The organism is Streptomyces sp. NPDC027663, from assembly GCF_055566415.1.
Window position 1 is genome coordinate 782,109 of the sequence record NZ_JBVHSK010000003.1, and the last position, 56,408, is coordinate 838,516.

Annotated in this window: 51 protein-coding genes and 1 pseudogene (2 of these 52 cut by a window edge); 23 read left to right on the plus strand and 29 right to left on the minus strand. The window is 72.1% G+C overall.

Translation table 11 applies throughout. From position 1 onward, the window contains the following. The 4 genes from ACZ4SF_RS12935 to ACZ4SF_RS12950 form a co-directional block, all read right to left on the minus strand. On the minus strand, positions 1-161 hold the 5' end (the start) of the coding sequence (locus ACZ4SF_RS12935; RefSeq protein WP_468382260.1) for an ATP-binding cassette domain-containing protein. 610 nt of this gene lie to the left of the window's left edge; only the first 161 of its 771 coding nucleotides appear in the window; the start codon lies at positions 159-161; its stop codon lies off the left edge, out of view. Next, a complete protein-coding gene (locus ACZ4SF_RS12940; protein WP_468382262.1) occupies positions 158-1,222 on the minus strand; it encodes an ABC transporter permease in 1,065 nt (354 codons plus the stop codon). The genes ACZ4SF_RS12935 and ACZ4SF_RS12940 overlap by 4 nt, the downstream gene beginning before the upstream one ends. Next, the gene (locus ACZ4SF_RS12945) at positions 1,219-2,223 is read right to left on the minus strand and encodes a sugar ABC transporter substrate-binding protein (protein WP_468382265.1); all 1,005 of its coding nucleotides are present in this window, start codon (positions 2,221-2,223) and stop codon (positions 1,219-1,221) included. Before ACZ4SF_RS12945 ends, ACZ4SF_RS12940 begins: the two co-directional genes overlap by 4 nt. 195 nt (positions 2,224-2,418) lie before the next feature. Further along, entirely contained in the window at positions 2,419-3,156 is a 738-nt protein-coding gene (locus ACZ4SF_RS12950) for a GntR family transcriptional regulator (RefSeq protein WP_468382529.1), read from the minus strand. A gap of 130 nt (positions 3,157-3,286) precedes the next feature. Between ACZ4SF_RS12950 and ACZ4SF_RS12955 the strand changes: the two genes are divergently transcribed. Beyond that, positions 3,287-4,309 (plus strand): Gfo/Idh/MocA family protein, encoded by a 1,023-nt coding sequence (locus tag ACZ4SF_RS12955; RefSeq protein WP_468382267.1) that lies wholly within the window; start codon positions 3,287-3,289, stop codon positions 4,307-4,309. 40 nt (positions 4,310-4,349) lie between these two features. Here the strand turns inward: ACZ4SF_RS12955 and ACZ4SF_RS12960 are convergent, their stop codons facing one another. The 3 genes from ACZ4SF_RS12960 to ACZ4SF_RS12970 all read right to left on the minus strand — a co-directional run bounded on the left by ACZ4SF_RS12960 (position 4,350) and on the right by ACZ4SF_RS12970 (position 7,707). After that, on the minus strand, positions 4,350-5,534 hold the full coding sequence (locus ACZ4SF_RS12960; protein ID WP_468382271.1) for a cytochrome P450 family protein: 1,185 nt from the start codon (positions 5,532-5,534) through the stop codon (positions 4,350-4,352). Positions 5,535-5,604: 70 nt separating this feature from the next. Next, positions 5,605-6,291, minus strand: a complete 687-nt coding sequence (locus ACZ4SF_RS12965; protein WP_468382274.1) for a response regulator — start codon at positions 6,289-6,291, stop codon at positions 5,605-5,607. A 159-nt stretch (positions 6,292-6,450) separates the two neighbouring features. Next, positions 6,451-7,707 carry a sensor histidine kinase gene (locus tag ACZ4SF_RS12970; RefSeq protein ID WP_468382277.1) on the minus strand — a complete coding sequence of 419 codons (1,257 nt, stop codon included), beginning with the start codon at positions 7,705-7,707 and terminating at the stop codon, positions 6,451-6,453. A 179-nt stretch (positions 7,708-7,886) separates the two neighbouring features. On the opposite strand from ACZ4SF_RS12970, the gene ACZ4SF_RS12975 reads away from it, so the two are divergent. After that, entirely contained in the window at positions 7,887-8,087 is a 201-nt protein-coding gene (locus ACZ4SF_RS12975) for a hypothetical protein (protein ID WP_468382281.1), read from the plus strand. A gap of 52 nt (positions 8,088-8,139) precedes the next feature. Here ACZ4SF_RS12975 and ACZ4SF_RS12980 read toward each other — a convergent pair whose 3' ends face one another. From ACZ4SF_RS12980 to allB, 5 genes are all read right to left on the minus strand, one after another. Continuing rightward, positions 8,140-8,535, minus strand: coding sequence for a guanyl-specific ribonuclease (locus ACZ4SF_RS12980; RefSeq protein ID WP_468382284.1), 396 nt, complete (start codon positions 8,533-8,535; stop codon positions 8,140-8,142). An 85-nt stretch (positions 8,536-8,620) separates the two neighbouring features. After that, the gene (locus ACZ4SF_RS12985) at positions 8,621-9,244 is read right to left on the minus strand and encodes a dihydrofolate reductase family protein (RefSeq protein WP_468382287.1); all 624 of its coding nucleotides are present in this window, start codon (positions 9,242-9,244) and stop codon (positions 8,621-8,623) included. Between the two features lie 74 nt (positions 9,245-9,318). Beyond that, positions 9,319-10,134, minus strand: coding sequence for an AIM24 family protein (locus ACZ4SF_RS12990; protein ID WP_468382290.1), 816 nt, complete (start codon positions 10,132-10,134; stop codon positions 9,319-9,321). A 127-nt stretch (positions 10,135-10,261) separates the two neighbouring features. Further along, a complete protein-coding gene (gene alc, locus ACZ4SF_RS12995) occupies positions 10,262-11,377 on the minus strand; it encodes an allantoicase (RefSeq protein ID WP_468382532.1) in 1,116 nt (371 codons plus the stop codon). A 50-nt stretch (positions 11,378-11,427) separates the two neighbouring features. Next, positions 11,428-12,765, minus strand: coding sequence for an allantoinase AllB (gene allB, locus ACZ4SF_RS13000; protein ID WP_468382293.1), 1,338 nt, complete (start codon positions 12,763-12,765; stop codon positions 11,428-11,430). A gap of 273 nt (positions 12,766-13,038) precedes the next feature. On the opposite strand from allB, the gene ACZ4SF_RS13005 reads away from it, so the two are divergent. Then, positions 13,039-13,836 carry an IclR family transcriptional regulator gene (locus ACZ4SF_RS13005; protein ID WP_468382296.1) on the plus strand — a complete coding sequence of 266 codons (798 nt, stop codon included), beginning with the start codon at positions 13,039-13,041 and terminating at the stop codon, positions 13,834-13,836. 262 nt (positions 13,837-14,098) lie between these two features. On the opposite strand, the gene ACZ4SF_RS13010 is transcribed toward ACZ4SF_RS13005, so the two are convergent. Then, positions 14,099-14,413: a DUF5955 family protein gene (locus ACZ4SF_RS13010; protein ID WP_468382299.1), complete on the minus strand. Its 315-nt coding sequence runs from the start codon at positions 14,411-14,413 to the stop codon at positions 14,099-14,101. 143 nt (positions 14,414-14,556) lie between these two features. Between ACZ4SF_RS13010 and ACZ4SF_RS13015 the strand changes: the two genes are divergently transcribed. Together ACZ4SF_RS13015 and aceB are read left to right on the plus strand one after the other, a co-directional pair. Beyond that, entirely contained in the window at positions 14,557-15,165 is a 609-nt protein-coding gene (locus ACZ4SF_RS13015; protein ID WP_468382302.1) for a nucleotidyltransferase family protein, read from the plus strand. A gap of 184 nt (positions 15,166-15,349) precedes the next feature. Further along, the gene (gene aceB, locus ACZ4SF_RS13020; protein ID WP_468382305.1) at positions 15,350-16,975 is read left to right on the plus strand and encodes a malate synthase A; all 1,626 of its coding nucleotides are present in this window, start codon (positions 15,350-15,352) and stop codon (positions 16,973-16,975) included. A gap of 7 nt (positions 16,976-16,982) precedes the next feature. Here aceB and ACZ4SF_RS13025 read toward each other — a convergent pair whose 3' ends face one another. Continuing rightward, entirely contained in the window at positions 16,983-17,258 is a 276-nt protein-coding gene (locus ACZ4SF_RS13025; RefSeq protein WP_468382308.1) for an Rdx family protein, read from the minus strand. Then, positions 17,255-18,169 carry a HipA family kinase gene (locus ACZ4SF_RS13030; RefSeq protein WP_468382311.1) on the minus strand — a complete coding sequence of 305 codons (915 nt, stop codon included), beginning with the start codon at positions 18,167-18,169 and terminating at the stop codon, positions 17,255-17,257. The genes ACZ4SF_RS13025 and ACZ4SF_RS13030 overlap by 4 nt, the downstream gene beginning before the upstream one ends. Before the next feature lie 423 nt (positions 18,170-18,592). Between ACZ4SF_RS13030 and ACZ4SF_RS13035 the strand changes: the two genes are divergently transcribed. Then, positions 18,593-19,363, plus strand: a complete 771-nt coding sequence (locus tag ACZ4SF_RS13035) for a CAP domain-containing protein (protein WP_468382314.1) — start codon at positions 18,593-18,595, stop codon at positions 19,361-19,363. A gap of 10 nt (positions 19,364-19,373) precedes the next feature. Here ACZ4SF_RS13035 and ACZ4SF_RS13040 read toward each other — a convergent pair whose 3' ends face one another. Next, complete coding sequence (locus tag ACZ4SF_RS13040) at positions 19,374-20,873, minus strand: IucA/IucC family protein (RefSeq protein ID WP_468382317.1); 1,500 nt, start codon at positions 20,871-20,873, stop codon at positions 19,374-19,376. 138 nt (positions 20,874-21,011) lie between these two features. Here ACZ4SF_RS13040 and ACZ4SF_RS13045 point away from each other — a divergent pair, with 138 nt between their 5' ends. The 5 genes from ACZ4SF_RS13045 (at position 21,012) to ACZ4SF_RS13065 (ending at position 27,100) form a co-directional block, all read left to right on the plus strand. Continuing rightward, entirely contained in the window at positions 21,012-22,523 is a 1,512-nt protein-coding gene (locus tag ACZ4SF_RS13045) for an IucA/IucC family protein (RefSeq protein ID WP_468382320.1), read from the plus strand. A gap of 107 nt (positions 22,524-22,630) precedes the next feature. Continuing rightward, positions 22,631-24,172 carry a hypothetical protein gene (locus tag ACZ4SF_RS13050; protein ID WP_468382323.1) on the plus strand — a complete coding sequence of 514 codons (1,542 nt, stop codon included), beginning with the start codon at positions 22,631-22,633 and terminating at the stop codon, positions 24,170-24,172. A 40-nt stretch (positions 24,173-24,212) separates the two neighbouring features. Continuing rightward, positions 24,213-24,980, plus strand: coding sequence for an NUDIX hydrolase (locus ACZ4SF_RS13055; RefSeq protein ID WP_468382326.1), 768 nt, complete (start codon positions 24,213-24,215; stop codon positions 24,978-24,980). Between the two features lie 75 nt (positions 24,981-25,055). Further along, complete coding sequence (locus ACZ4SF_RS13060; protein ID WP_468382330.1) at positions 25,056-26,318, plus strand: VWA domain-containing protein; 1,263 nt, start codon at positions 25,056-25,058, stop codon at positions 26,316-26,318. Continuing rightward, positions 26,318-27,100: a hypothetical protein gene (locus tag ACZ4SF_RS13065; protein WP_468382333.1), complete on the plus strand. Its 783-nt coding sequence runs from the start codon at positions 26,318-26,320 to the stop codon at positions 27,098-27,100. Before ACZ4SF_RS13060 ends, ACZ4SF_RS13065 begins: the two co-directional genes overlap by 1 nt. A 79-nt stretch (positions 27,101-27,179) precedes the next feature. On the opposite strand, the gene ACZ4SF_RS13070 is transcribed toward ACZ4SF_RS13065, so the two are convergent. Then, positions 27,180-27,806 (minus strand): winged helix-turn-helix transcriptional regulator, encoded by a 627-nt coding sequence (locus ACZ4SF_RS13070; RefSeq protein ID WP_468382336.1) that lies wholly within the window; start codon positions 27,804-27,806, stop codon positions 27,180-27,182. An 81-nt stretch (positions 27,807-27,887) separates the two neighbouring features. Here ACZ4SF_RS13070 and ACZ4SF_RS13075 point away from each other — a divergent pair, with 81 nt between their 5' ends. Next, positions 27,888-29,096 carry a pyridoxal phosphate-dependent aminotransferase gene (locus ACZ4SF_RS13075; RefSeq protein WP_468382339.1) on the plus strand — a complete coding sequence of 403 codons (1,209 nt, stop codon included), beginning with the start codon at positions 27,888-27,890 and terminating at the stop codon, positions 29,094-29,096. 182 nt (positions 29,097-29,278) lie between these two features. Further along, on the plus strand, positions 29,279-31,096 hold the full coding sequence (locus ACZ4SF_RS13080) for a trypsin-like serine peptidase (RefSeq protein ID WP_468382342.1): 1,818 nt from the start codon (positions 29,279-29,281) through the stop codon (positions 31,094-31,096). A gap of 21 nt (positions 31,097-31,117) precedes the next feature. Here ACZ4SF_RS13080 and ACZ4SF_RS13085 read toward each other — a convergent pair whose 3' ends face one another. Both ACZ4SF_RS13085 and ACZ4SF_RS13090 read right to left on the minus strand, forming a co-directional pair. Then, positions 31,118-31,819, minus strand: coding sequence for a 4'-phosphopantetheinyl transferase family protein (locus tag ACZ4SF_RS13085; protein WP_468382345.1), 702 nt, complete (start codon positions 31,817-31,819; stop codon positions 31,118-31,120). Between the two features lie 15 nt (positions 31,820-31,834). Beyond that, positions 31,835-36,769 (minus strand): aminotransferase class I/II-fold pyridoxal phosphate-dependent enzyme, encoded by a 4,935-nt coding sequence (locus tag ACZ4SF_RS13090; protein WP_468382348.1) that lies wholly within the window; start codon positions 36,767-36,769, stop codon positions 31,835-31,837. Between the two features lie 615 nt (positions 36,770-37,384). On the opposite strand from ACZ4SF_RS13090, the gene ACZ4SF_RS13095 reads away from it, so the two are divergent. The 4 genes from ACZ4SF_RS13095 to ACZ4SF_RS13110 all read left to right on the plus strand — a co-directional run bounded on the left by ACZ4SF_RS13095 (position 37,385) and on the right by ACZ4SF_RS13110 (position 40,258). After that, positions 37,385-37,993 carry a histidine phosphatase family protein gene (locus tag ACZ4SF_RS13095; protein WP_468382351.1) on the plus strand — a complete coding sequence of 203 codons (609 nt, stop codon included), beginning with the start codon at positions 37,385-37,387 and terminating at the stop codon, positions 37,991-37,993. A 330-nt stretch (positions 37,994-38,323) separates the two neighbouring features. Beyond that, positions 38,324-38,953 carry a hypothetical protein gene (locus ACZ4SF_RS13100; RefSeq protein ID WP_468382354.1) on the plus strand — a complete coding sequence of 210 codons (630 nt, stop codon included), beginning with the start codon at positions 38,324-38,326 and terminating at the stop codon, positions 38,951-38,953. A gap of 52 nt (positions 38,954-39,005) precedes the next feature. Further along, positions 39,006-39,428, plus strand: a complete 423-nt coding sequence (locus tag ACZ4SF_RS13105; protein ID WP_468382357.1) for an acyl-CoA thioesterase — start codon at positions 39,006-39,008, stop codon at positions 39,426-39,428. A 557-nt stretch (positions 39,429-39,985) separates the two neighbouring features. After that, positions 39,986-40,258, plus strand: coding sequence for a peptidase inhibitor family I36 protein (locus ACZ4SF_RS13110; RefSeq protein ID WP_468382360.1), 273 nt, complete (start codon positions 39,986-39,988; stop codon positions 40,256-40,258). Positions 40,259-40,361: 103 nt separating this feature from the next. Here ACZ4SF_RS13110 and ACZ4SF_RS13115 read toward each other — a convergent pair whose 3' ends face one another. The 8 genes and pseudogenes from ACZ4SF_RS13115 to ACZ4SF_RS13150 all read right to left on the minus strand — a co-directional run bounded on the left by ACZ4SF_RS13115 (position 40,362) and on the right by ACZ4SF_RS13150 (position 46,767). Further along, on the minus strand, positions 40,362-41,729 hold the full coding sequence (locus ACZ4SF_RS13115; RefSeq protein ID WP_468382363.1) for a nucleobase:cation symporter-2 family protein: 1,368 nt from the start codon (positions 41,727-41,729) through the stop codon (positions 40,362-40,364). Between the two features lie 440 nt (positions 41,730-42,169). Further along, positions 42,170-43,555 carry an 8-oxoguanine deaminase gene (locus ACZ4SF_RS13120; protein WP_468382366.1) on the minus strand — a complete coding sequence of 462 codons (1,386 nt, stop codon included), beginning with the start codon at positions 43,553-43,555 and terminating at the stop codon, positions 42,170-42,172. A gap of 84 nt (positions 43,556-43,639) precedes the next feature. Continuing rightward, positions 43,640-43,861 (minus strand): annotated as a pseudogene (locus tag ACZ4SF_RS13125) (purine permease); the annotation flags it as partial. 64 nt (positions 43,862-43,925) lie between these two features. Beyond that, positions 43,926-44,849 carry a factor-independent urate hydroxylase gene (gene pucL, locus ACZ4SF_RS13130; protein ID WP_468382369.1) on the minus strand — a complete coding sequence of 308 codons (924 nt, stop codon included), beginning with the start codon at positions 44,847-44,849 and terminating at the stop codon, positions 43,926-43,928. Between the two features lie 3 nt (positions 44,850-44,852). Further along, positions 44,853-45,248, minus strand: a complete 396-nt coding sequence (gene uraH / locus ACZ4SF_RS13135) for a hydroxyisourate hydrolase (RefSeq protein ID WP_468382372.1) — start codon at positions 45,246-45,248, stop codon at positions 44,853-44,855. Positions 45,249-45,252: 4 nt separating this feature from the next. Then, a complete protein-coding gene (uraD, locus tag ACZ4SF_RS13140) occupies positions 45,253-45,765 on the minus strand; it encodes a 2-oxo-4-hydroxy-4-carboxy-5-ureidoimidazoline decarboxylase (protein ID WP_468382375.1) in 513 nt (170 codons plus the stop codon). A gap of 379 nt (positions 45,766-46,144) precedes the next feature. Beyond that, entirely contained in the window at positions 46,145-46,507 is a 363-nt protein-coding gene (locus ACZ4SF_RS13145; RefSeq protein ID WP_201837055.1) for a helix-turn-helix domain-containing protein, read from the minus strand. Further along, the gene (locus ACZ4SF_RS13150; protein ID WP_468382378.1) at positions 46,504-46,767 is read right to left on the minus strand and encodes a YkoF family thiamine-binding protein; all 264 of its coding nucleotides are present in this window, start codon (positions 46,765-46,767) and stop codon (positions 46,504-46,506) included. The genes ACZ4SF_RS13145 and ACZ4SF_RS13150 overlap by 4 nt, the downstream gene beginning before the upstream one ends. Positions 46,768-46,926: 159 nt before the next feature. Here ACZ4SF_RS13150 and ACZ4SF_RS13155 point away from each other — a divergent pair, with 159 nt between their 5' ends. The 5 genes from ACZ4SF_RS13155 to ACZ4SF_RS13175 all read left to right on the plus strand — a co-directional run bounded on the left by ACZ4SF_RS13155 (position 46,927) and on the right by ACZ4SF_RS13175 (position 51,880). Continuing rightward, on the plus strand, positions 46,927-47,766 hold the full coding sequence (locus ACZ4SF_RS13155) for a TIM barrel protein (protein ID WP_468382381.1): 840 nt from the start codon (positions 46,927-46,929) through the stop codon (positions 47,764-47,766). A gap of 42 nt (positions 47,767-47,808) precedes the next feature. Further along, complete coding sequence (locus ACZ4SF_RS13160) at positions 47,809-48,699, plus strand: 2-hydroxy-3-oxopropionate reductase (RefSeq protein WP_468382384.1); 891 nt, start codon at positions 47,809-47,811, stop codon at positions 48,697-48,699. A gap of 194 nt (positions 48,700-48,893) precedes the next feature. Continuing rightward, positions 48,894-50,357 (plus strand): catalase, encoded by a 1,464-nt coding sequence (locus ACZ4SF_RS13165; RefSeq protein WP_468382387.1) that lies wholly within the window; start codon positions 48,894-48,896, stop codon positions 50,355-50,357. Between the two features lie 408 nt (positions 50,358-50,765). Then, positions 50,766-50,999 carry a hypothetical protein gene (locus ACZ4SF_RS13170; protein WP_201837062.1) on the plus strand — a complete coding sequence of 78 codons (234 nt, stop codon included), beginning with the start codon at positions 50,766-50,768 and terminating at the stop codon, positions 50,997-50,999. A gap of 161 nt (positions 51,000-51,160) precedes the next feature. After that, positions 51,161-51,880 (plus strand): DUF2207 domain-containing protein, encoded by a 720-nt coding sequence (locus ACZ4SF_RS13175; RefSeq protein ID WP_468382390.1) that lies wholly within the window; start codon positions 51,161-51,163, stop codon positions 51,878-51,880. Positions 51,881-52,066: 186 nt separating this feature from the next. On the opposite strand, the gene gcl is transcribed toward ACZ4SF_RS13175, so the two are convergent. Beyond that, positions 52,067-53,854, minus strand: coding sequence for a glyoxylate carboligase (gcl, locus tag ACZ4SF_RS13180; RefSeq protein ID WP_468382393.1), 1,788 nt, complete (start codon positions 53,852-53,854; stop codon positions 52,067-52,069). Between the two features lie 363 nt (positions 53,855-54,217). Between gcl and ACZ4SF_RS13185 the strand changes: the two genes are divergently transcribed. Further along, on the plus strand, positions 54,218-55,063 hold the full coding sequence (locus ACZ4SF_RS13185; protein ID WP_468382535.1) for a hypothetical protein: 846 nt from the start codon (positions 54,218-54,220) through the stop codon (positions 55,061-55,063). A 215-nt stretch (positions 55,064-55,278) separates the two neighbouring features. Here ACZ4SF_RS13185 and ACZ4SF_RS13190 read toward each other — a convergent pair whose 3' ends face one another. Next, positions 55,279-56,408 carry the 3' portion of an AMP-binding protein gene (locus ACZ4SF_RS13190; RefSeq protein WP_468382396.1) on the minus strand. Its footprint extends 481 nt past the window's final position, so only the last 1,130 of its 1,611 coding nucleotides appear in the window; its start codon lies beyond the right edge, outside the window — the gene reads right to left on this strand; the stop codon is at positions 55,279-55,281.

Genomic DNA, 56,408 nt, shown 5'->3' on the forward strand with positions numbered 1-56,408 from the left:
TGGTGCAGGCCCGCGATCATCTTGATCAGGGTCGACTTGCCCGCGCCGTTGTCGCCGAGGACGCAGGTGATGTCGCCCGCGCCGACCTCCAGGGAGACGCCTTCCAGGGCGCGGACGTTGCCGTAGTGCTTGCTGACGTCGGTCAGCTCGACGAGAGTCACTTGGTGGCCTCCGCGCGCTTGCGGACCCAGGCGTTGAGCAGGGTCGCGAGGAGCAGCATCGCTCCGAGGAAGAACTTGAACCAGTCGGGGTTCCACTCGGCGAAGACGATGCCCTTGCTGGTCATGCCGAACAGGAGCGCACCGACGGCCGAGCCCACGGCGCTGCCGTGGCCACCGGTGATCAGGCAGCCTCCGATGACGGCCGCGATGATGTAGATCAGCTCGTTGCCGACGCCCTCACCGGACTGGACGGCGTCGAAGGAGAAGAGCAGGTGCTGGCCGGCGATCCAGGCGCCGAACGCGACGCCCGTGTAGAGACCGATCTTGGTCTTCGCGACCGGGACGCCGACCGCGCGGGCGGCCTCCTCGTTGCCGCCGACGGCGAAGATCCAGTTGCCGGTGCGGGTGCGCAGCAGGATCCAGGAGGCGAGGGCGACCAGGCCGAGCCACCACAGGATGGTGACCTTGACGGCGACGCCGCCGACGGTGAACGTCGAGGCGAAGACGGCGTGGGCGCTGGAGAAGCCCTCCATGTCGCCGATGGTCTTGGTGGAGACCGTGCCGTCGATCAGCTTGGTGAGGCCGAGGTTCATGCCGGTCAGCATCAGGAAGGTGCCCAGCGTGATGATGAAGCTGGGCAGCTTCGTGCGGGTGAGCAGGAAGCCGTTGAAGGCACCGATCGCGAGCGTGACCAGCAGGGACACGCCCACGCCGACCCAGGTGTTCGCCGTCATCTGGTAGCTGAACATCGAGGAGACCAGCGCGGACGACGTCACCAGGACGCCCGCGGACAGGTCGAACTCTCCGCCGATCATCAGCAGGGCCACGGGTACGGCCATGATGCCGATGGTCGAGGAGGCGTACAGGACCGTGCTGAGGCTGGAGGCGCGCAGGAAGCCGTCGGCGGCGACGGCGAAGAAGACAAAAACGGCAAGAGCGCCGACGACGGAGCCCAGCTCGGGGCGCGCGAGCAGCCTCCGCAGCGGCGAGGTCCGCAGGAGCCTTTCATCCACCGCTGCGGCCGCCGTCTCGTCGCCGGTGTGTCCCACGGTGGCGGTCATCGCGTGCCCCGCTCGGTGTACGCCGCCAGCGCGGACGCCTGGTCCTTGGTGATGATCTGCGGACCGGTCAGAACCGGCTCGCCGCCGCCGAGGACGTCGGCGTTGTACTTGTACAGCCACAGCAGGTCGACGGCCTGGTAGCCCTGGAGGTACGGCTGCTGGTCCACGGCGAAGCCGAGGGTGCCGCTCTTCAGCGAGGCCGCGACCTCGGCGTTGAGGTCGAAGGTGTCGATCTCCGCCTTGCTGCCCGCGTCCGTCTTCGCCTTCACGGCGGTGTCGGCGTAGGGCGCGCCGAGGGTGACGACGGAGTCGATGGACTTGTCGGCCTGGAGCTTGGCCTCGATCGCGGACTGCACGTCGGGCATGCTGGTGCCGTTGACGTAGAGCTTGCGCACACTGCCGTGGAAGGTCTCGGCGACGCCGTCACAGCGCTGCTCGTGGCCGACGTTGCCCTGCTCGTGCAGGACGCACAGGGCCTTCTTCCGGCCGCGCTTGTCCAGTTCGTCGCCGACGGCCCGGCCGGCGATGGTCTCGTCCTGGCCGATGTGGGCGAGGGCGCCGAAGGCCTTGGACTCCTCGGAGCCGGAGTTCACCGTGATCACGGGGATGCCGGCCTTCTCGGCGCGGGCCACGGCGGCCTTCATGGCGTCCGGCTTGGCGAGGGTGACGATGATGCCGTCGACCTTCTTGTCGACGGCCGCGTCCACCAGCTGGGCCTGCTGCTGGGCCTCGTCGTCGTGCGAGTACAGGAACTTGATGTTGTCCTTGCGGGCGGCCTGTTCGGCGCCGCTCTGCACGATGTCCCAGAAGGTGTCGCCGTCCCCCGAGTGGGTGATCATCGCGACGGTCCAGCGCGGGGTGTCCACTGCCGCCCTGCCCTGGGCCGCGGCTGCCTTGCGGGCGTCCTCCGCCCGCTTGCCGCCGGTGCTGCTGCAGGCCGCCAGGGACACGGAGAGTGCCCCCGCCAGCGCTATGCCTACCCAGGTCCGAAACCGTGCCACGAGGCCGTGCCCTTCTTGCTGTTCCTGTGTTCCGACGTGCGTGAGGGGCGGGCGACCTCACCGTCGGTGCGTCCCGGCGGCGACCTCACCAGCCCCAAACGCTTCAGTATCGAACACAGGGAACAACCATGACACGGCCGGGCACCGCAGACCGGTCGCATTGTCCGGACATTGCGACGAAGCCCGGGGAGCGCGTCAGGGACGGACGAGCAGCTGGAACTCGAAGGAGTAGCGGCTCGGGCGATAGGTGTGGTCGCCGAACTCGACCGCCCGGCCGGTGTCGTCGAAGGTGGTGCGCTGCATGGTGAGCAGCGGGGCACCCTCGGCCTCGGCGAGCCGCTCGGCCTCGCCGGCGGTGGCACCGCGGGCGCCGATGGACTGACGGGCGCTGTGCAGGGTGATACCGGCGGACCGCATGAGCCGGTACAGGCCGGTGGCCTCCAACTGCTCGGTGTCCAGGTCGAGCAGGCCCGGCGGCAGATGGTTGATCAGGTATGCCATCGGCTCCCCGTGGGCGAGCCGGAGCCGCTCGATGCGGTGGACGTCGCCGCCCTCCGTGACGCCGAGCGCGGCGGCGACCGCGGCAGAGGCCGGCACGACCGTGTTGACCAGCACCTTGGTCGCTGGACGCTGACCGGCCGCCTCCAGGTCGTCGTAGAGGCTGCTCAGCTCCAGCGGGCGCTTGACCTGGCTGTGCACGACCTGCGTTCCCACGCCCCGCCGCCGGACGAGGAGACCTTTGTCGACGAGGGACTGGATGGCCTGGCGGACGGTCGGACGGGACAGGCCGAGCCGCGCGGCCAGCTCGATCTCGTTGCCCAGCAGGCTGCCCGGGGTGAGGCTGCCGTGCTCGATGGCGGCCTCCAGCTGCTGGGAGAGCTGGAAGTACAGCGGCACCGGGGAGCTACGGTCCACACGGAGGTCGAGCGACACGGTCGGGTCCACATCTGGTTTCGGCACGGGCCCGAGCGTAGCCCCGTGCCCGGTTGACGGGAAGTTGTGTAGTCCGGTTGTCCGGACATACACATTGACAGCGTACGGGGTCCGCCGTCACTTTGTTTCCATGCGCATCGGGGTCATCGGTACGGGCCGCATCGGCACCCTCCACGCGAGAACGCTCAGCCGCCATCGCGAGGTCGGATCCCTGATCCTGACGGACGCGGATCCGGTGCGTGCGCAGGAGCTGGCCCACCGGCTGGGCGAGACGGCGGCGCCGGGCGTGGACGAGATCTTCAAGTGGGGCGTGGACGCGGTGGTGATCACCACGGCGACGGCGGCCCACGCCGAACTGATCGGTCGGGCGGCCCGCTCGGGCCTGCCGGTCTTCTGCGAGAAGCCGATCGCCCTCGATCTGCCGGGCACGCTGCATGCGCTCGCCGAGGTGGAGACCGCCGGGACGGTGCTGCAGATGGGTTTCCAGCGGCGGTTCGACGCCGGGTACGCCGGCGCCCGGGAGGCCGTGCGCACGGGCCGGCTCGGCCGGCTGCACACCGTACGCGCCATGACCTGCGACCAGTCCCCGCCGCCTGCGGAATGGCTGCCGCTGTCCGGCGGCCTGTTCCGGGACACGCTGATCCACGACTTCGACGTACTGCGCTGGGTGACCGGCCGTGAGGTGACCGACGTGTACGCCACCGGCTCCGACGCCGGTCCCGCGATGTTCCGCGAGGCCGGCGACGTCGACACGGGCGCGGCGCTGCTCACGCTGGCCGACGGCACCCTGGCCACGGCCACGGCGACCCGGCTGAACGGTGCCGGTTACGACGTGCGCATGGAGCTGGCCGGGGAGAAGGACACCGTGGTGGTGGGCCTGGACGACCGTACGCCCCTTGCGTCCACCGAGCCGACCGGGCCGCCGCCGGCCGACAAGCCCTGGCCGGGGTTCCTGGAGCGGTTCGGGCCCGCCTACACGGCCGAACTCAACGCCTTCGTCGAGGTGGTGCGCGGCGAGCGCGCCAACCCCTGCGACGGCCGGGAGGCGTTGCAGGCACTGCGCATCGCCGAGGCCTGCGAGATCTCCCGCCGGGAACGGCGCCCGGTGGCCCTGGCCGAGGTCCGGGACCGGGAGCCGCCCTCGCACGGCTGAGCGGCGGCCGCAGCCGACGTGGCGCGGCCGCCGCCCGCGGTCACCAGCGCACCGGCAGGCTTCTCACCCCTCGCATGAGCAGGCCGGGCAGCCATTCCCCGGGCGGGCCGTCCAGGGCCAGGCCGGGGGCTCGCTGCAGCAGGGTGCCGATGGCGATGCTGCCCTCCAGGCGGGCCAGGGGCGCGCCGAGGCAGTAGTGGATGCCGTGGCCGAAGGCGAGGTGGCCCTGGGTGTCGCGGCGGATGTCGAAGCGGTCGGGGTCGTCGAAGCGCGTGCCGTCGCGCTGGGCGGCGGTGAGGCCGATCAGCACGTCCTCGCCCTGCCCGATCCTGACGCCCGCGATCTCCAGTGGTTCGGCGGCGAACCGGAAGGTGGCGTTCTCGACCGGGCCCTGCCAGCGCAGCATCTCCTCCACCGCGCCGTCGAGAAGCGTCATGTCGGCGCGCAGGGCGGCCAGTTGGCCGGGGTGGGTGAGCAGGGCGAGCACACCGTTGCCGATGAGGTTGACCGTGGTCTCGTGGCCGGCGACGAGCAGGAGGAAGGCCATGCCGCGCAGTTCCTGGGCGGAGAGCCGGTCGCCGTCGTCGGCGGTGGTGCGGATCAGGTCGCTGAGCAGATCCTCCGTGGTGCCGAGGCGGCGCTTGTCCTCGATCAGCTCGGTGAGGTACTCGGACATGCGGACGACCGCGGCATGCTCGGCGTCCGGGTCGGTGGGTGCCACCACCTCGGTGGAGATCTTCCGGAACTCCGTGCGGTCCATCTCGGGGACGCCGAGCAGTTCGCAGATGACCGTGATGGGCAGCGGGTAGGCCAGGGACTCGACGAGGTCGGCGCGGCCGTGCGGCAGCATCTCGTCGAGCAGTTCGTCGGTGATCTGCTGGATCCTCGGGCGCAGCCGCTCGACCCGGCGCATGGTGAACGCGCGCGTGACGAGGCTGCGCAGGCGGCCGTGCTGAGACCCGTCGACGGCGAGCAGGTGCTTGCCGACCAGTTGCTCCTCCAGCGGCACGACACCGATCTCGGTGCCGTCCTTGGCCAGTCGGGGGTCGGCCAGGGCGGCCCGGGCCTCCTCGTACCCCACGACGATCCAGGTCTCCCAGTCGCCGCCCGGAGTGGCCAGCCGGACCCGGTGGACGGGGCCCTGTTCCCGCAGTCGCGCGTACACCGGATGCGGGTCACGGCGGAGTGCGTCGCCCAGCTCCGTCAGATCGATCACTCGTTCCATGTCCTCCCCTAACGGACCCCCGAGGCCGCCGGACCGAGCCCGGTACTCCGACAACGCTCCCAGCGGCTCGTCAGTGCCCGTCGTCCCCGGCGTCTTTCAGCCATCCCGCGTCGTACGCGAGGAGGGCGATCTGTACGCGGTTGTCGAGGCCGAGCTTGGCGAGGATGCGCGACACATGGGTCTTGACGGTGGCCACGCTCATGAAGAGTTCGGCGGCGACACCGGCGTTGGCGAGGCCGCGGCCGACGGCGACGGCGACCTCCCGCTCGCGGTCGTTGAGCACCGCGAGCCGTTCACGCGCGCGTGCGTGCCGGGTGTCGGCGGCGGCGCCGGCCGCGTGCTGCATCAACTGCCGGGTGACGGCCGGCGACAGCACCGGGTCGCCCGCGGCGACCCGGCGGACGGCGTCCACGATCTCCGCGGGCGGGGTGTCCTTGAGCACGAAACCGGCGGCACCTGCGCGCAGGGCGTGCAGCACCTGTTCGTCGGCGTGGAAGGTGGTGAGTACCACGACCTGCGGGGCGCCGGGGCGCGCACGGAGCCGCTCGGTGGCCGTGAGCCCGTCCACCACCGGCATACGGATGTCCACCAGGACGACGTCCGGCCGGGTGCGGCGCGCCAGTTCCTCGGCCTCCGCCCCGTCGGCGGCCTCGCCGACGATCTCGATGTCCTCGGCCCCGCCGACCATCAGCGCCAGGCCGGCGCGTACGAGGGGGTCGTCGTCCACGAGGAGGAGTCTGATCGGCGTCGCAGTCATGGGGCTACGTAATCATGGTTGCGACAGCCCGCGGCATCGCGGCTGCTTCCTGGTCCGGAACACCGTGCCGTGGCCGCGTGCACAGGCGCTGGGAGGCCGGCTGCCGCCGGGGGCAGGGCGCGGAGCGGCGCGCGCCGCCTTCTCGCGGCAGCGGGCGGGTCAGCTCCACGGCAGCCACGCCCGTACCTCGAACCCGCCGTCCGGATGCGAGCCGTGCTCCAGGTGTCCGCCCGCCAGTGTGGCCCGTTCCGTGAGCCCGATCAGGCCCTGGCCGGAGCCGGGGACCGGCGGTACGTCTGCGGGCGGGGCGGGGTTGGCGACGGTGATCGTCAGGCCGTCGCCGGGCGCGCCGGTGAGCCGGACCGTGACCTCGGTGCCGGGGGCGTGCTTGCGGGCGTTGGTGAGGGCCTCCTGGGCGATGCGGTAGGCGGTGCGGCCCACGGAGGCGGGGACGGCGGCCGGGTCGGCGACACGGTGGTCGAGGGCGACCTTCATGCCTGCCTCGCGGGACTCGGCGACGAGGGCGTCCAGTGCGGCCAACGTCGGCTGGGGACGCCCGCCGGACGGCTCGTCGGCCTCGCCGGCCCGCAGAACGCCGATGATCTCCCTGAGATCCTGCAGTGCCTCGTGGGCGCTCTCCCGGATCACCCCGGCGGCCCGGGCGACCTCCTCGCGGGGCGCGTCCGGCCGGAACTCCAGTGCACCCGCGTGCACGCTCAGCAGGGTGAGCCGGTGGGCCAGCACGTCGTGCATCTCCCGGGCGATGGCCTCGCGGGCCAGCCGCTGCGCCTGCTCGGCGCGCAGCCTCGCCTCGGTCTCCGCCCGGCGGGCCCGGTCCCGCAGGCTGAGCGTCAGCATCCGCTTCGAGCGGACGAACATGCCCCAGCTGACGACCGTCACGGTGAGCAGCAAGGTGAACGCGACGACCCCGGCGTACGGCAGGTCGGGGTCGGGCCGCAGCCAGTAGAAGAGCGGCACCAGGGCGAGGTCGGCGCCGCCGATCCAGGCCACGTACCGGAAGGGCCGGTGGACGGCAAGCGTGAACAGCGCGACCATCGCCGCGCCGCCCGAGGTGTTGGACAGCAGCCCGACCGGGATCATCGCGACCGCGAGCCCGACCGGCCACCGGCGGCGCAGCCAGACCGCCGCGCAGGAGACGGCGCCCAGCGTCTGGTCGAGGACGGCGACGGGGTGCGGCAGACCCGTTTCGTCGCGCAGGGACCGGGCTGCCGCCAGGCCGAGGAGGACGGCCAGCAGGAAGCAGGAGAAGTCGACGACCCAGTCGCGCGCCGTGCGCCTCGGCCGCCGGCCGCGGGCCCCCGCGTCCGGGTCCGGCTCGTGGATCAGGGCGGAGGGGAACAGCCACCGGCGGACGGCGAACTCGTGCGGCGCGCGCACCGGCTCCTCGTTGCTCACGGTCGGCAAATGTACGCAACGTCCGCGGCGCTCCGCCGCCCGCGGACGGGATCACCGACCAAAGTCGCGGCACGGTGGACTTTCGGTGCAGCCGTACCGGCGCAGGACCGCCTTGTGGCGGCCGGGGTCTCACCCCACGGCCGATGTATGGGGGGTGGCCGCGGGGCGAGGATCGTGCCGTGAAACAGGTATGGGAACTTCTCGGACTCTTCGCCTTGGTGCAGGGCGTGATGGGCCTGGTGCACGAGTTCACCGACTGGCACGTGGGTCTCGTGCAGAGGCTCGGTTTCCTGGACGGCTACGGGGTCTACGCGAGCGTCGCGCTCGTGGTGCTCGCGTGCGCCCTGTTCGCCGCCGCGGAGAGCCGGGGGTCAGGCTGAGCGCGGACCGGACCCCCGGCCGGACGCACCATTCCTCAGGTCGGGCGGGCCCTCAGCAGGCGTAGTCGACCAGGTCGAACGAGGCGTAGTGGTCGGAGGTGTAGTAGTCCTCCTCGTTCTCCGCACCCGTGACGATGCGCCGGGCTCCGCGGGTGGAGGAGCCGGGGGTCTTCACCGTGTACTCGTGGTAGTAGCCGGTTTGCTGCTGGGGCAGGACACCCTCCCGGTTCTGGAAGACGCTGCCGTCCTGCGAGTAGGGGAAGGGGCCGCCCTGGTCGATCAGGCGCAGCGTGGTGTAGGCCTGCGAGGGCAGGTCGCCGTAGCAGATGCTGCCGACCGACGCGGTCGCGGCGTCCGCCGTGGTGGCGGAGACCGTGCCGCCCACGAGCAGGGCGGACAGAAGTGCGGCTGCTGCGCCGATGCGTGTGGCGCGTGGGGGGAATCTCATACGTTCATGATGACGCGCGTAGACGTTGGCATGTCAACGACAAAGTTGAAGAGTTTCCCATCAAGACCCGTGAATTTTCGGTGAGTTAACTTTCCGTAAGTTCGAACGTCCCGTACTCGGGGCTGCCCGCCGGTTCGTACGTCCGGATGGAGACGCCGGTGCCGGTGACGCGGCCGGCCCGGTGCGTGAAGCGGGTGGGGACGGCGCCGTCCGCGAACAGGCGGCGGCCCGCGCCCAGTACGACCGGGAAGGTCAGCAGGTGCAGGGTGTCGAGGAGACGCAGGTCGATCAGGGAGCGGACCAGGGCGCCGCTGCCGTGGACCTGCAGTTCGCCGTCCGTGCGCTCCTTCAGCGCCGTGACCTCCTTGGCGAGGTCGCCCGCGACGACGGTGGTGCCGGACCAGCCGGGTGCCCGGAGGGTCGAGGAGACGACGTGCTTCGGGAGGGCGTTGAGCGGGCCGGCGACCGGGTGGGCGGGGTCGGTCACCTTGGGCCAGTACGCAGCGAAGATCTCGTACGTACGGCGGCCGAGCAGGAACCCGCCCGCGCGGCCGAAGACCTCGGTGACGAACCCGCCGAAGTCCTCGTCGTCGAACGCGAAGCTCCAGCCGCCCTGGGTGAAGCCGTCGCGGGTGTCCTCCTCGGGGCCGCCGGGTGCCTGGTAGACGCCGTCGAGAGTGACGAAGAGGGTGGAAACGAGCTTGCCCATGGCGGGTGCCTTCTTCCGGGTGCGGGGTCGGCCGTCACCAGCTCAGACCCCGCGTCCGCCCGCAACTCATCGGTTCAGCCGGAGTGCGTCGAGAACAGTCCGCCGGTCGGGCCCTGCTTGTCGCCGCCCTGGGCCTTCTTCAGGGCGTTGGCGAGGCTCTCGATCGTGAGGGACTGCAGGATCACCCGGCCGTTGCCCTCCAGGGTGGCCAGGGACAGGCCCTCGCCGCCGAACACGGCGTTCATGATCCCCTGCCGGTTGAGGCCGCCGACGCGCTGGACGCCGTACTGGATGCCCTCCTCGAAAGCGACCACACAACCGGTGTCGACCTCGATGCGGCCGCCGAAGTCCGCCGGGTTCAGGTCGATGAAGTTGCCCGCGCCGGCGATGATCACCGTGCCGTGCCCGGTGAACTTCTCCAGGATGAAGCCCTCGCCGCCGCTCATGCCCGTACGGCCGCCCTGGAAGGCGATGCCGAAGTCGACGGTGGACTCGGCGGCCACGAAGGCGTCCTTCTCGGCGAACCACGCGCGCGTGCCGTCGAGCTCCAGGGCGCGCATCTCGCCGGGCAGCACGCCGGCGAAGCCGACCGTGCCCTCGCCGCCCTGGGCGCTGAAGTACTGGAAGGCGAGCGACTCGCCGGCGAGCATGCGCTGGCCGACCTGCATCGCGGTGCCCATGGCCTGGCGCAGCATGCCGCCCATGCCGCCGCCGGAGCCGCTCTGCTGCTGTCCGCCGCCCCCGGACGGGCCGGACAGTCGCGTCTCCATGGTCACGTTCGTGGTCTTGAACAGGAACTTCCCGGCTTCGCAGTACACGGTCTGGCCGGGGCGCAGGTTGACGACCGCCATCTGCATGGCGTTGCCGACGATCTCTTGCTGAAGGGTCACGTGGGAGACAACGCGGGAGGTGGACGGAAGAGTTCCGGACCGGTGGGACGGGGGTCCGTGCGGGTGCCGCGTGGGGCGCCCCGGTGCTGTCCTGCCGGGGCGCCCCACGCGCGCGTGCGGGCGTGGATCAGCCGCCCAGCTCCTGGTGGCGGGCGGCGAGGCCGCTCGCGCCCTGCTCGGTCAGGGAGCCGAACAGGCGCAGGCGGGAGATGCCGCCGTCGGGGAAGATGTCGATCCGCGCGTGCGTGCCGACCGCCGGCTCGGGCAGGACGAAGCGGTGGTTGGTGTCGGGCTGCATGCGCGTGCGCGGGAGGATCTCGGTCCACTCGCCGTCCTCGCCGTCCTTGACGGAGACCGAGGCCCAGCCGGCGCTGTTGCCCTTCAGGTAGGCGGTGTCGATCTCGATCGCCCGTATCCGGGACTGGGCGGCGAGCCGGTAGCGGATCCAGTCGTTGCCCTGGTCACGGCGGCGGCGGGTCTCCCAGCCGTCGTCCATCTTGCGGGAGCGGCCCGGCTGGATGGTGTTGGTGGCCGGGGAGTAGAAGAGGTTGGAGGCGTCCTCGGCCTGGCCGCCGTTCTCCAGCGCGACCACGTCGAAGGTGCCCAGCACCGCGAGCCACTGCGGGTCCGGGACGACCTCGCCGTGGACCCGCAGGCGGGCGATGCCGCCGTCGGGGTGCTGGTTGATCCGCAGGTGGGTGAAGCGCTGCTCGGCGGTGACCTCGAAGCCGTTCGCCGCGTGGCCGCCGACCGCGGTGCGCGGGACGAGGGTCGTCCACTTCACGTCGTCGCCCAGCAGCTCCTGCGGGGACGGGGAGCCGGGTACGGACGCGCCCTCGACCGAGACGGCCTGCGGGTAGTTGCCGCGGAAGTGAGCGGTGTCGACGACGATCCCGCGGATCACGCCGGGCGCGCCGAGCCGGACCAGCGCCCAGTCGTGGTCCTCGGCGGTCGGCCAGGGGTGCTCGGCGGAGGCGCCGCGCCGGCGGCGGGTCTCCCAGCCGTCCATGATCTTGCCCTTGTGCCCGAAGTGCTCGGGGTCGAACTCGGCCGGCTCGGGGACCAGCAGGTTCTCCCGCTGGGCGAAGAACTCGTCGTTGGCGGCGATGACACCGGCGCCGAGCTGCCGGTCGGCGAGGTTGGCGTACTGGGTGAAGGGGAAGTCGGCGGTGCGGTAGTCCGCGTACGGGTCGCCGCCTCCGTAGGGGTTCGCATCGCCGGTGAAGCTGGGTATCGCCGTCACGGTGATCAGGGGGTCCTTTCTGGAGTCGGCCGGGTGGAGTGCGGGGTGGGTCATCGGCGGCGGGTGAGCAGGGCGCCCTTCGGCTCGGTGAACTCGCCGTCGGCGACGATGCGTTCGCCGCGCAGCCAGGTGGACTTGACGACGCCGTACAGGGTCTTGCCGGCGTACGCGGTGACCCGGTTGCGGTGCTGCAGACCGGCCGGGTCGACGGTGAAGGTCTCGTCAGGGGCGAGGACGGCGAAGTCGGCGTCGCGGCCGGCCTCGATGGCGCCCTTCTGCCCCAGGCCGACCAGGGCGGCGGTCTGCGTGGACATCCAGCGGACCACGTCCTCCAGGCCGTGGCCGCGCCTGCGGGCCTCGGTCCACACCGCCGACAGGCTCAGCTGGAGCCCGGAGATGCCGCCCCACGCGGTGGCGAAGTCGGCGGTCTTGAGGTCGGCGGTGGAGGGCGAGTGGTCGGTCACCACGCAGTCGACGGTGCCGTCGGCGAGGGCCTCCCACAGGAGGTCCTGGTTGGCGGACTCGCGGATCGGCGGGCAGCACTTGAACTCGCTGGCGCCGTCCGGGACCTCCTCGGCGGTCAGGGTGAGGTAGTGCGGGCAGGTCTCCACGGTGATCCGGACGCCCTCGGCGCGCGCGGCGCGGATCAGCGGCAGCGCGTCACTGGAGGAGAGGTGCAGCACGTGCACGCGGGCGCCCAGCCGCCGGGCCTGCGCGATCAGATTGGCGATGGCGGTGTCCTCGGCGTCGCGCGGGCGGGAGGCGAGGAAGTCGGCGTACCTGGGTCCGCCGTGCTGGGGCGCGGCGGCCAGGTGGTGCGGGTCCTCGGCGTGCACGATCAGCAGCCCGTCGAAGCCGGCGGTCTCCGCCAGGGACTGGGCGAGCTGGTCCTGGTCGAGGTGCGGGAACTCGTCGACGCCGGACGGGGACAGGAACGCCTTGAAGCCGAAGACTCCGGCGTCGTGCAGCGGCCGCAGGTCCTTGACGTTGTCGGGCAGGGCGCCGCCCCAGAAGCCGACGTCGATGTGCGCCTTGTCCCGGGCCACGTCCTGCTTGCTGCGCAGGTTCTCGACCGTGGTGGTCGGCGGCAGGGAGTTGAGGGGCATGTCGATCAGGGTGGTGATGCCGCCGGCCGCCGCCGCGCGCGTGGCGGTCCAGAAGCCCTCCCACTCGGTGCGGCCCGGGTCGTTGACGTGCACGTGGGTGTCGACCAGGCCGGGCAGCAGGACGTGGTCGCCGACGTCCTCGAGCCGGGCCGTGGCCGGAACCTCGGCGTCGTACGGCAGGACGGCCGTGATCTTGCCGGCGGAGACGGTGACCGTGGCGGCCCGCGTCCCTTCCGGTGTGATGACGCGCGTCGAGCGCAGGACCAGTTCAGCGTCGGACACCCGAACCCCTCTCTGTACCGCCGTTTTACGCCCAGGAAACGGGATTTACACCTACGAAACGGATTTCAACGTTCTGTTGAAGGAGTCTTCACTCCCGCTCCCCCGCCGTCAAGAGGCACACTTCCGGGCAGCGCCCAGGCGGCATTTACTCTGGACGTTTCCACAAAGCGGAATTACAATTCCAGCAGGCAGAACGTAGCTACGTACAAGCAGGGAGTCAACCGACTGCCGGGTAGGCTGCTTCCCTCCTGCCAGCCCCGAAAGGAACGCGCCGTGCCGACGTCCAGCGCCAGCACCAACGACTCCGCCAAGCCCTCCGCCGCCGGCGGGGTGCAGTCCCTGGAGCGCGCCTTCGACCTGCTCGAGCGGATGGCGGACGCGGGCGGCGAGGTCGGCCTGAGCGAACTGTCCGCGGCCAGCGGGCTGCCGCTGCCCACCATCCACCGGCTGATGCGCACCCTGGTCGCCTGCGGCTACGTACGGCAGCAGGCCAACCGGCGGTACGCGCTCGGGCCCCGGCTGATCCGGCTCGGCGAGTCGGCCTCCCGGCTGCTCGGCACCTGGGCCCGGCCGTATCTGGCGCGGCTGGTCGAGGAGACCGGCGAGACGGCCAACATGGCGCTGCTCGACGGGGACGAGATCGTCTACGTCGCACAGGTGCCGTCCAAGCACTCGATGCGAATGTTCACCGAGGTGGGCCGCCGGGTGCTGCCGCACTCGACCGGCGTGGGCAAGGCACTGCTGGCCGGCGTACCGGACGACGAGGTACGGGCCCTGCTGTCGCGCACGGGCATGCCGGCCGCCACCGAGAAGACCATCACCACGCCCGACGGCTTCCTGGCGGCGCTGGAGGACGTACGGCGGACGGGGTACGCCGTCGACGACAACGAGCAGGAGATCGGCGTGCGGTGCCTCGCGGTGTCCGTGCCCGACTCCCCCACCGCGGCTGCCATCTCCATCTCCGGGCCGGCGGGACGGGTCACGGAGGCGGCGACGGACAAGATCGTGCCGGTGCTCCAGCAGATCGCCGGCGAACTCTCGGCCGCTCTGGTCAGCCAGAGCGCGGGGTGACCGCTGCGCGGTGCCGGCCCGGCCGGTCCACCGACCCCCTGGAGGAGTCCGACCGGCTCCCGGACCGGGGCCACCCGGACTCGTTCCGCCAGGGCCACCCGGACTCGTTCCGCCAGGGCCACCCGGACTCGTTCCGCCAGGGCCACCCGGACTCGTTCCGCCGGGGCCACCGGGACTTGCTCCCCGGCTGACGCCTGATCCGCGCCCAGGAGGGTCCGGCGCGGTCGCCCGGGGACGGCCGGCCCGATCCGGACGGCACCCCCTAGGCCCGCGGCGGCTCGCCGAAGAGGTCCACGGCGTCGCGCACCTGCGACAGCCCCCGTGCCAGCGCGCTCATCGAGCCGATCGCGCCGGCGATCAGCAACAGGGAGCTGCGCAGGCGCGGGATCTCCGGCAGGCCTCCGGCGGCCATCGCGGCCAGGGCCGCCAGTTCGTCCTCGGCTATCGCCCGGTCGGGGAAGTCCGCCGGTAACGCGGCGAGTTCGCGGCGCAGCCGGGACACCGCGGTACACAGTTCCGCCACCCTCGGATCCTTGTCGCTGCCGGTCACTGGCCTCTGCCCCAAGCTCCGCAACACAGCCCTCCCCCAGGCACGCCGTCGTGCGCGGGCCAGTAAACGCCACCCCGTGCGGGAGCGCCACAGCGCGGACCGAAATTCAGCCCAAGGGATCCGGCACCGGAAAACCGGCCGATTCCGCCGCCGTCGGGTATGCAGGACCCATGACGGACGACCAGGACCCTCCGGCGGATGTCGCGGGGCTGCTGCTCGCGGCCGGCGGGGGCAGACGGCTCGGCGGGCGGCCCAAGGCGCTGCTGACGCACCGGGGGCGCCCCCTGGTGGAACACGCGGCCGCAGTGCTGCGCGCGGCCGGCTGCGGGCGGATCCATGTCGTCCTCGGCGCCCGCGCGGACGAGGTGAGGGAGCGCGCCGAGCTGTCCGGCTGCGTACTCGTGGACAACCCGGACTGGGCCGAGGGCATGGGCTCCTCGCTGTGCGCGGGGCTGGCCTCGCTCGCCGGCACGGGCGCCCGCGCGGCCCTGGTGAGCCTGGTCGACCAGCCCGGCATCGGGCCCGCCGCGGTGGCCCGGGTGCTCGGTGCGTACGAGGACGAGAAATCGCTGGTCTGCGCCGCCTACGACGGACTGCGCGGGCATCCGGTGCTGCTCGGCGCGGCCCACTGGGCAGGGATCGCGGAGACGGCCACCGGGGACCGGGGGGCGCGGGCCTACCTGTCGGGGCACGCGAGCAGGATCCGGCTCGTGGAGTGCGGGGACGTCGCCGAACCCTACGACATCGACACCGAGGCCGACTTGAGCCACCTTGAGTGAACGGGGTGGCACTGGGCGCCACCTTGCCTCGACTCAGAGAATCTCGACATCAACAAACCATTGAAGTTCCACAATGAGGAAACTACTATCCACTGTTCAGAAGCGCCTGCCCGCACAGTCGGCGCTCACTGTCCCATTCGTGCCACTTGGCACCCGGTGCCACCGCTGAAGGAAGTGACAGCTCATGTCCGCACCAGCGCCGTCCCCGCTGGCCATCGTCGACGCCGAGCCCCTGCCCCGGCAGGAAGAGGTCCTCACGGACGCGGCGCTCGCCTTCGTGGCGGAGCTGCACCGGCGGTTCACCCCGCGCCGTGACGAACTCCTCGCCCGCCGGGCCGAGCGCCGCGCCGAGATCGCCCGCACCTCCACGCTCGACTTCCTGCCCGAGACGGCCGCTGTCCGCGCGGACGACTCCTGGCGGGTCGCCCCGGCCCCGGCCGCGCTGAACGACCGGCGCGTCGAGATCACCGGCCCCACCGACCGCAAGATGACCATCAACGCGCTCAACTCGGGCGCGCGGGTCTGGCTCGCCGACTTCGAGGACGCCTCCGCGCCCACCTGGGAGAACGTGGTCCTCGGCCAGGTCAACCTGATCGACGCCTACACCCGGAACATCGACTTCACCGACGAGCGCACCGGCAAGTCGTACGCCCTGCGGCCGAACGAGGAGCTGGCGACGGTCGTCATGCGCCCGCGCGGCTGGCACCTGAACGAGCGCCACCTCGTCGACGCGGACGGCACCCAGGTGCCCGGCGCCTTCGTCGACTTCGGCCTGTACTTCTTCCACAACGCCCAGCGGCTGCTGGACCTCGGCAAGGGCCCGTACTTCTACCTGCCCAAGACGGAATCCCACCTCGAGGCCCGGCTGTGGAACGAGGTGTTCGTCTTCGCGCAGGAATACGTCGGCATCCCGCAGGGCACCGTCCGCGCCACCGTCCTCATCGAGACCATCACGGCCGCGTACGAGATGGAGGAGATCCTCTACGAACTGCGTGACCACGCCGCGGGGCTGAACGCAGGCCGCTGGGACTACCTGTTCTCCATCGTGAAGAACTTCCGTGACGGCGGCGCGAAGTTCGTCCTCCCGGACCGCAACGCCGTCACGATGACCGCACCCTTCATGCGGGCCTACACCGAACTCCTCGTCCGCACCTGCCACAAGCGCGGCGCGCACGCGATCGGCGGCATGGCGGCCTTCATCCCGTCCCGCAGGGACGCCGAGGTCAACAAGGTGGCCTTCGAGAAGGTCCGCGCCGACAAGGACCGTGAGGCGAACGACGGTTTCGACGGCTCCTGGGTCGCCCACCCCGACCTGGTGCCGATCGCCATGGAGTCCTTCGACAAGGTCCTCGGCGACAAGCCGAACCAGAAGGACCGGCTGCGCGAGGACGTGCACGTCGAGGCCGCCGACCTGATCGCGATCGACTCGCTGGACGCGAAGCCGACCTACCACGGCCTGGTCAACGCCGTCCAGGTCGGCATCCGTTACATCGAGGCCTGGCTGCGCGGGCTCGGCGCCGTCGCCATCTTCAACCTGATGGAGGACGCGGCCACCGCCGAGATCTCCCGCTCCCAGATCTGGCAGTGGATCAACGCGGGCGTCGAGTTCGAGAACGGGGACCGGGCCACGCCGGAGCTGGCCCGCAAGGTCGCCGCGGAGGAACTCGACGCCATCCGCAAGGAGATCGGCGAGCAGGCGTTCACGGCCGGCCACTGGCAGGAGGCGCACGACCTGCTGCTCCAGGTGTCCCTGGACGAGAACTACGCCGACTTCCTCACCCTGCCGGCGTACCAGCAGCTGGGCGGCTGACCGGCGCTCACTGCGAGCGGTCCGAGTGGCCCAGGGGCTTTCCCGGGGCCACTCGGTCGCGTACGAGCCGCTTCACCGCCGTCGGCTCCGGGAAGCCCTGCTCCCGGCGGTCCCACACCACCTCGCCGTTGACGCGGACGACGAAGACACCGCCCGTGCCCGGCTTCAGCGACAGCTCGGTCAGCTCGGCCTCGAAGGTGGTCAGCAGTTCCTGCGCCAGCCAGGTGGCACGCGGCAGCCACCGGCACTGGGTGCAGTACTCGATCTGGACCGTCTGGCTCATCCCGGGTGCACCGACCAATCCTGTTCCACCGTCGGCTTGCCGTGCAGGTCGGGGACCCGCTTCAGCCAGTCCGGACGGCCCGCCCGTGTCTTCGCCGCGCGGGCGGCCTCCTCGGCCGCGAGTTCCTCACGGCTCGGGAAATCGGTGGGCAGCCACTGGGGCGAGAGCCGGACGCGGTCCAGGAGGTAGCCGACGTAGGCGTCCCGGACGTCGTCGGGAGTGGCGAATCCGGCGTCCTCGGCCAGCCAGGCGTCCGGCACCTCGGCGACGATGCCGCGCAGCAGCTCCTCCGTGACGCGGGGCGCGAGTTCGGCGTCGGCGGCGCGCAGGTCGGGGCCGTAGTGGCCGAGGGCGTGGTGGCGGAAGTCGTACTTCCTGCCGGGGGTCGTGGTGTCCCAGCGGTGGTGGAAGACGAGGGCGGCGCCGTGGTCGATGAGCCACAGCCGCGGGGGCGCGGTGCCGAGCGTGGGCCAGACCATCAGGTTGGAGCTGTGGACCGTACGGTCGACGTTGGCGGTCAGCGCGTCCAGCCAGACGATCCGCCCGGCCTCGACCGGGTCCACCGGGAACGACCTGGCGATCTTCGGCGTGAAGTCCCGGGCGCCCGGCAGATAGTCCATGCCGAGGTTGAGGCCCGCGCTGGCGCTGTGCAGGTCGCGCACCTCCTGATGCGGCTCTGCGTCGGCGATGGCGGGGTCGAAGTGGACGAGGACGAGTTCCGGGAAGCGCAGGCCGAGCGCGCGGGCGAGCTCACCGACGATCACCTCGGCGACCAGCGCCTTGTGTCCCTGCGCCGAGCCGGTGAACTTCACGACGTACGTTCCCAGGTCATCGGCCTCGACGACTCCGGGCACGGAGCCGCCGGACCGCAGGGGCTCCACGTAGCGGGTGGCGGTGACCTCGGGCAGCATCCTCTCAGGCTATATGCGGATCACCGCAGGGTCCGGGCGGCGTAGTCGCCCCCGGCCTCCGGGGGACAGGCACCAGGGGGCTGATGTGACATCCCTCACGCAGGGGTCGGCTACTAACCAAGCGGACTAGTAGACGCGCCGCCGACGACATATGGGATTTGTCCGTCTTGGTCGGGGCAGCGGGGAGCCTTCGCTCGCAGGTGCGCCGCCTGCTCACCCTCCGCCCGCATTCCCCGCAAGAGCGGCGTTCCTGATGGGCCGACAGCAAACAGCAAACGTCGCGGACGCGAAGACGACAGGTCCTTGCGTGTCTGGCAAGGGGCGTGGGTACCTACGAAGCCCGATAGTGGACGAGCCCTTTGCGCTCCCTGTGAAGGGGTCCTGAGAATGAGCGCCCGGCGATCACCGAATGAGGGTTCACGCATGGGCAAGCATCGCAAGACGCAGCACTACCGGCGCATAGTCATCGCCACCGTCGCCATCGGCGCCGTCGGCGTACCGTCCGTCGCCCTGGCCTGTTCCGACTGGCCGTCCGCCACGGACGACCCGGCAACCGTCGCCGCGACGAGCACGCCCACGGCACCGTGGCACCACGGCCACCGCCAGCACCGCCATCACCACCGCAACGGTGATGTCACGCACGCGCCGCGGCCCACCGCGCCGGCCGCGCCGAGGGCAACCGCTCACCCGAGCGCCGGGAAGAAGACCGCGGCCCCCGAGCCCCGGCGGACCACCGTGCCCCGCACGCCCGCGGCCCCCACCGCTCCGTCCACGGCCCCTGCCGCGCCGAGCACCCCGAAGCCCACCGCCACCGCGTCCGGCGTCACCGCTCGCATCGTGCAGCTCGTCAACGCCGAACGCGCCAAGGCGGGGTGCCAGGCCCTGACTCCGAACGCCGACCTGACCAAGGCCGCGCAGGCGCACAGCGCGGACATGGCGGCCCACCGGAACATGTCGCACACCGGATCCGACGGCTCCTCCCCCGGCGACCGCATCACGCGCGCCGGCTACACCTGGAGCAGCTACGGCGAGAACGTCGCCTACGGCTACACCACCGCGGAAGAGGTCATGGCGGGCTGGATGTCCAGCCCGGGACACCGGGCCAACATCCTCAACTGCGGGTTCAAGGAGATCGGCGTCGGTCTCGCACAGCCCGGCAGCTACTGGACCCAGGACTTCGGCACCGCCCGGTGATCCGAGCGGGTCAGGCCCCTGCCAGCGGGTTCGGCAGGGGCAGATAGCGGGCGTCCGCGCCGTCCGCGCCGGTCCAGCGCAGCAGCAGGTTGGTCTTGCCCGGCAGGGTGGGCGCGCTGAGCAGGGCGGGGATCTCGGGCAGGTCGTGCCGGGCGAGTTCACGCCGGACGGCCGGCCAGGGGTCCAGACCCGGCCGGTGCTCCGCGAGGGCGGCGGCGATCTCGGTGAGGTGGTTGACGACCAGGCAGTACACCAGCCGCTCCCAGCCGGCGGCACGCGGCACGTCCGGCAGCAGCTTGACGCCCTCCGAGTCCCGGAACAGGGCCTGCACGGGCATGCCGGCCCCGTCCACGGCGACGAGGGTGTTCTGCAGATGGGCCTCCACGACAACCCCGTGGTCGTGGAAGGCGGTCAGGGCGGGCGGTACGACCTGCCGCAGATACGCCTCCCACCAGCCCTCCGGGTCGGCCGTGGCGGACAGCGGGCTGCCGTCGAAGCCTTCGGCGAGGCCCGCGGCGAGCAACGGGGTGGCACCGGGCAGCAGATGGCCGCGCAAACCGTCCCGGACGAGCACGGCCAGCTCCTCGAAGGCGAAGGCCGCAGTGCGGTAGCCGCGGTCGCTCAGCCAGGCCGCGGGCGGTCCCATCGCCGCGAAGGCGTGCCCGGCCGCGATGTCGGTGCGGCGCAGCCTGCGCAGGTCGTGACGCCACAGCCGGCGGACGTCGTTGGTGATCCGGACGTCCAGGCTGAACTTCAGGAACAGGTCCCGGCGCGGCTCGTACACCGTGCGGATCGCCGCCGTGGGCCAGGTGTCGAACGCGGTCGTGCCGAGCCGCAGCAGACGGCCGTCGGCGAACGCGGGGGCGAGGTCGCGGGCGACGAGGTCGAGCTGCCAGGGGTGGGCCGGCAGCAGCCGGTAGCCGGGCGGGGCCGTGCCCAGGGCGTCCAGGGCGGTGGTGTCGCCCTCCTCGGTGACCTGGTCCTCGCGGACGGCGAGCAGCACCAACGCGAAGCGGGCATGGGCCTCGGGTGCGTACGGCAGCCAGGACGCGACCGGGCCGCCGCCGCGCGCCTTGGGCGCCGGGTGGCAGGGGTGGCCGGTGAGCAGGGACTGCTCGGAGCGCAGATACGGGTCCGCGGGGGCCGTGGCCCGCTCACGGGCGGTGAGCAGGGCGGCGATCGCGTCCCGGCTGTCGATCATCTCGGCGGGCAGGTCGCCGCCGGGCAGTCCGGTGTGCCGGCGCAACTCCTCGGCGACCAGTTTGACCAGTTCCGAGTGGCCGATCCGGCGCCAGGCCCCGGCCGCACACACCTCGGGCTCCGCGGGGCGCCGCCCGGCACGCACCCGCAGCAGGCGGCCGCCCGGCAGCCGGTGGACGCGCCGGTCACCGACGTCCGGGAGCGGCTCGGCCACCTCCCGCAGCAGACAGTTGAGCAGGGACGCTGCCGCATAGGCGTCGGCGCGCCGGCCGGCCTCGGCGGTGGGGGGTGTGAGGTCCACGCGTTCCATTCGTCCGTCGTCCAGGGGCCCGCTGTCGTCCCTGCGCGCGCCGGGTGCGCCGCGCGGGAGCCGGTGATGATCAGTATGGCTGTCGTCCCCGGCAGTCACCGACAATCGTGCCGTGCCCGCGTACCCGAGGAGCCGACCGTGCACCGTCCCACCATCGCCGAGGCCGAGATCACCGAGGAGCTGGCCACCGTCCGGCCCGGCCTGCTGCCCCGGTACGTGGCGGAGCTCCCGGGTGCCCGCGCCGCCGTGCTGACCCGGTTGTGGCGGGCGCTGGCCCATGAGCCGCTGCCATGGCTCGCCGGCCGGGTGCGCGGGGCGCACGGCCTGGCGCTGCGCCTGGGCGACGGCCGGACCCTGCACGGCCCGCACGCGGACCCGTACGCCACGAGCGCGTACGTCACCGCCGTCCGCCTCGACCGGGAACGCCACGACGATCCGGCGCGCCTGATGGCCGCCCTCGGGGTGCCGCACGCGGCCTCCTTCGCGGCCGAACTCGCGCACAGTGTGGCCTCGCTGGCGCTGTCCCGGGCGGGCTCGGATCACTCGAAGGAGTGGCCGGATGAGGACTGGGAGTGGGAGCAGCGGGTGGTCGACGGGCATCCGTTCCACCCCAACTGCCGTTCCCGGCCCGGGTTCTCGGTGGCGGACCAGCTGGCGTACGGCCCCGAGCACGGGCCGGTGGTGGACCTGGGCACGGTGCCGGTGCCGGCGGCCGAGTGCCTGGTGTCCGGTGACTGGCCGACGGAACTGCGGGCGGGCGGGCGGCTGTTGGTGCCGGTGCACCCGTGGCAGGCCGCGCATGTGCTCGGACGGCCCTACGACACCTGGCGCCCGGCCCGGCCGCTGATGTCCCTGCGTACCCTGGCGCTGCCCGGCGGCCCGCACGTGAAGACCGCGCTGAGCGCCCGGCTGACCTCGTCGGTACGGGACATCTCCGGCTACTCGGTGCGGGCCGCGGCGACCCTGTCCGCCTTCGCCGAGGACCTGGCGGCGCGCACCGACGGCCTGCTGCACGTCACCCGCACGCTCGGAGCGGTCACGGCCCACTCCCCCGCCCTGGCCGCGCTGCTGCGGGAGTCGCCGGAGGTGTACGCGGCACCGGGTGAACGCGTGCTGCCGGTGGCCGCGCTCGCCACCACGGCCCTGCCCGAGTCGCCCGCCTGGCTGGCCTCGTTCACCCGGCTGGCGCTCACCGTGGGCCTGCGCCTGCTGGACCTCGGCGTGGCCCTGGAGGCCCACGGCCAGAACCTTCTGGTCGTCCTGTCGGCCGACGGCGCTCCGCTGCGCCTGGTCTACCGCGACCTGGCCGACATCCGGATCAGCCCCGCCCGCCTGTCCCGCCACGGCATCCCCGCGCCCGCCCTCACCGGCCGCCTGGTCACGGACGACGAAACGACGCTGCGGCGCAAGCTGTTCGGCTCCCTGGTGGCAGGTGCCCTGGCCGCCACGGCGGGCTCGGGCCCGGCCCTGGCCACAGCGCTCCGAACCACCCTGCCCGCCTTGCCGCACACCCCCGACCTGGCATCCCTGTACGACACCCCGGTACCGACGAAGGCCCTGACCCTGATGCGCCTCTCCCCCGACCGGACCGGAGACCTCTGGACGACGCTGCCCCATCCCTGCGCGACGCTTTTTCCGACTGCTGACTGATTTTGCGTCATATCAGCAGTCCTGAAATCGCGTTGGCGTCAGCATGACCGTCCGCAGGGTGTACCTCTGGGAGGTCAGCCCGGACACGAGAGCCTTGAGGGCAGCAGATGACTGACGTCGACAGCAGTGACAGCCTGATGACGCCGATACAGCCGGAACAGCTGGAACCGGGGGCCGTGATCGCGCAGTCGCTGGACAACCAGTGGGTCCCCGCACAGCTCACCAAGGACATGATCGAGCGCGGTCAGTCCCTGGACCAGGTCGGTCGCCGGCGCGTCCGGGAGGTGCGGGCCGAGTACTTCCGCGGCCTCATCAACGCCAGCCAAGTCGTGGTCAACCGCGCCTACTTCTACAACAACGACGCGATCAGCCGCGACCTGGTCGAAGAGGGGGAGGCTCGCGCGGCGCATCGAAGGCTTCTCGCCTCGGGAGCGATCGTCCCCTTCCTCCTGGGCGAGCGGCACCCGGCCGAGGAGCCGCCCGGCCATCTCCACCTGCGGCGTGAAGGCTTCACCGCCTGGCAGGAGACGCTGGCGGGCCTGGCGGCCGGCGACCGGGTGCGCTGTGTCCGTATGTCGTGGGACGACTCCGCGGGCGACCAGGAGAACCGGGACCGCACCCGGATGCGGCTCTACCAGCCCTTCACCGAAAAGGTCCAGGGGCTCACCGCCAAGGACATCGACATCCTCGCCGCCCACGTCGGCGTCGCCCGCGAGGACGCCGACCGGTTCGGCGAGCGGCTGGGCGAGGTGGTCGGTTTCAGCAACGGCCTCAGCGTCCGCAGACAGCCGGTCGTGCGCAACACCCTGTACGAGGAGTTCGTCTCCGTCCCGGGGACGAACGTGGCGGAGGGCAGATACGACCGCGGCAAGCCCTTCGCGGCGGAGATCAAGCAGCTCCTGGATCTGATCTACAACGTCAACCTGGCCGACGCCCTGGGGCGTTACCCGCTCACTCCGGTCGGCAGCCTGCGGCGCGTGGTGCTGCAGGAGGCCCGCGAGGCCAGGGCCGCCACGGTGGGAGTCGTCCAGGATCCGGAGCAGTTGCTGACGTTCCTGCGACGGCAGACCTTCGCCGCCGTTCAGGACCGTCTGACGCCGGAGGCGGTGAACGCCCTGACCCTGCACGACATCTGGCGGCTGCGGCAGACCCCCGCCTGGAACGCCTACATCCAGGCGTTCGGCGAGCTGACCGCCGCTCCGGAGGCGTTCCACGACGGCGTCGGACGGGTCTTCGACGGCTACGTCCGGCTCAACGCGGAGATCCTCAAGCTGGCGCGGGAGCGCCGACAGGCCCGGCCCACGGCGTGGCGTCCGGTGGTCGAGGTCGTCGTCACGGTGGGCGCGGCCGTGTTCACCGCCGTCAGCGGCAACGACGTCTGGGAAGTGGCCGGTTCGATCCTGCCGCTCACGGTGAGCGGCTCGCTGACCGGTTCGGTGCAGCTGGTGCTGCGCAACCGCATGGCCGGACGGCAGGAACAGAGGTTCGCCCGCGAGATCGCCACCGTACGACTGGCGAGTGAACGAGAATGGGCACAGTTCCACGACCTGGTGCGGCGCCTGCCGGGCTACCGGGACGCCGCGGGTACGGCCCCGACGGGCACGGCCTCGGCGACCACCCAGGACAACGAAGACCTGCCGGAATACTGACGAGCCGGAGAACGCCCTTGCACAGCCTGCCGAGTCCCCGATGAACCGGTACGAGGCCCTTCGCCGGGACGCCCCCGAGTGGTTTCGCGACGATCCCGAGGGGATCCGGATCCTCACGGATGCGTCACAGATCCGCGCGGCCCGGCGCCAGGTGACCACGGCTCGCGACAGTGGCCGCGGCGGACCGTTCGGGGCCCTGTGGGCGCGGGTGCGGGCCGCGCTGCGACCGGTCCCGGTGGGTGTGGTGTCGGCCGGACGTCACCTGTGGTACCTGCGTGATCCGGTGCGCTTCCCGGACGGCCGCCTGGGTCTGTACGACCGTATCCTGCCGCCCCCGGGCTCCTCGCCCGGCGTGGTGATCCTGCCGCTGCTCGGCCCCGAGGGGCGGGTGGTGCTGATCGAGCACTACCGGCACGCCACCCGGAGCCGGCACTGGGAGGTGGTGCGTGGCTTCGGGCAGCCGGGTGCCACGGCGACGGAGAACGTCACCCGGGAGTTGCGGGAGGAGATCGCCGCCACCCCGACCGCGGTGATACCCCTCGGCGAGATGCACCCGGACACCGGCCTGCTGGCCCACAAGGTCGCCCTCTACGCGGTGCGTGTCGACGGCATCGGTGAGGTCGAGAAGGGCGAGGGGATCCACCGGGCGATCACCGTGACGGCGGCCGAGGCGGAGGAGATGGCGGCCGACGGGCGGATCACCGACGGCTTCTCCCTCGCCGCGCTGTACCGGGCGCGTATCGCGGGCCTGTTCGGACCGGGGACGCCGGACGTGTCCGGGGCCGGGGCGCCGGACGGGGGCACCTGAGCGCGACCGGGCGGCCGGCGGAGACGGTGACCCGGCATTTTGGAGTCTGGCCCGTCTGATCAATAGGATCCGCCGATGATCAGAAGACAACGGCTGGCAGCGGGAGTCTGCGCTCTGCTCGCCGCCCTGACGGCAGGGATCGCGTTCCCGGCCGGAGCGGTCGCCGACGAGACGGACCAGGCCGCTCCGAAGGTCGAACTGGTGCTGGACGTCAGCGGTTCCATGCGCGCCCGCGACATCGACGGCGGCACCCGGATGGCCGCGGCGAAACAGGCGTTCAACGAGGTGCTGGACGCCACCCCGGAGGAGGTCCAGCTCGGCATCCGGACGCTGGGCGCCAACTACCACGGCAACGACCGCAAGGAAGGCTGCAAGGACACCGAGCAGCTCTACCCGGTCGGCCCGCTCAACCGGACCGACGCCAAGACGGCCGTGGCCACGCTGGCGCCGACCGGCTGGACCCCGATCGGGCCCGCGCTGCTGAAGGCCGCGGACGACCTGAACGGCGGTTCCGGCACCCGCCGTATCGTCCTGATCAGTGACGGCGAGGACACCTGCCAGCCGCTCGACCCGTGCGAGGTGGCCCGGGAGATAGCCGCCAAGGGCATCGGGCTGACCATCGACACCCTCGGCCTGGTGCCGGACGCCAAGACGCGCGACCAGCTCAGCTGCATCGCGGACGCGACCGGCGGCACCTACACCGACGTACGGCACAAGGAAGAACTGTCCGACCGGGTCGGCGAGCTGGTCGACCGGGCGGCCGATCCGGTGGTCACGCCGGTGGCCACCGAGGGCGCGGACAGCTGCGAGAAGGCTCCGGCCCTGAAGTCCGGGCTGTACACCGACCGGGCCGAGTTCGGGCAGCAGCGCTGGTACAAGGTGGACGTCGAGCCCGGCCAGGAACTGCGCGCCTCGGTGAGCGTGGCGGACGACCGGGCCGTCAGCCCGAACCACGGTGTGCTGCTGCGGGCGGTGACGGTGCACGGCCGGGAGATCGTGCGCGGCGAGGCCGCCGGCACCGGCCGTACGGACGTCATCTCCACCGGTCTGCGCTACCCGAAGGCGGACAGCGACGACGACACGGCCGCCGCGGAGACGGTGTGCCTGCAGGTCGCCAGCTCCTTCTCGGCCGCGGCCGGGGTGAAGACCAAGCCCGGTCTGCCGCTGGAGCTGACCGTGGACGTCGTGGACGGGCCCTCCGGGCACCATGACGTGGCCGCCTTCGGGCTCGGCCGCGGCTGGTGGCTGCTGGGTGCCCTGGTGCTGATCGGCTTCCTGGCGGGTCTGCTGTGGGGCTGGCTGTCGCGTTGGCGGGTCGCCGTCTGGAGGACGAACTGATGCGTATCACACGTGTGCTGGGCGCCGCACTGCTGGCGCTGGGACTGGCCGCCGGACCGGCCGCCGCCGACTCCTCGCCCTCCCCGAGCGCCTCCGGCGACGACAGGGCGCCCACCCGGGCGGGCACCTCGTTCCGTACGGCGACGGAGATCGAGCAGGGGCAGAAGGCCACCGCGTCCGGATCCACGGGCGACTACCTGTACTGGTCGTTCCCCGCGGACACCGGGCAGCGCCCCACCGTCAGGGCGACGGTGAAGCTCCCTGACACGCACGGCTCCGAGACGTGGCAGCTCGACGTGTACGACGGGCTGCGGCGCCGGCAGGCCTGCCAGTACGGAGCCGCGACCCGCACCGCCGCGCAGGGCACCGGCTCGGTCGAGCTGGCCTGTGTGCTGCGTACGGTGCGCGGCTGGGCGGAGCCGTGGGCCACCGACCCGCTGCCGGGCACGTACTACGTCCGGCTGACGGTGGTCGACCTCGCCGCCGCCGACCTCGGCCAGCCGGTGAGTGCCGAGGTGCGTGCCGGATCCAAGGACATCGGCGGCGCCGCTGCCGTGGACGGGTCGCTGGGCAAGCCGCTCGTTCCCGGGATCGCCGTCAAGTCCGCGACGGACGAGGACGGTTCCAAGGGCGCGGTGCTGTCCAGTTTCGGCTCGGACGACGGCTGGTCGTCCGGGTGGTGGTCCGACCGGTGGGTGTGGACCGGGATCGGAGCCGTGCTCGCTGCGCTCGCCGGGATCGGGGGGTATGCGCTGACGCGGGGGTCCGGACGGCCGTCGTAGCGTGAAGGCCCGCCTGCCGGCGGGCCTTCGCCTTTTCCCGCCCGGGCGGGCTGGAAGGCCGAGGCCGTGGTGGGTGGGTTCAGGCGTTGCGCAGGGACTTCGCGATCGGGCTCTCGCCCGTCACCGTCAGACGGCCGTCCCGGATCGCCTCCGGCAGGTCCGCTTCGCCTCGTGCCACGGCCTCGGAGGTGTCCGCGTCCATCGTCAGCCGTGCGTCGGCCTCGTGGGGGGCGGGGCCGTCGGTGTAGGCCGGGCCGCTCCCGGCGCCGACGTGCAGGTGGAAGTGGCCTTCTTCGAGGCTCACTTCGACGGTTCCCTCGCCTTCGAGGGACCGCAGCAGCGGCAGGGCGAACCAGTGGGCGCGGACCGCGTCGGTGGGCCTGCGGTCGCCCAGCTCGGCCTCGCCCCATTTCCCGAGCGCCTGCAGAACGGGCAGCAACTCACGCCCGCGGGGCGTGAGTTCGTACACGTAGGCGGCGCCGGGCGGGGGCAGCCGGCGGCGGGTCGTGAGGCCGTCGCGTTCCATGTCCTTCAGCCGTGAGGCGAGCACGTCCGTGCTCACGCCGGGCAGGTCCGCGTGCAGGTCCGTGTAGCGGCGGGGTCCCGCGAGCAGCTCCCGGACGATCAGCAGGGTCCAGCGGTCGCCGACGAGGTCGAGGGCGCGGGCTGCGGAGCAGTACTGGTCGTAGCTTCGGCGAGGTGGCATGCGACGCAGTCTAGACATGTTGTTGGACTTTCCAAGCTCTCACTTGGTAAAACCAAGTAACACGAGTTCCCGGAGGGGTGCATGGAGTTCCGGCAGTCCAACAAGCTCAGCGAGGTGTGCTACGAGATCCGTGGCCCGGTGATCGAGCACGCCAACGCACTGGAGGAGGCGGGGCACAGCGTGCTGCGCCTGAACACCGGCAACCCCGCGGCCTTCGGCTTCGAGGCGCCCGAGGAGATCCTCCAGGACATGATCCGGATGCTGCCGCAGGCGCACGGCTACACGGACTCCCGTGGGGTCCTCTCCGCCCGCCGCGCGGTGGCCCAGCGCTACCAGGCCCTCGGCCTGGCGGTGGACGTCGACGACGTGTTCCTCGGCAACGGCGTATCGGAGCTGGTCTCGATGGCCGTACAGGCGCTGGTCGAGGACGGCGACGAGATCCTCGTCCCCGCACCGGACTTCCCGCTGTGGACGGCCGTCACGACCCTCGCCGGCGGCAAGGCGGTGCACTACCTGTGCGACGAACAGGCCGACTGGAACCCGGACCTGGCCGACATGGCGTCGAAGATCACCGACCGCACCAAGGCCGTGGTCATCATCAACCCCAACAACCCGACCGGCGCGGTCTATCCGAAGGAGGTCGTGGAGGGCATCCTCGACCTGGCCCGCCGGCACGGGCTGATGGTGTTCGCCGACGAGATCTACGACCAGATCCTGTACGACGACGCCGTCCACCACTCGGCCGCGGCGCTCGCCCCCGACCTGGTGGTGCTCACCTTCTGCGGGCTGTCGAAGACCTACCGGGTGGCCGGCTTCCGGTCCGGCTGGCTGGTGGTCACCGGTCCCAAACAGCACGCCCGGGACTACCTGGAGGGCCTGACCATGCTGGCCTCCATGCGGCTGTGCGCCAACGCGCCCGCCCAGTACGCCATCCAGGCCGCGCTCGGCGGACGCCAGTCCATCCGCGAACTGACCCTGCCCGGCGGCCGGCTGCACGAACAGCGGAACGTGGCCTGGGAGAAGCTGAACGAGATCGAGGGCGTGTCCTGCGTCAAGCCCAAGGGCGCGCTGTACGCGTTCCCGCGCATCGACCCCAAGGTCCACGCGATCCACGACGACGAGAAGTTCGTCCTGGATTTGCTGCTGCGCGAGAAGATCCAGGTCGTCCAGGGCACCGGCTTCAACTGGCCCTCCCCCGACCACTTCCGCATCCTGACCCTGCCGCACGCGGACGACCTGGAGGCGGCGATCGGCCGGATCGGCAGGTTCCTCGGCGGGTACCGGCAGTAGCACCTCCGGCCCGTGTGGCCCGTTTCGCTCATCCGTGCGAAGATCACCCGGCAACGACCGGGGGCTGCGCGCGGAACGGGCCCCGCAGGCCGCCGGTGCGCGCCCGACCAGCGCCGCACCGCCCGCCCCCCTGGTCCGTTTCCGGCACATCACGCAGACCATGCAGATCAGGGGGATCACCAGTGTTCTCGTACGGACAACGCCGCACGGCCGTCGCCGTGTTGTGCGCGGCGCTGCTCGGCCTCGCGGCCCCGGCCGCACGGGCCGACGCGCCCGCGCCGTCCGGGTCCTCGACCACACCCTCGGCCGGGCAGGAGGCACGGCAGGCCGCGCAGTTCTGGACCGCGCAGCGCATGGCCGACGCCCGGCCGCTGGACGCGGTGCGGGACACACCGTCGGCGCCGGGGGCGTCGGCCGCGGCGGCGGCCCGGCCCAAGGGCACGATGTTCAAGGGAACACGGCTGGTCGGCACGTTCTTCGGTTCGGACGGGCCGCGCGGCACCACCTGGCACTGCACCGGCAGCGTGATCGACACACGGGCCCGCGACATCGTGCTCACCGCCGCCCACTGCGCGCTGAACATGAAGGGCGACTACATCTTCGTCCCGAAGTTCGTGAAGGGCGCGGCCCCCGACCGGCAGCCGTACGGCATCTTCCACATCCAGCGGGTCTTCATCGACCCCCGGTACGTGCCCGACCGCGGCTCCACGACCACCAAGAAGGCCGCGTCCGACCTGGACACCGCGTTCGCCCGGGTCTCGGCCAACCAGCAGGGCAAGTCCCTCCAGGACGCCGTGGGCGGCGGACTGACCTTCACCCGGCCCTCCGGCTACGCCCACCGAGGCGTCACCGTCGTCGGCTACCCCTCCCACCGGCACAACAGCGCCGGGCGCGCCGTCAAGTGCACGGTGCCCACGAAGCAACTGCGCGGCTACCGGCAGATGTCGATGACCTGCGGCGGCTACTACGGCGGGGTCTCCGGCAGCCCCTGGATCACCGACTACAAGGACGACGCCCGCACCGGACACGTCATCGGCAACCTCGGCGGCTACAACGGCGGCGGCAACGACGCCAACGTGGACTACATCAGCTACGCCACCACGTTCGGCGCCGAAGCCGCCGACCTCCTCGCGAACGCAGTCGCCGACCAGGCCCCGCCCGCCGACCTGCCGCCGTACCGGGGGCTGAAGGGCACCCTGCCCGGCGGCGCGGCACGCTGGCGCAAGGCCACGCTCACGGCGTCCGGTGACTACACCGGCGACCGGCGCGGCGATCTGCTCGTCGTCTGGGCCGACGGCGCCGTCACCCTGTACCCCGGGGACGGCAGGGGCGGATTCGGGGCCGAGAAGCAGCTGCGGAAGGCCAACTCCACCTGGACGCACGCCCAAACCGTCGCCGGGGGCGCCTTCGCGGGCAGCACCCGGTCCGGACTGCTGGTGCGCTGGTCCGACGGCGAGGTCACCCTCTACCCGCAGCCCGGCCCGTCCGGCCTGGGCCGCGAGATCCGGATGGCCCGGCCCGGTTCCGCCTGGAAGAACGCCGTCCAGTTCACCACCGGGCCGTTCGCGGACGACCAGGGCACCGGCCTGCTGGTGCGCCGGTCCGACGGCTCGCTCACCCTGTACACCGGGGTCGGCGCCGGCGGCTTCGGCACCGGCACCCAGCTGCTCGCGGCGAACGGCACCTGGACCAAGGCGGCCCTGCTGACCGGCGGCGACTTCGGTGACACGGCCGCCGGGGACCTGTTCGTGCGCTGGCCGGACGGCTCCCTCGACACCTACACCGGCACCTCCGCCGCGGGGCTCGGCACCAAAGCCCGGGTGCGCGGCCCGAACAGCCTGTGGAAGCACGCCCAGGTGATGACCGCCGGCGGCTTCCGCTCCGGCCGCCGCGCCGACGACCTGGTCGTCCGCTGGTCCGACGGCGAGACCACGCTGTACGCCGGCACCGGCGCCAAGTCCCTCGGCACCGAGTACACGCTGGTCCACCCCGGCACCTGACCGCACCGGGCGGCCGTACCGTCAGCGCGCTCGCCGCGCCGTCCGGGCCGCACACGGCGGCGCGAGGACGAGGGCCAGGATCGCCCCTCCGGTACGGCGGACCAGCGCGCGCCGCCCGCCGTCGAGCGCGGGCGGGTCGAGGGCGAGGATGCGGATGCGGCAGGGCGCCTCGCCGGCCGGGCTGCGCCGCTCCGCCTTCACTGCGGCCTCCTTCAACGCCCAGGCGGCGGCGAGGAGTTCGGGCCGTCCGGTGACGAGGGCCCGCTCCTGCCGGAGCAGTACGTGGTCCGCCGCCCGGTGCACCGCCGCCGCCGAGGACGTCTCGCACAGGTCCACGCCGACCGGTTCCCGGGACACGGCCGCCGCGACATGGTGCGCCGTGCGGCTGAGGGAGACGTGCGGTCCGGGCACCGTACCGCCGCTCCGGCCGGCGGCGACGCTCACGCACGGGCTGCCGTCCTCGCGGGGCAGGATCTCCACCGCACCCGCCGGCGCCCCGGTCACCGCGGCCACCAGGCTCTTGGCGAGCAGCCGGCCGGCGGCCCACCCGGCCTGCCGCCACGGCTGGAGCCGGTGAAAGACCTGCCGTTCGGCCGGGGTCAGCAGCGGCAGCGGCGACCAGGAGGGCGCCCGGTCGAGGGTGTCACGGCGGGCCACGACCAGGGCGGCGGCGCCCCAACGGTGGACTGTCCCCGCCGAGATCGCGGGGAAGGCGCTGTGCACGGCTCCTCCCCGTCCTCACGCTGCCGCGCCGGCGTCGCCGCCCGCCCGGAGCTGCCGGGCCAGCGCGGTCACGGTGCGGCAGATCTGCGGGGGCGTGTGCGCGCCGGTGACGAAGAACCGCAGCCGGGCCAGCTCCTCCGGGACCGCGGGATGCAGGATCGGGTTGACGCTGACGCCCAGCCGGAACAGCTCCTGGGCCAGCCGGAGCGTCCGCGCCGAGTCCCCGACGATGCACGGCACGATCGGCGTGCCCGCGCCGGCCCCCGTGTCCACTCCCGCGCGGCGGGCGAGCCGCAGGAACAGCGCCGCGTTCTCGCGCAGCCGGGAGACCCGCTCCGGTTCGTCCCGCATCAGCCGCAGCGCGGACAGCGCGGCCGCCGTGTCGGCGGGGGTCATGCCGGCGCTGTAGACGAAGCCGGGGGCGGTGTAGCGGAGGTAATCGATCGTGGGGCGGCCCGCGGCGACGTAGCCTCCGCAGCCGGCCAGCGCCTTGGACAGGGTGCCCATCCACAGGTCGACGTCGGCACGCTCGACGCCGAAGTGCTCGCCGACGCCCCGTCCGGTGGCGCCGAGCACGCCGATGCTGTGCGCCTCGTCGACCATCAGCAGCGCCCGGTGCCGGCGCTTGACCTCGATCAGGGCGGGCAGGTCGGCGATGTCGCCGTCCATGCTGTACACGCCCTCGGCCACGACCAGCACCCGGCGGTACCGGTGCCGGACCCGGCCGAGCAGGGCGTCCAGGGCGTCCGGGTCGTTGTGCGGGAACGGCTGCCGGGTGGCGCCGGAGAGCCGGCAGCCCTGGAGGATGCTGTCGTGGGCGAGCGCGTCGTGCACGATCAGGTCGTCCGGGCCGGCCAGGTGCCCGATCACGGTGACGTTGGTGGCGTGCCCGCTGGTCAGGGTGATCGCGTCCGCGGTCCCGAGGGTGGCGGCGAGTTCGGTCTCCAGTTCCACGTGGAGCGGCCGGCTGCCGGACAGCAGCCGGCTGGCGGACGCCGACGTGCCGTAGCGGGCGACGGCCTCCGTGACCGCCTCCCGGACCCGGGGGTCGGTGGCCAGGCCGAGGTAGTTGTAGCCGGCGAAGGAGACCAGCTCCCGGCCGCCGACGACCGTGCGGTCCGTCATGCCGCGCTCGTGGACCAGCAAGTACGGGTTGGGCAACCGGAGTTCGTCCAGTACGGCCATGCGCTCGCGGTGTGCGGCGACCTCGGGGAAGCACTCGATCCGCGCGGCGCTGTCGGCTACCTCCGGCTCAGCCGGCCCCGGCTCGCCCTCGATCAACGCGGTCACTGCGCCGACGGTCGGCCGGGCCCATCTGCCGTCGATCGTCAGCGCGGGCCACCGGCGCTTGAGCGAGGCGAACAGGTCGGCCAGCATCAGCGAGTCGAAGCCGAGGTCGTCGACGAGCCGCTGTTCGGACGTGAGGTGCTCGACCGGGAAGGCACTGACACGGGCGATCTGCTCCCGCACCACGGCCTCGACGGCACCGGCTCCGACGGCGTGCGGCCCTTCGGCGGGATCCGCGGCATCGACGGGACATGTTGCATCGGCGCGACCCGCGGCATCGGCGCGACCCGCGGCATCGACGGGACCCGCGGCACCGGCGGGACCCGCGGCACCGGCGGGACGCGTGGCCTCGGCAGCACCGGGACTTCCGGTCGCGCCCTCCGCAGCAGGGTTCGCGACCGCGCCCGGTCTCACGGCGACGCGCGAGGACGGGCCGGGCGGCCTGGCCGGTGGGGCCGGTTGGGCCGGCGCCGCGGACAGAGTCTCGCCGAGGCGCCTGAGGACTGCCACCTGCTGCTGAACGAGGTCGAGCAGCGCGTGCAGGGCGTTCTCGGTGCCGTGTACACGCGTCCCGGGATCCTGGATGCCGTGTGCGGGCGTCGAGTGGTCCTCGGTGTCCTGTGCGGGCGTCCCGGGATCCTCGATGCCCTGTGCGGGCGTCGAGTGTTCCTCGGTGACCTGTGCGGACGTCACGGGATCCTCGACGCCCTGTGCGGGCGTCACGGGGTTCTCGGTGTCGTTCACGGGGTTCTCCGGAGTCGTCGCTCGGGGGTGCTCGGCGGCGGGGGTGTCCAAGGGGGCGGGGGGCGTCGCTCCGAGGTGCTCGGCGGCAGGGGTGTCCAGGGGGGCGGAGGGCGTCCGGGTGGGGGCCGGGCGGCGCAGCCAGTACGGGCGGGCGTCCAGCCGGGCCGGCGGCAGGTCCAGCAGCCGGCGTTCCTCCTGCCGCACCAGGGCCCGGGGGTCGACCGGTACGCCCAGCACCGCCAGCCGGGCGAGAGCGAGGGGCAGCGCCCACGCGTCGTCCGGCTCGGTGCCGTCCGCCGCGACGACGTGGATGCCGTCGTGGCCGGCCAGATTGCGGCGGACGCAGGCGAGCAGCGAACCGGCCCCGGCGACCTGAACGAAGACCCGGGCACCCGCTTCGCCGGCGCTGCGGACGGCGTCGCCGAAGCGGACCGGCGCGGAGGCGTGCCGCGCCCACAGCTCGCGCAGCAGCCCGGGCTCGTGGCACACGGCCCCGCTCACGGCGGACACGAACGGCAGGGCGGGCTCGGTGAGCGGGCGACCCGCGAGGCCGGTGCGCATCGCGTCGTCCGCCCCGGCGAGCCGCGGGGAGTGGAAGGCGTGGGACACGTCGAGTGCGGATGTCACGACGCCCGACTCGGCGCAGCGCCGGCGCAGCGCGTCGAGCCCGTCACGGCTGCCGCTCACCACGATCTGCCCGGGCCCGTTGAAGCAGGCGAGCCAGACACCGTCCACGTCTGCGGCGAGCCGGCGGCAGGTCTCCTCGTCGGCCTGGACGGCGAGCATCCCGCCGCGCGGCTCGGCCTCGGCCGCCCGCACCGCGGCTCCCCGGTGGGCGAGCAGCCGTACCGTGTCCTCGGCGCCGAGCACCCCGGCCGCGGCTGCCGCGGCGAACTCGCCGACGCTGTGCCCGAGGACGAGGTCGGGTACGACTCCGCAGGCGGCCAGGGTCCGGGTCGCGGCGATCTGCACGGTGCCGAGCAGCGGCTGGCACACCTCGGTGGCGGCGAGCCGTTCCTGCCCGCCGGGACCGGCCGCCGTCGTGCCGTACAGCAGCTCGGCCACGTCCAGTCCGGCCACGGCGCCGAGCGAGCCGACGGTGCGGCGGAAGCCGGGGAAGCGCTGGTGCAGGGCTCCGAGCAGGCCGGGCCGCTGGCTGCCCTGGCCGGGGAAGACGAGGGCGAGGCGGCGCTCGGCCGGCGGCAGGGGCGCGTCGGCGGCGAAGGCGCAGTCCCCGAGGTCGCCCCGGGAGCCGTCGGCGAGCTGCCGGCGGGCCCGGCGCAGCCGCGCGGTGAGCCCGGCCGGGTCGGCGGCCACGATCGCGAGCCTGCTGGGCAGCACCGCACGCCCGCCGAGGGTGTGGGCGAGGGCCGCGACGGACACCGTGGGCGTGTGCCGCAGGGTGTCGAGCAGGTCGTCGATGTGCTCGGCCAGCAGTTCGGGGTTGCCGGCCGAGAGCAGCAGCAGGTGGGGGTCGGGTGCCCCGCCGCCGGGCGTGGGGGCGGTGCGGGCACCGGCGCGGCCACGGGCCGGAAACTGCGCCGGGGCCTCGCGGAGGATCGCGTGGGCGTTCGTACCGCCGAATCCGAAGGAGCTGACGGCGGCGCGCAGCGGGGTGCCGGCGTCCGGCCACGGCCTGACGGAGCCGGCGATGCGCAGGCCTGCGGCGGTCAGGCCGAGGCCGGGGTCCGGGGTGGTGTCCGGCTGGGGCACGACCGTCCGGTGGTGCACGACCAGGGCGGTCTTGATCAGTCCCGCGATGCCGGCGGCGGGCAGCGCGTGCCCGATGAGGGCCTTGCCGGAGGACAGGTAGCACGGGCTCGGCCGCTCCGCCCGCAGCCGGCGCAGGGCCTCCACCTCCACTCTGTCGCCGACGGTCGTGCCGGTGCCGTGGGCCTCGATGAAGCCGACGGCGGAGGGCGGCACGCCCGCGTCGGCGTAGGCCCGGCGCATGGCCCGCAGCTGTCCTTCGGGGGTCGGGCAGAGGGGTCCGGGGGTGGCGCCGTCGTTGGCCGAGCCGATGCCCTCGAGGACGGCGTAGACCCGGTCGCCGGCGGCGAGCGCGTCCTTCAGCGGCCGTACGACGACGGCGCCGGCGCCTTCGCCGAGCACGAAGCCGTCGGCCCGCTCGTCGAAGGGGCGGCACACGCCGTCGGCCGAGAGGGCGCCGAGCCGGGAGAAGCCGACCAGGGTGTCGGGGGTGAGGCTGAGGTAGGCGCCGCCGACGACGGCCGTCGCGCAGGTGCCGGCGCGCAGGTGCAGCACGGCCTGTTCCAGGGCGATCAGGGAGCTGGAGCAGGCGGCGTCGACGGCGAAGCTGGGACCGCCCAGGCGGTAGTGCCGGCTGACCGCGGCGGCCGCCATGTTCAGCAGGCTGCCCGGCACGGTGAAGGCGTCCATGGGCGGGAGGAGGGCGGTGGCGCCGTCCGTGAGGGTGCGGGCGGGCCCGGTACCGGCAGAGTCTGCGTGCGACGGGTCCGCGAGGGGGCCGTCGGCGAGGGCGAGGGCCCGCATCCGTGCGGTCAGGAGGTCTTTGTAGTCGGACACCGACAGGCCGAAGAAGACCCCGGTGCCCTCGCGGTCGAAGCCGCCCCGGCCCAGCCCCGCGTCGTCGAGGGCCTCGCGGGTGACGTCGAGCAGCAGCCGGTGCTGGGGGTCCATGGCCTCCACGCGGCGGGGCGGCAGACCGTAGTGCAGAGCGGCGAAGCGGTCCGCACCGTCGAGGAAGGCGCCCCGGTCGGTGTAGGCGGCGTCGGGCACGGACCGGTCCCCGGGCGTGTGGAAGGTGCGGTGGTTCCAGCGGTCCTGCGGAACCGGACGGAACTGGCGCTCCGCGGAGAGGAGGAGGCGCCAGTACGCCCGGCTGTCACGGGCACCGGGAAAACGGCAGCCGAGTCCGACGATGGCGATGTCAGTCATGGGGGACCTGCTTGGGGTGGGGGCCGGGGCGGGCGTACGGGAAGCGGGATACGCATACGGTCGCCCGGGGTGCTGCCGGAGACCCAGCCACGGCTGTTCGTGACTTGACGGGAGCTGGGTCCCGCGGTACTTCGCGACGCTGCGGGCATGCGGGCATGCGGGCATGCGGGCATGCGGGCATGCGGGCATGCGGGCATGCGGGCATGCGGGCATGCGGGCATGCGGGCATGCAGGCGGGAACGGCAGGCAGGCGGGAACGGCAGGCAGGCGGGAACGGCAGGCAGGCGGGAATGGCGGGCCGCGGCGGGCTGTTGGGGACTGCACAGGTGATCACAGACAGGGGGAAGTGCATGGCGAACGGCGTTCACGGGACGGTGGCCGAGGGCTTCGAGGGGGTACGGGAGGGGTTCGCGCCGCACCTCGCCGGGGAGCGGGACGATCCGGGCGCACAGCGTCGCGCATCCGCTCGGTTTCGCCCGCCCGGAGTGCGGCATCGCGTACGGGTACACGCGGCGCCGGTTCGCCTTCCCGTCCGGAGTGCGCGCCTCGCCGGAGAAGGGCCGTCTGGCGCATTCGGCACTGCGGGCTGCCGTGGCTCCGTGACACCGTGCCGTCATGGGTGACCTCTTCCTCGTCCGGCACGGTGAGACCGAGTGGTCGCGGTCCGGCCGGCACACCGGGTGGACCGACGTGCCTCTCACGGAGCACGGGCGGGAGGAGGCGCGCCGGCTGGTGCCGATGATCCGCTCGCACCGGATCGGGGCGGCGTTCGTCAGCCCCCTGCAGCGCGCGCGGGAGACCGCGGAACTCATCGGCATCCCGGACGCACGGGTCGACAGCGACCTGCGCGAGTGGGACTACGGCGGGTACGAAGGCGTGACCACCGTGGAGATCCAGCGCGAGCGGCCCGGCTGGTTCCTCTTCACGGACGGAGTCACGCCCGGCCCGCCGGACCACCCGGGCGAGACGCCGGCGCAGGTCGGGGAGCGCGCCGACCGGATGCTGGCCAAGGCCGACGCCGCCCTCGCCAACACGGAGGGGGCCGTGGTCCTGATCGCCCACGGCCACTTCCTCCGCGTCCTCACCGCCCGCCGCCTGGGCCTGCATCCCCAGCACGGCGCCCTCTTCCAGCTCGCGACGGGCGCCCTGTGCCGCCTCGGGACGGAGCACGAGCGGCCGGTGGTGGCGGGGTGGAACATCCGGCCACGGGAGGGGCAGGGCTGAGGACGCCCCCCGCTGGAACAGCGGGGGGCGTCTCCGCGGCGGCAGGGTCGGCGGGAGCCGACACGAGCGTGGCGGCCGGATGCGGCCATGGCCGGCGGGACGGCCGACACCGGCGGCGAGTCGCACAGTGCGGGCAACGGGACGCCGTCGGGGTCGGCGGGGCAGCCGGACGCCATCAAGGCCGGCGGGGCAGCCGGACGCCGTCGAGGCCGGCGGGGGCCGGACGCCGTCGGCTTCGGCGGTCGTTGTCAGTCGTCGCTCGTACGCTGCGAGTGGGCCGTCCTCCGGCGGTCCCGTGACCGAGAACCCGCTCGGAAAGGAGAAGCGCCCGTGACCCGACCGCCGACCGCCGCGCAGCGGCGGGTGATCGAGGCCGCCGATCCGGTCACCGGCCGGCTACGCGGTACGGAGGCGCAGCTCGCGGCGCTGGTGACGCGGGGGCTGGCCTTCCGGCATCCCCGGCCGCCGCACGACCACTTCCTCACCCCGGCCGGCCATCGCCTGCGTGAGGCGGTGCCCGAGGCGTCGGCGGAGCCGGCGGTTCCCGAGTCCGGCACCGGGGTGTTCGCCGCGCGCGTGGGCGGCGAGGAGGAACCGCCCGCTGCCGGGCCGGGCCGGCAGCGCGAGGTGCACAGTGCCTGGCAGGGGCTGCTGGAGCTGCGCCGGATGACGAACCCCGACGGAGCCGTGGACCGGCCGTGCGGCTGGGAGCGCACACATCTGGTGCGGGCCGCGGCGCTCGCGCTGGAGGCGGCCGGGCACCACCCCGCGGGAGGGGACACGGACGGCTACCGGGTCCGCGCGACGCTGCAGCCGGAGGCGGTCGCCGTGTACGCGCCGGACGGGGCGACCCTCGCGGCCTGCGCGGCCACGCTGGAGCGGACCGGCTGGCAGGCGGGCGAGTACACCGAGCCGCGGACGAGAGTGCGCTATCTGCTGGCCTCGCCACGCCGTGCCTGACCGGCGTGGCACGATCGACCGACCGGAGATCCGAACACGAGAAGGGCAAGCAGTGGCCGAACCGTTTTCCGTCCGTGTGACCGTCCGCGGCTACGAGACCGACACGCAAGGACATCTCAACCAGGCGGTGTATCTCAACTACGCGGAGCACGCGCGCTGGTCGCTGCTCCAGGCGGCCGGGATCAGCCAGGCCGGGCTCGTGGCCCGAGGGGTGGGGCCGGTGGCGCTCGAGACGACGATCCGCTACCGGCAGGAACTGCTCGCCGGTGACGAGGTGGATGTGACCTGCGCGTTCGAATGGGGCGAGGGCAAGACCTTCCGGATCCGGCAGGAGATACGCAAGGCCGACGGCACCCTGGCGGCCGAGATCACCGCGGTCGGCGGCCTGCTGAATCTGGCGGAGCGCAAGCTGGTCACCGACCCGCGGAAGGCGTTCGAGGAACTGGCCGAGGCCCCCGCCCTGTTCGGCCTGTAGGCCCGCCGGAGGTCCACGCGTCGAGCAACTCCGGCCGGTGTCCGGCGTCAGGCCGCCCGCGCCTCGGCGATGTACACCCGCTTGTGCTCGGCCCGGTCCGTCAGTCGCTGCCGGGTGTCGGTCAACCCGCGTACGGGCGAGGTGAGTCAGCACTCCACCCGCTGAGGCACCGTCGGTTTCATCGGCAGCGCCACCGGCTACTACGACCAGTCCCACATGACCTCCGGCTTCCGCGCCGTGATGGGTGTTCCGCCACGCTCCTTCTTCTCCGGCCGGCTGCCCCGTCCGGCACCTGCCGGGCGTCCCGGCGGCCCTGAGCGCGAAGTCCCGCCGAACACGCGCGGACCGGCCGGGCCACGGGGCCGTTCGGCCGCAGGCGTGTCACCCGTTGGGCGGTACTGCCGGGGTCGGGGGCATCGGAAGACTGGTGGTACTTGATCATCCGCACGAATGGAGAGCAGCACGTGCGCCTGCGTGTTTGGTCGGCCGCAGCGGTTCTGGCAGCGGCAGCCGTCGTCCTTCCCACCGTGAGTCCGGCAGCGGCACAGACCGGCAGAGTGGGACCCCCTCCGTGCCCGGGTGGCTCGGTCTGCTTCTACTCCGGCTCCGACTACCACGGGACGAGCTGGGAGTGGACGGCCGGCAGCGGCTACCGCGACCTGCCACCGGCGCTGCACGACAACGTGGGCTCCTTCGCGGCGAGTACGGACGCCTGCTTCGTCAACTGGGATCCGAAGGAGACCCGGCAGGTCCGCAACGGCGACTGGCGCCGCGCCTACGGTTCCGACTTCGGCGGCCGGATCGACGGCGTCAACGGCGGCAACTGCTGACGGGCGCACGACGTGTGCGTCCCCCCGGCGGTGCCGGGGGGACGCACGGAGCGGCTGGTCCGGGCAGCACACTCCCGGGCGGCCCGTTGAGCCGCCGTCGGTCTCAGTGGACGGCGGCGATCTCCTCCCCCGCCTCCACCGGATGGGTGACGTCCTGAGCCTCGCGGCCCTTGCCGAGGTGGTTGAAGAGGAGGTTGAGCACGATGGCCGTGACGCAGCCCGTGGAGATGCCCGAGTCCAGGACGATCTTCGCGGTCTCGGGGAACGCGTGGTAGAACTCCGGCGCGGTGATCGGGATGATGCCCACCGCGAGGGACACGGCGACGATCAGGACGTTGTTGTCCCGGTCCAGGCCGGCCCGCACCAGGGTCTGGATGCCGCTCGCGGCGACCGAGCCGAAGAGGACGACGCCGGCGCCCCCGAGCACCGGACGGGGCACGACCGCGATGAGCGAGGCGGCCATCGGGCACAGTCCCATCAGGACCAGGAAGCCGCCGCCGGTCGCGACGACGTACCGGCTGCGGATCCGCGTCATCGCGACCAGGCCGATGTTCTGGGCGAAGGCGCTGCACATGAAGCCGTTGAACAGCGGGCTGAGCGCAGAGCCGAGGGTGTCGGCGCGCAGGCCGGCCGCGATGGTCTTCTCGTCGGCGGGACGTTCGACGATCTCGCCCAGCGCCAGCATGTCGGCCGTGGACTCGGTCATCGAGACCACCATCACCACGCACAGCGAGAGGATCGCGGCGAGCTGGAACTGGGGGGCGCCGAAGTGGAACGGGGTGGGGAAGCCCACCACGTCGGCGTGGGCGACGGGGCTGAAGTCCGTGACGCCGAACGGTATCGCCACGAGCGTGCCGACGACCAGGCCGAGCAGGACGGCGATCTGCTTGACGAAACCACGGGTGAATCGGCGCAGCAACAGGACGATCAGCAAAGTGATGCCGGCGAGGCCGAGGTAGGTCGTCGAGCCGTAGTCGTCGGCGCTGGGGTCGGGGCCCTGGGCCCAGCCGAAGGCGACCGGCAGCAGGGAGACGCCGATCAGGGTGATCACCGAGCCGGTGACGACCGGCGGGAAGAAGCGGATCGCCTTGCTGAAGAACGGGGCGGCGAGGAAGCCGAGCAGGCCGGCGACGATGACCGCGCCGAAGATGATCGGCAGGGCGTCGGACTTGTCCTCGGTCGAGGCGACGACCGCCGTCATGGGGGCGACACCGGCGAAGGTGACGCCGTTGACGAAGGGGAGCCTGGCACCGATCTTCCAGATGCCGAGCGTCTGCAGGAAGGTGGCGAGGCCCGCGGTGAACAGGCAGGCACCGGTGAGAAAGGTCAGGTCGGCGGCGGACAGGCCTACGGCCGCGCCGACGATGAGCGGTGGGGCGACGACTCCGGCGTACATGGCGGCCACATGCTGCAGGCCACTGGTCGCCATTTTGAGGGCGGGAAGTTTCTCGTCTACGGGGTGGGCGGCCACGGCGGCTCCTCCGGTCGGGTAACACGTCCTCGTCGGCGTGGGTGTCATGGAGGTGGTGCGGGTGGGCAGGGGGCACCTCCCTGCTCGGGCGAAGCCGAGAGCCTGGGGGAGGGACCGTGACGGGGGTGGCGCTTGAGCGGTTGGTGAGCGGTGTGGGGTGACCGTCCCCGGGGTGCGCGCATGGGCACGCACCCCGGGGACGGCTGCCGTGGATCCCGCTCGGACCCACGGCCCCGGCCGGGAGCCGTCCCTCCCGGCCGGAGTCTTTGAAATCCCTACGGCCGATCAGCCCAACGGCCGATCAGCCCAACGGCCGACCAGCCCTGGAACGGACCGACTTGCAGCAGACCGACCTACGGCGGAGCGACCTGCGGCGGACCGACCTGCGGGGGTCAGCCCCGCCTCTGATCGGCCCCGCCGCGGATCAGCTCCACCACGGCTCAGGCCTGCGCGGCGATCCGTGCCAGGCGCTGGGCCTCCTCCCGGGTGCTCGCCGCGACGGCGTCCTCGTCGACGGTGAGCAGGCGGCCGTTCTCCACGATCTGCCGGCCGTTCACGAAGGACGCGGTGACCGGGGCCGCCGCGCCGAAGACCAGCGCGGTCACCGGGTCGGCGATGGAGGCATGGGCGAGCGTGTCCAGCTTCCACAGCACCACGTCGGCCAGCTTCCCGGGCTCCAGCGAGCCGATCTGCTCGGCCCGGCCGAGGACCTGGGCACCGCCGTAGGTGCCGAGCCGCAGCGCCTGGCGGGCGCCCAGTGCAGCCTCGCGGTGGGCGCCGAGGCGGTTGATCAGCAGGGCGTTGCGCAGCTCGGTGTGGAGTTCGCCGGACTCGTTGGAGGCCGTGCCGTCGACGCCCAGGCCGACCGGAACGCCCGCCCTGAGCATGTCGGGGACGCGGGCGATGCCGGCCGCGAGGCGGGCGTTGGACGAGGGGCAGTGGGCCACACCGGTCTTCGTCCGGGCGAAGGCGGCGATGTCGGCGTCGGTCATGTGGACGCAGTGCGCCATCCACACGTCCTCACCGAGCCAGCCCGTGGACTCGAAGTAGTCGGTCGGGCCCATGCCGAACAACTCGTGGCAGAACTTCTCCTCCTCCACCGTCTCCGAGCCGTGGGTGTGCAGCCGTACGCCGAGCCGCCGGGCCAACTGGGCACCCTCACGCATGAGTTCGGTGGAGACGGAGAACGGCGAGCAGGGGGCGACGGCCACCTGGGTCATGGCGTCGAAGGAGGCGTCATGGTGCTCCTCGACGGTCTCCTCGGTCGCGGCGAGCGCACCCTCCAGCGTCTCGACGGCGAAGTCCGGCGGCAGGCCGCCGTCCTTCTCGCTGCGGTCCATCGAGCCGCGGGCCAGCGTGAAGCGGACGCCCATCTCGGCGGCGGCCCGGATGATCGACCCGGACAGGTCGCCGGAGCCCTGCGGGAAGACGTAGTGGTGGTCCATGGCGGTGGTGACACCGCCGCGGGCCATCATCGCCAGGGACCCCTGCGCGGCCGTGTACGTCATCTGCTCGTCGATGCGCGCCCACGTGGGGTACAGCGCGACGAGCCAGTTGAACAGGTTGTGGTCGGTGGCCAGGCCCCGGGTGATCCACTGGTAGAAGTGGTGGTGGGTGTTGACCAGACCGGGCGTGGCCAGATGGCCGCGTCCGTCGATCCGGCGCGCCACGTTCTCCAGGCCCTCGGGGGCCTCGCCCGCTCCGACCGACTCGATCCGGTTGCCGGCGAGGACGAGGTAGCCGCAGGCGTATTCGGTGTCGCCCGCGTCCACGGTCGCGATCGCACAGTTCTCGATGACGATGCGCTGGTCTGCCGATGGTGCCATGGTGCTTCCTTGTCTTCAGTGGCGGTCCGTGGAGGGGGAGTGTCCACGGGGAGGGCACGGCAGGACCCCAGGAGGATTTGAGTGCCGGAGCCGGCTGCCTGCTCCGAGTCCGCAGGCCTGGCCGATGATGAGCGGAGGAGTGACGACGCCCGCGTACATCGCCGCGATGTGCTGGAGCGCGGCAGGGACGAGCCGCGAGAAGTGGAGCTTCTCGTCCACCGGGTGCACGGACGTGACGGCGTCCTCGGTGTGCACCGGCGGGGTGGTACAGGGGGCTGTGGCGGACCCCTTCGCAGGCTGTGCCATTTCGTTCCCTCCGGTGTTGCGTGCCCCCGGCCCGGGTGGCCGGGCCGGGGGCACGCGTCCCGCGTCAGAGGTTGGTCATGTCGACCGGGATACGGGCCTCACAGCCGTCCCGCAGGATGGTGGCCTCGATGAGGCCGTACGGGCGGTCGGCGGCGAAGTAGACCTCGTTGTCGTTCTTCAGTCCGAACGGCTCCAGGTCCACCAGGAAGTGGTGCTTGTTCGGCAGCGAGAAGCGGACCTCGTCGATCTCGCCGCGGTTGTTGATGATCCGCGAACCCATCTGGTACAGCGTCTGCTGCAGCGAGAGGGAGTACGTCTCGGCGAAGGCCTGCAGCATGTGCTTCTTGACCTGCTCGTAGGACTTCTCCCAGTTGGGCATCTTCTGCTCGTCGTCGGTCCAGTTGAACCGCCAGCGGCCGGAGACCTGGGTGGCCAGGATGCGGTCGTACGCCTCCTGGAGCGTCGTGTACTTGTCCTTGACGTAGCCCCAGAACTCGGAGTTCGTCGAGTTCATCACGACCAGGTCCTTCAGGCCGGAGACGACCTCCCACTTCTCACCGTCGTAGGTGATCTGGGTGAGCCGGGTCTCCTGGCCCTTGCGGACGAAGGAGTGCTTGACCTCGTCGGCGCCGATGAACTTGGAGTTGGCGTCGGAGGTCTCGATCCGCTCCCAGGCGTACTCCTCGATCCGGATCCGGGCCCGGTGGATCGGCTCCTGGCTCGTCACGAAGTGGCGGGCGAGGTGGATGCCGAACTGCTCGGCGGACTCGATGCCGTACTCCTTGGCGAACGCGTACACCGTGTTCTTGGTGGTGTCGGTCGGCAGGCAGTTGGCGTTGGAACCGGAGTAGTGGACCTCTTCCATGTCGCCGCTCAGCGCCACGGACACGTTGAGGTCCTTGATGTGGTGGGTGGCGCCGTCCCGCGTGATCTTTACGACTCGGTTCTCGGCCTTGCCGTACTGGTTCTGTCCCAGGATGGTCGGCATTAGCTAGCTCCCTCGGTAAACGGAGTAGCCGAACGGGTTGAGCAGCAGCGGTACGTGGTAGTGCTCGCCCGGTACGACGGCGAACGTGATCGCCACCTCCGGGAAGAACACGCCGGGCCCGCTGTCCCGACTCGCGGGGGCGTCCTGCTGCGCATCGGCTTGCTTCTTCTCGAAGTACGGCTCCACGGCGAAGTCGAGCCGTACGTGGGTCGTCCCTTCCGGCAGCGCCGGCAGGTCCTTGCACCGGCCGTCGGCGTCGGTCGCGGAGCCGCCGAGCGCCTGCCAGTCCGCATCCCGTCCCGAGCGGGCGGAGAGATGGACGGCGACGCCCTCGGCGGGGCGGCCGATCGAGGTGTCCAGGATGTGCGTGGACACGGAGGCGGTGGTGCTGGTGCTCATGGTGTCAGGCGTCCTCTTCGACGAGTCGGGCCAGTCGGATGCGGTTGATCTTGCCCAGCTCGGTGCGGACGATCTCCCGCTCCTGCTCAGGCGCGTTGCCGATCCGCTCCTTGAGAGCGTCCCGCATCTGCTCGCCGGTCCGGCCGGTGGCGCAGATGAGGAAGACATGGCCGAACTTCTCCTGGTAGGCCAGGTTCAGGTCGAGCATCTGCGCCTTGAGTTCCTCGGAGGCACCGGCCATGCCGCGCTGTTCGCGGGCGGAGGTCGGGTCGCCGGGCTTGGGGCGCCCGATCGGCGGGTGCCCGGCCATCGCTTCCTCCAGGTCCGCGGTGGTCAGCTCGGCCATGGCGGCGTCGCTGGCGGTGTAGAGGTCCTCCGTGCCGGCGTACGGGCGGGCGGCGAGCAGTCGCCGGCCCCACTCGGTGGAGGCGCACGCCTCATGGAGGGCGGCGAGGGCCGCGCGCTCCTCCAGGTCGTTGAACCGGGCCAGGCCCGGGGGCGTGGAAGTCGAAGTCACGGGAGCCTCCGTGGCCGGATTCGGCCTTCGTGCTGAACGGGCTGCCGATAGCTAACGCCCCCGGAAACGCCACGTCAACACTTTGTTGAAAAATCCCCGTAACAAGACGGACGGGGTCCGGCATGCGATACAGCCCGGGCCCGACAGGCCCCACAATGGCGCAACCGGAGCCCGACAGGCACCCCGCAGAGGTGTGCCGAAGGCCCGACAGCGCCCCACATTGGTGCGCCGGAGTCCGACAGGTACCCCGCAGCAGCGCGCCGGAGCCCGACAGCGCCCCGCAGGGGCGCGGGGAACTGCGCGAGCAACCACGACGGCGCAGCAGACGCAACCCCGGCGGCCCCTGACGCCCCGACCGCGCACGTCGCCCGGCGAAGCCCTACGCGCCCTTCTCCCGGTTCAGATAGTTGTAGACCGTGAAGCGGCTGACGCCGAGCGCGCTCGCCACGGTTTCCACGCCGTGCCGCACGGCAAAAGCGCCCCGCGCCTCCAGTATGCGCACCACCTCCTGCTTCGCCTTGCGGTCGAGGTCGGCCAGCGGCCGGCCCTGCCTGCGCTCCATGGCGGCCAGGATGTGGTCGAGGGAGTCGGCCAGCTGGGGCAGGCGCACGGCAACGACGTCAACGCCCTCCCAGGCCAGGACCACGTCCTCGGCGCCGGCCTCGTCGGGCGGGATGATCTCCCCGCCCATGGCGTCGACCAGCGGCTTCACGGCCGCGATGAACGGCTCGTCCCCGGTCACCTATCACCCTCCCCGCTCTCGTCGCCGATCACGTTGACCTGCAGCGAGACCCGGGTCGAACCGGCCGCCAGGCTCTTGCGCAGCAGCGCGTCCACGGCGGTGAGCACGCGGTCGGCGGCGCCCTCGGCCGTGTTGCCGAACGGGCCGACGTCGACGGCGTCCAGCCCGGCCGTCTCGATGACCTCCCGCGCCGCCAGGGCGTGCGCGGGCGCCTCGTCCAGGTCGAAGGGTTCGGTCGTGAACTCCACTCTCAATCGCACGCGCACAACCTAACTCCCGATGCGGCCCTCCGGGCAGCCCTGCCGGACCACGTGACGGACCCCCCTTGACAAGCGGTGACACACGGCGGCAATCTTCCATTACGCAGAAACGAACTTCCGTAATACGGAATCTGGACAACGGAAGGGAGCGCGGCCCGAATGGGATTTGCAGACCAGCGCTTCAACGTCAACCTGTCGATCCTCTTCACGGAACTCCCGCTCCTGGAGCGCCCCGCGGCCGCCGCCGCGGCGGGCTTCTCCGCGGTCGAGCTGTGGTGGCCCTGGATCGACTCCCCCACCCCCGAGCAGTCCGATCTCGACGCCCTGAAGAAGGCGATCGAGGACGCGGGCGTCCAGCTCACCGGGCTGAACTTCTACGCCGGACAGCTGCCCGGCCCGGACCGCGGCGCCCTGTCGGTGCCCGGTGCGGAGTCGGAGAGGTTCCGCGCCAACATCGAGGTGGCCGCCGGCTTCGCGGCCTCCCTCGGCTGCAAGGCGCTCAACGCCCTGTACGGCAACCGCGTCGAGGGCGCGGACCCGGCCGAGCAGGACGCGCTCGCCCTGGAGAACCTGGTCCTCGCGGCCCGGGCGGCCGACCGGATCGGCGCGATCCTCCTGGTCGAGGCCCTCAACCAGCCCGAGTCGCCGCTCTACCCGCTGGTGTCGGCGCCGGCCGCGGTCGGCGTCGTGGACAAGGTCAACGCGGCGACGGGTCTCGGGAACGCCAAGTTCCTGATGGACCTGTACCACCTGTCCATGAACGGCGAGGACCTGCCCGCGGTCATCGAGCAGTACGCGGCGAAGACCGGGCACGTCCAGATCGCCGACAACCCCGGCCGCGGCGCCCCCGGAACGGGCTCGCTCCCGCTGGAGGAGCTGCTCGGCCGGCTGCAGAAGGCCGGTTACGACGGCTGGGTGGGCCTGGAGTACAAGCCGGGCGACCGCCCGAGCGCCGAGGCGTTCGACTGGCTCCCGCGCGAAGCCCGCGCCGCGCGCTGAACCCCTTGACTTTGCAGAGCAGTTAGAGAGGCACCCCCGATCATGAGCAACCTTCCCAAGATCGCCTGGATCGGCCTCGGCATCATGGGCTCCCCCATGTCCGAGAACCTGATCAAGGCGGGTTACCAGGTCACCGGCTTCACGCTGGAGCAGGACAAGCTGGACCGGCTGGCAGCCGCCGGCGGCACCGCCGCCGCCTCGATCGCCGAGGCCGTGCGCGACGCCGACGTGGTGATCACCATGGTGCCCGCGTCCCCGCAGGTCGAGGCCATCTCCTACGGCCCGGACGGCATCCTGGAGAACGCCAGGCAGGGCGCCCTGCTGATCGACATGTCCTCGATCACCCCGCAGACCTCCGTGGACCTCGCCAAGGCCGCCAAGGACAAGGGCATCCGGGTGCTGGACGCCCCGGTGTCCGGCGGTGAGGCCGGCGCCGTCGAGGCCGTGCTGTCGATCATGGTCGGTGGCGAGCAGGCCGACTTCGCCGAGGCCAAGCCGATCTTCGACGCCCTCGGCAAGACCATCGTGCTGTGCGGCCCGCACGGCTCCGGCCAGACCGTGAAGGCGGCCAACCAGCTGATCGTCGCCGTGAACATCCAGGCGTGCGCCGAGGCCGTGGTCTTCCTGGAGAAGTCGGGCGTGGACCTGCAGGCCGCGCTGGACGTCCTCAACGGCGGTCTCGCCGGCTCCACCGTGCTGACCCGCAAGAAGGACAACTTCCTCAAGCGCGACTTCAAGCCGGGCTTCCGCATCGACCTGCACCACAAGGACATGGGCATCGTCACCGACGCCGCCCGCAACGTCGGTGCGGCCCTGCCGGTCGGTGCCGTGGTCGCCCAGCTGGTGGCCTCGCTGCGCGCCCAGGGCGACGGCGGCCTGGACCACTCGGCCCTGCTGCGGGCCGTGGAGCGCCTGTCCGGCGCCCAGGCCTGACAGCCCTCCCCCGGACTTCCGGGCCGCGGCGCCGCCGACACCTGTCCTGTCGCGCCCAGGCGGCGCCGCGGCCCGGAATCACTTCAACAGACCGTTGATTGGATTCAACAAACTGTTGACGCCCCGATCGCCCCACTTCTAGGCTCCACAAAGCGGAAACAGGTTTCCGCTGACACCCGCACGGAAGGTCCACGATGTCGAAGCGCGTGCTCACGACAGAGTCCGGCGCCCCGGTCGCCGACAATCAGAACTCCGCCTCCGCCGGCGTCGGCGGCCCGCTCCTGATCCAGGACCAGCACCTCCTGGAGAAGCTGGCGCGCTTCAACCGCGAGCGGATCCCGGAGCGTGTGGTGCACGCCCGCGGCTCCGGCGCGTACGGCCACTTCGAGGTGACGGACGACGTCACCGGCTACACCCACGCCGACTTCCTCAGCGAGATCGGCAAGCGCACCGAGGTGTTCCTGCGCTTCTCGACGGTCGCCGACTCCCTCGGCGGCGCCGACGCCGTCCGTGACCCGCGCGGGTTCGCGGTCAAGTTCTACACCGAAGAGGGCAACTACGACCTCGTCGGCAACAACACCCCGGTGTTCTTCATCAAGGACCCGATCAAGTTCCCCGACTTCATCCACTCGCAGAAGCGGGACCCGTTCACCGGCAAGCAGGAGCCGGACAACGTCTGGGACTTCTGGGCGCACGCCCCCGAGGCCACGCACCAGATCACCTGGCTGATGGGCGACCGCGGCATCCCGGCCTCGTACCGGCACATGAACGGCTACGGCTCGCACACCTACCAGTGGACGAACGCCGAGGGCGCGGCCTTCTTCGTCAAGTACCACTTCAAGACGAACCAGGGCATCCGCAGCCTGAGCAGCGAGCAGGCCGCGGAGATCGCGGGCAAGGACGCGAACTCCCACCAGACGGACCTGCTGCAGGCCATCGAGCGGGGCGTGCACCCGTCCTGGACGCTGTACGTCCAGATCATGCCGGCGGCCGAGGCGGCGGACTACCGCTTCAACCCGTTCGACCTGACCAAGGTCTGGCCGCACAAGGACTACCCGCTGCAGCGCGTGGGCCGCCTGGTCCTCGACCGCAACCCGGACAACGTGTTCGCCGAGGTCGAGCAGGCCGCGTTCTCCCCGAACAACTTCGTGCCCGGCATCGGCCCGTCTCCGGACAAGATGCTCCAGGGCCGGCTGTTCGCCTACGCGGACGCCCACCGCTACCGCCTCGGCGTCAACCACACCCTGCTCGCCGTGAACGCCCCCAAGGCGGTCCCCGGCGGCGCACAGAACTACGGCCGCGACGGCCTCATGGCGGTCAACGGCCAGGGCCGCGGCGCCAAGAACTACGAGCCGAACTCCTACGACGGCCCGGCCGAGACCGGCCGCCCGCTGGCGGCTCCGCTGGCGGTCGCCGGCCACACCGGCACCCACGAGGCGCCGCTCCACACCAAGGACGACGACTTCTTCCAGGCGGGCGAGCTGTACCGCCTGATGTCCGCGGAGGAGAAGTCCCGCCTGATCGCGAACATCGCCGGCGGCCTCTCGCAGGTCTCCCGCGACGACGTGATCGAGAAGAACCTGGCCCACTTCCACGCCGCCGACCCCGAGTACGGCAAGCGCGTGGAGGAGGCGGTCCGCGCCCTGCGCGAGGACTGAAGCCCAGGTACCGCAGAGCAGCGTACGGGATCTGACGGGAGGTCATGATCTCCGTACGCGGCCCGCGCAGTACGCCGGACGGCCCGAATGAGGGGTGGCCGCCGGGCGGAGGGCGCGGGCAGGGCGAGGACCGCGGTGGCCTGCGAGCCAGTGCGGTGGTGAAGGATCCGAGTCCCCTTCTCGACCAGAGGGAAGGCGGCCCGGCTCCATCGCGGCCACCGCGGTCCCAGCCAGCCCCCGGCTACGGGGGCCACCCACTCCGTCCGGCGGCGCGAATGTCCTGTCGCGCCCAGCCTCGCGCCGTCGGACGGCCACCATGTGAGGCCGAAGCGCCCCCTGATCAGGGGGCGCTTCGTGCTGTTCCGGCTCCGGCGTGCGCACCGGTCGCATCCGCAGGACGCTGATGCCATGGCGAATCCGACGCAGTACCCGCACATCGTGGTCCATGCGCCGGCCCTGGACGGCTCCCGGCGGGTCACCGAAGGGGATGTGATCCTGGGGATCGCGTCCCACCTGGACGACGTCGTGGAGATCCTCCGGCTGGCCGACCTGGACCGCATCGAGGTGGAGGAGAACGACCTGATCGAGTGGCAGGGCGGCGGCCCGGACGACTGGCCCGGGCTGTCGGAGCACGAGCTGTAGCAGTGCCGCGTACGGCAGGGGGCGTAGCCGGGTCACGCAACCCTCAGATGAACCTCTGAACAGCGCGGAGCCAGGCTTCGACGGCCCCTGGCAGCGGGCACATCACCGGCACAGGGGGCCCGTCGGCACGGGGCGGCGGGCCCGGCGACGGGGGGTGTCCCATGGGCCGTACGACGTCGATCCCGCCGGACCCGTGCGCGGTCGCCCTGCTGCGCGGCGGCTCCCGCGCGGCGGTGACCGTCGCGGTGGTCGGACTGCATCTGCGCGGGGTGGTGGAGGCGGGCCGGCCGGGCACGCTGCGCAAGACCGTGACGGGCGGTGCCGGGCCTTTCCGGCATCCGCTGGAGAAGGCGGTCCGTACCGGCCTCTACCGGCCCGCAGGGCCGTGGGAACTGCCCGCCCGGGCGGTGGTGCGGCGGGCCCTGGCCCGGATGCGGGCCGACCTCGTCGCCGAGGGGCGACTGCGGGCGCTGCCGCCCGGCCGCACCCGGGCGGCCCGCCGTGAACTGGCGGCGCTGCGGGAGCGCCATCCGCTCCCCGCCGGCCCGGACGGCCTGCCGGAGGAAGAGGTGCTGTTCGCCGTCGCGCTGTACGGCGAGCGGGCCCTGACCGTGCTGCTGCCGCGGTTCGCGCGCGAGGCCGGACTCACCGGCCGGGGCGCGCTCGCGGACGAGGGCCGCTTCCCGTTCGGCCGGGGCAACGACTTGCGCCGCCTCTACGACGACGAGGCCGTGCACGGCTGGGACGGCGACGACCGCGGGACCGGGGGCAGCGGCCACGACCACGCCGGCGGGCACCACGGCGGCCACGACCACGGGGGGCACGGGTACGGCGGCCACGACCACGGCGGGGCGGGTTGCGGGGGCGGCGGCGGATTCTGAGGGCCCGGCCGAACTCGTGGGTCGGGTCACGCCCTCGGCCCCGACGACCGGCCCCGACGACCGGCTCGACGGCGGGCACGACTGTCGGACAGGGCCACCGGCACGACGGCCGGACACGACCACCGGACACGACGAAGGGGCGGCCCGCCTCCCCTGGACGGGCCGCCCCTTCTCGCCTCGGGTGTGTCAGACCTTCAGCGGCTTGATCGACGTCGGCGCGTGGCCGGGCTCGGTGGCCAGCTCCTCGAACTCGCTGATGTCGCTGATGTCCATGGTGCGGCTCATCGAGATGTTGGTGATCCGCTCCAGGATCGCCTCGACGACGACCGGCACCTGGTACTCGGCGGCGAGCTTCTTCGCCTGCTCGAAGGCGGCGCCCAGCTGGTCCGGCTCGGTGACCCGGATGGCCTTGCAGCCCAGGCCCTCGGCGACCTTGACGTGGTCCACGCCGTAGACGCCCAGTTCGGGAGCGTTGATGTTCTCGAACTCCAGGTTGACCTGGAAGTTGATGTCCAGGCCGATCTGCGCCTGCCGGATCAGGCCCAGGTAGGCGTTGTTCACCAGCACGTGGACGTACGGGATCTTGTGCTGGGCGGCGACCGCCAGCTCCTCGATCATGAACTGGAAGTCGTAGTCACCGGAGAGCGCGACGACCGGGGACTCCGGGTCGGCCTTGGCGACGCCGATCGCGGCCGGGATGGTCCAGCCGAGCGGGCCCGCCTGGCCGCAGTTGATCCAGTGGCGCGGCTTGTAGACGTGCAGCATCTGCGCGCCGGCGATCTGGGAGAGGCCGATCGTGGTGACGTACCGCGTATCGGGGCCGAAGGCCTTGTTCATCTCCTCGTACACGCGCTGCGGCTTCATCGGCACGTTGTCGAAGTGCGTGCGGCGCAGCAGGGTGGCCTTGCGCTCCTGGGTGGAGGCGACCCAGTCGGCGCGCTCGGGCAGCTTGCCCTCGGCCTTCAGTTCCCTGGCGACCTCGAGGAACAGCTCCAGCGCGGCCTTGGCGTCGGAGACGACACCGTAGTCCGGCGGAAAGATCTTGCCGATCTGGGTGGGCTCGATGTCGACGTGGACGAACTTGCGGTCGCCGCGGTACACGTCCAGCTTGTAGCCGGTGTGGCGGTTGGCCCAGCGGTTGCCGATGCCGAGGACGAAGTCCGACTCCAGGAAGGTGGCGTTGCCGTACCGGTGCGAGGTCTGCACGCCGACCATGCCGGCGTTCAGCTCGTGGTCGTCGGGCAGCGCGCCCCAGCCCATCAGGGTGGGGATGACCGGCGTCCGGGTCAGCTCGGCGAACTCGACCAGCAGGTCTGCGGCGTCGGCGCCGAGGATGCCGCCGCCGGCGACGATCACCGGGCGCTCGGACTCCAGCAGGAAGGAGATCGCCTTCTCGATCTGGGCGCGGGTCGCGGCGGGCTTGTAGACCGGGAGCGGCTCGTACGTCTCCGGATCGAACTCGATCTCGGTGAGCTGGACGTCGATCGGCAGGTCGATCAGGACCGGGCCCGGACGGCCGGAGCGCATGAGGTGGAAGGCCTGCTGGAAGACGCCGGGGACCTGGGCGGCCTCCAGGACGGTGACCGCCATCTTGGTGACCGGCTTGGCGATCGAGGCGATGTCGACGGCCTGGAAGTCCTCCTTGTGGATCACGCTGGTGGGCGCCTGGCCCGTGATGCACAGGATCGGGATGGAGTCACCGATGGCGGAGTACAGGCCGGTGATCATGTCGGTGCCGGCGGGACCGGACGTGCCGATGCAGACACCGATGTTGCCCGGCTCGGTCCGGGTGTAGCCCTCGGCCATGTGCGAGGCACCCTCGACGTGACGGGCGAGGGTGTGGTTGATGCCGCCGCCCTCTTTGAGGGCCTTGTAGAACGGGTTGATCGCCGCCCCCGGCACACCGAAGGCGTCGGTGACGCCCTCGCGCTTGAGGATCTCAACTGCCGCGCGGGCAGCGGTCATACGAGCCATCGAGTACTCCTGCTTCGGCTTCTCGGATGCGTACTCCCGTCGCGCCCCGCGGCGAGCACGGCCTCCAGATTGTCAAACTTCCGCATAGCGGAACTCAACTTCTACTATCTGGAAGCAATGTAGAAGGGCGCGCGGAGGTCGTCAAGAGCGGTCCGGACAGCGGAAAGCGCCGGACAGGAGTGCTACGGAGGGAGGACCATGGGAGCGCCGTCCCGACGTGACGCCTTGGAGTGGGCCATGCCCGAGAGGATTCCGGTGCGCTGTCCGGTCTGCCGGCGCGCGCACGTCTACACCGCGCCGGCGTATCCGTGCGCGTGCGGGGTCCCCACGGCGCCGCGACTGGACCCGGCCGCCGGACCGACCGTGGCGGCCCACCGCGACTGGGGCGACGAGTGGCTCACCGTGCCGTGCACCGCCTGCGGGCGCAGCAACCAGTGGCCGCAGCCGGAACTGGGCTGCCCGTGCGGCACGATGCTGCGCATCGCCGTGGCGGAGTCGTCGCCCGACGCCACGGCCGCACCGGGACCGGCTCCGGCGACCGCCCATCCCGTCCCGGAGACCCCGGAAGCCCTGGACGCTCCGGACGGCCCGGACGCCCTCGGAGCCCCGGACGGCTCGGACGGCTCGGACGGCTCGGACGGCTTCGAAGCACTGGACGGCCCGGACGGCTTCGAAGCACTGGACGCCCCAGAAGCTCCGGACGCTCCGGCGGATCCTGGCGCCGCTCCGGCCGTCCCACCGGAACCCGCCACCGCTCAGCACCCCGCGGCGGCGTCGGAACCGGCCGGATCCCGCCCGCCGTTCCGGCACCGCCCCATCCGCACCGCCCGCGACGCCGTGACCACCGCCGCGCTCTACCTGCGCTGGCTCGGCTACCGGGACATCCGCCGGGCCGACCAGCGGCCGCCCAACGGCATCGGGCTCGCCGCCCGCGGGCTGCTCGCCCAGGTGGATCCGACCGTGCGGCCGGCCGCGGCGCGGGACGTGGAGTGTCTGTGGCTGACGGCGATGACGGAGTCGGCGGACTGCGTGTACTTCTCCCTGGCCGGCTTCAGTGACGACGCCCGCACCGGCGCGGACGCGCTCGGCGTCCCCCTGTTCGTGCTGGACCTCGCTGGTGTCCCGCAGCCGGTGAACGACTCCGCCGGCATGCTGCACGCCGAAGGCGCGCCGGAACCGGGGGCGAGGACACGGGACGGACGGCCCTGACCGGCCGGCGCTGACCAGAGGTCACGCCCGGTATTCCGGCCGGTGGTGACAAGAGGTCACGCCCGGGCGTTCCAGCCGGCGGCGACAAGAGCACGCCCGGCGTTCCGGCCGGCGGGCAGGCAGACGGGCCCCGGGCCGAGTGCGCCGCCGACAGCGCGCCCGTCCCGCCCGGGACCCGCCCTCGGGCACTGAGCGAATGCTCGATTACCGCGGTTTCACACCTGGTACATCTCCCGCAGTTCCACCTTCCGCACCTTTCCGGACACCGTCATCGGGAAGGAGTCGAGCAGCCGCAGCCTGCTGGGGATCTTGTAGTGGGCGAGCCGGCCCTCGCAGAAGGCGCGGAGTTCCTCCAGGGTGAGGGGGTCGGCCGGGTCGCGCGGGATGACGCAGGCGAGGACCTCCTCGCCGTACTTCTCGTGCGGCACCCCGACGACCTGGACGTCCCGGATCTTCGGGTGGGCGTAGAGGAACTCCTCGATCTCGCGCGGGTAGACGTTCTCGCCGCCCCGGATGATCATGTCCTTGATGCGGCCGACGATCTCGACGTACCCGTCCTCGCGCATCACGGCGAGGTCCCCGGTGTGCATCCAGCGGCCCGCGTCGATCGCCTCGGCGGTCTTCTCCGGCTCGTTCCAGTAGCCGAGCATCACGCTGTAGCCGCGGGTGCACAACTCGCCCGCCGTGCCGCGGCGCCGGGTCACCCCGGTGGCCGGGTCGACGACCTTGACCTCCAGATGGGGCAGGACGCGGCCGACGGTGGCGGTGCGGTGCTCCAGATCGTCGTCGATCCGCGTCTGGAGCGACACCGGTGACGTCTCCGTCATGCCGTAGCAGATGGAGACCTCCGCCATGTGCATCTCGGCGACCACCCGCTTCATCACCTCCACCGGGCAGGGCGAGCCCGCCATGATGCCGGTGCGCAGGGTGGACAGGTCGTAGGAGGCGAAGTCGGGGAGGTTCAGTTCCGCGATGAACATGGTCGGGACGCCGTACAGGGACGTACACCGCTCCTGCTGCACCGCCTCCAGGGTGGCCTTCGGGTCGAAGGACGGGGCCGGGATCACCATGCAGGCGCCGTGCGAGGTGGCCGCCAGGTTGCCCATGACCATGCCGAAACAGTGGTAGAAGGGCACCGGGATGCAGATCCGGTCCTGTTCCGTGTAGGCGATCGACTCACCCACGAAATAGCCGTTGTTGAGGATGTTGTGGTGGGACAGCGTGGCCCCCTTGGGGAAGCCGGTCGTGCCCGAGGTGTACTGGATGTTGATGGGGTCGTCGCAGGACAGCTCGCCCGTGCGGACCCGGAGGTCCTCGCGCAGGCCGGGCGTGCCGCGCCCGAGCA

Excerpts from the sequence above, each read along its gene's own strand:
- ACZ4SF_RS12940 (WP_468382262.1), bottom strand. The coding sequence starts at position 1,222 with ATGACCGCCACCGTGGGACACACCGGCGACGAGACGGCGGCCGCAGCG.
- ACZ4SF_RS12955 (WP_468382267.1), top strand. The coding sequence starts at position 3,287 with ATGCGCATCGGGGTCATCGGTACGGGCCGCATCGGCACCCTCCACGCG.
- ACZ4SF_RS12960 (WP_468382271.1), bottom strand. The coding sequence starts at position 5,534 with ATGGAACGAGTGATCGATCTGACGGAGCTGGGCGACGCACTCCGCCGT.
- ACZ4SF_RS12965 (WP_468382274.1), bottom strand. The coding sequence starts at position 6,291 with ATGACTGCGACGCCGATCAGACTCCTCCTCGTGGACGACGACCCCCTC.
- ACZ4SF_RS12980 (WP_468382284.1), bottom strand. The coding sequence starts at position 8,535 with ATGAGATTCCCCCCACGCGCCACACGCATCGGCGCAGCAGCCGCACTT.
- ACZ4SF_RS12985 (WP_468382287.1), bottom strand. The coding sequence starts at position 9,244 with ATGGGCAAGCTCGTTTCCACCCTCTTCGTCACTCTCGACGGCGTCTAC.
- ACZ4SF_RS13015 (WP_468382302.1), top strand. The coding sequence starts at position 14,557 with ATGACGGACGACCAGGACCCTCCGGCGGATGTCGCGGGGCTGCTGCTC.
- aceB (WP_468382305.1), top strand. The coding sequence starts at position 15,350 with ATGTCCGCACCAGCGCCGTCCCCGCTGGCCATCGTCGACGCCGAGCCC.
- ACZ4SF_RS13025 (WP_468382308.1), bottom strand. The coding sequence starts at position 17,258 with ATGAGCCAGACGGTCCAGATCGAGTACTGCACCCAGTGCCGGTGGCTG.
- ACZ4SF_RS13030 (WP_468382311.1), bottom strand. The coding sequence starts at position 18,169 with ATGCTGCCCGAGGTCACCGCCACCCGCTACGTGGAGCCCCTGCGGTCC.
- ACZ4SF_RS13035 (WP_468382314.1), top strand. The coding sequence starts at position 18,593 with ATGGGCAAGCATCGCAAGACGCAGCACTACCGGCGCATAGTCATCGCC.
- ACZ4SF_RS13040 (WP_468382317.1), bottom strand. The coding sequence starts at position 20,873 with ATGGAACGCGTGGACCTCACACCCCCCACCGCCGAGGCCGGCCGGCGC.
- ACZ4SF_RS13050 (WP_468382323.1), top strand. The coding sequence starts at position 22,631 with ATGACTGACGTCGACAGCAGTGACAGCCTGATGACGCCGATACAGCCG.
- ACZ4SF_RS13055 (WP_468382326.1), top strand. The coding sequence starts at position 24,213 with ATGAACCGGTACGAGGCCCTTCGCCGGGACGCCCCCGAGTGGTTTCGC.
- ACZ4SF_RS13060 (WP_468382330.1), top strand. The coding sequence starts at position 25,056 with ATGATCAGAAGACAACGGCTGGCAGCGGGAGTCTGCGCTCTGCTCGCC.
- ACZ4SF_RS13065 (WP_468382333.1), top strand. The coding sequence starts at position 26,318 with ATGCGTATCACACGTGTGCTGGGCGCCGCACTGCTGGCGCTGGGACTG.
- ACZ4SF_RS13070 (WP_468382336.1), bottom strand. The coding sequence starts at position 27,806 with ATGCCACCTCGCCGAAGCTACGACCAGTACTGCTCCGCAGCCCGCGCC.
- ACZ4SF_RS13075 (WP_468382339.1), top strand. The coding sequence starts at position 27,888 with ATGGAGTTCCGGCAGTCCAACAAGCTCAGCGAGGTGTGCTACGAGATC.
- ACZ4SF_RS13090 (WP_468382348.1), bottom strand. The coding sequence starts at position 36,769 with ATGACTGACATCGCCATCGTCGGACTCGGCTGCCGTTTTCCCGGTGCC.
- ACZ4SF_RS13095 (WP_468382351.1), top strand. The coding sequence starts at position 37,385 with ATGGGTGACCTCTTCCTCGTCCGGCACGGTGAGACCGAGTGGTCGCGG.
- ACZ4SF_RS13120 (WP_468382366.1), bottom strand. The coding sequence starts at position 43,555 with ATGGCACCATCGGCAGACCAGCGCATCGTCATCGAGAACTGTGCGATC.
- pucL (WP_468382369.1), bottom strand. The coding sequence starts at position 44,849 with ATGCCGACCATCCTGGGACAGAACCAGTACGGCAAGGCCGAGAACCGA.
- uraH (WP_468382372.1), bottom strand. The coding sequence starts at position 45,248 with ATGAGCACCAGCACCACCGCCTCCGTGTCCACGCACATCCTGGACACC.
- ACZ4SF_RS13155 (WP_468382381.1), top strand. The coding sequence starts at position 46,927 with ATGGGATTTGCAGACCAGCGCTTCAACGTCAACCTGTCGATCCTCTTC.
- ACZ4SF_RS13160 (WP_468382384.1), top strand. The coding sequence starts at position 47,809 with ATGAGCAACCTTCCCAAGATCGCCTGGATCGGCCTCGGCATCATGGGC.
- ACZ4SF_RS13165 (WP_468382387.1), top strand. The coding sequence starts at position 48,894 with ATGTCGAAGCGCGTGCTCACGACAGAGTCCGGCGCCCCGGTCGCCGAC.
- ACZ4SF_RS13170 (WP_201837062.1), top strand. The coding sequence starts at position 50,766 with ATGGCGAATCCGACGCAGTACCCGCACATCGTGGTCCATGCGCCGGCC.
- ACZ4SF_RS13175 (WP_468382390.1), top strand. The coding sequence starts at position 51,161 with ATGGGCCGTACGACGTCGATCCCGCCGGACCCGTGCGCGGTCGCCCTG.
- gcl (WP_468382393.1), bottom strand. The coding sequence starts at position 53,854 with ATGGCTCGTATGACCGCTGCCCGCGCGGCAGTTGAGATCCTCAAGCGC.